A 54,903-nucleotide genomic window follows, 5' to 3' on the forward strand; every position below is an offset into this window, starting at 1 on the left:
GGGCGGTCAGGGCCCCCCCGCGACCTGGGACAATGGATCGCATGATCGATGCCCGGCGGCTGCGCGTGCTGCGTGCCGTGGCGGACCACGGCACGGTGACCGCCGCGGCCGCCGCCCTGTACCTGACCCCGTCCGCCGTCTCCCAGCAGCTCGCCGCCCTGGAGCAGGAGACCGGTCACCGGCTGGTCGAACGCGGCTCGCGCGGGGCCAGGCTCACCCCGGCCGGTGAGATCCTGCTCACCCACACCAACGCGGTCCTGGCCCAGCTGGAACGGGCGGAGGCCGAGCTCGCCGCGTACGGCTCGGGCGAGGCCGGTACGGTCACGGTCGCCGCGTTCGCCACCGGCATCGGTCTGGTGCTCGCCCCCGCCATCGCCGCGCTGGGCCGGACCGCCCCCGGCATCAAGGTCCGCGTCCAGGACGCCGAGGGCGACGCCAGCGTGCCGATGGTCCTGGACCGCCAGGTCGATGTCGCCGTCGCCGTCGAGTACCGGGGCGCCCCGGGCGAGGACGACCGCCGGCTCACCCGCGTCCCCCTCTACTCGGAACCGTTCGACGCGGTACTCCCGGTGGGCCACCGGCTGGCCTGCCAGGACCAGGTGGCCGTCGCCGAGCTGGCCAAGGACGCCTGGATCGGGCCCTACCCCGGCAACCCCTGCCACGACGTGGTCGTCCTGGCCTGCGAGTACGCCGGCTTCGCCCCGAACCTCGAACACTCCTCGGACGACTTCCACGCGGTCGTCGCCCTGGCCGGCGCCGCCGCCGGCGTGGCCCTCGTCCCGCGCACCGCCCTCCGCGGCATGCCGCTGACCGGCGTGGTGGTCCGCCCGGTGCGCGGGACCGCCCCCACCCGCCGGGTCTTCGCGGCGGTGCGCCGGGGAGCCGAGGCCCACCCGCTGATCGCACCGGTCCTGGACGCGCTGGCGGGCGCGGCAGGCTGAGCGGGGCGGGTGCCGGCGCGTTACTCGTCGAAGATCACCGGTCGATTGGTGGCGAAGGCGCCGACCGAGGCGACCAGTGCGGGACGGTCGGGGGGGCCACCCGTTGACCGCGCGGCACATCACGACCGGGACCACGCCTTCGGGCAGGCCCGGCACGGGGTCCCGCAGTCCGGCCCGTGAGAGAGCGGCCCGCCCCGGTCCGGACGGCGGGACCGCGTCCGGGCGGATGACCGCGCGCCGACCCAGGGCCTGGTGCGGCCGGGGAAGCTCTGCCGCCGTACGACGTCCGCCCACGGCACCCGCGCGGTCGTGGCCCGGTAACGGACGGGCGCCCCGCCGAGCAGCACGCCGTCCGCATCGACACGGAGGGCCGGTCTGCGGCCGAGACCCTCGGCGGACGCGCCCGCGTCAGGCCGGCTGGAGCAGGTCCCAGCGGTTGCCGTACAGGTCCTCGAAGACCGCGACCGAACCGTACGTCTCGTGGCGCGGCTCCTCCAGGAAGCGCACCCCGGCCGCCGACATCCGGGCGTGGTCGCCCGCGAAGTCCTCGGTGTGCAGGAAGAAGCCGACCCGGCCGCCGGCCTGCGCCCCGACGCTCGCCGTCTGCGCCTCGTCCCTGGCGCGCGCCAGCAGCAGCCCCGTACCCTCGGCACCCCGCGGGCGCACCACCACCCAGCGCGAGCCGTCGCCCCGGTCGGTGTCCTCCACCAGCTCGAAGCCCAGGGCGCCGGTGTAGAAGGAAAGGGCCTCGTCGTAGTCGCGGACGACCAGCGTGACCAGGGCGATGTGCGGCATGGAACTCCTCGCTGCGCGGAAGGGCGACGGGGCGTCGCTCCCGGACGCGACACTATCCGCATGGACCTTCCCGACCTCACCGCCCGCGCGCACCGCCTCGCCCGCACCGGGCGACGGCGCGTCCTCGGCATCGCCGGGCCGCCCGGAGCCGGCAAGTCGACGCTGGCCGCGCGGATCACCGACGCGCTCGGCCCGCTCGCCGCCCTCGTACCCATGGACGGCTTCCACCTCGCCCAGGCGGAGCTCGAACGTCTCGGCCGGGCCGGCCGCAAGGGCGCGCCCGACACCTTCGACGCCGCCGGGTACGCCGCCCTCCTGCGCCGGCTGCGCGCACCCGAGCCCGGGACCGTCGTCTACGCCCCCGCCTTCGACCGCTCCCTGGAGGAACCGGTCGCCGGGGCGCTCCCCGTACCGCCCGAAGTCCCGCTCGTCGTCACCGAGGGCAACTACCTGCTGTACGGGGAAGGGCCCTGGGCCCCGGTGCGCGGGCTGCTGGACGAGGCGTGGTACCTCGACCCGGACGACGCGGTACGCGTGCCCCGGCTCGTCGAACGGCATGTGCGGTACGGGAAGACCCGGGCCGGCGCCGAGCGCTGGGTGGCGCGGTCGGACGAGGCCAACGCCCGGCTCGTCGCGGCCGGGCGCGACCTGGCCGACCTCGTCATCCGGTGACCCGTTCGCGCGGGCACCGGCGGGCGGGCAGGATGGGAGGGCCGTTCCGTGCCGTCAGGAGGACCCGCATGCCCAGCACGAACCAGCCCGTGCCGTTCACCGCCGACGACTACCGGGCCAGGATGGCGCGGGCCGCCGGGAGCGCCGCCGCGGCCGGGCTCGCGGGGGTGCTCGTCGCGCCCGGCCCCGACCTGGTGTACCTGACGGGCTACCAGCCGACCGCGGTCACCGAACGTCTCACCCTCCTCGTCCTCGCGGCGGACCGGGACCCCGTGCTGGTCGTGCCGACGCTGGAGGCGCCGGACGCGGAGAGGGCCGTCGGCGCCCCCGCCCTGACCCTGCGCGACTGGACGGACGGCAAGGACCCGTACGACGTCACCGCCCCGCTGCTGGACGAGCGGGGCCGGTTCGGCATCAGCGACAACGCCTGGGCGATGCACCTGCTCGGCCTCCAGCAGCGGCTGCCCGGCACCTCGTACGCCTCGCTCACCCAGGCGCTGCCGATGCTGCGCGCGGTGAAGGACTCCCACGAGCTGGAACGGCTCGCCGCCGCCGGGGCCGCCGCGGACGCCGCCTACGAGGAGATCCTGAAGGTCCGCTTCTCCGGCCGCAAGGAGACCGACGTCGCCGCCGACCTGGCCCGGCTGCTCACCGGACACGGGCACTCCCAGGTCGACTTCACCGTGGTCGGCTCCGGCCCCAACGGCGCCAACCCGCACCACGAGGCGGGAGAACGCGTCATCGAGCACGGCGACATGGTCGTCCTCGACTTCGGCGGCCTCAAGCACGGCTACGGCTCCGACACCTCCCGCACCGTCCACGTCGGCGAACCCACCGCCGAGGAGCAGCGGGTCCACGACATCGTGCGCGAGGCGCAGCAGGCGGGCTGCGCGGCGGTGCGCCCCGGTGTCGCCTGCCAGGAGATCGACCGGGCCGCCCGCGCGGTCATCACCGAGTTCGGCTACGGGGAACGCTTCATCCACCGCACCGGCCACGGCATCGGTGTCACCACCCACGAGCCGCCCTACATGATCGAGGGCGAGGAACAGCCGCTCGTGCCCGGCATGTGCTTCTCGGTGGAGCCCGGCATCTATCTGCCGGGCCGGTTCGGCGTCCGCATCGAGGACATCGTGACCGTCACCGAGGACGGCGGGCGCCGGCTCAACGCCACCGCCCGCGAACTCGCGATCGTGGAGTAGCCCTCGGATCAGTCGTCCGCGAGGACCACACAGGACTCCGGCGGCAGGTGCAGCATCCCGTCCGGGCCCGGCGGGTCCACCCGCAGCCACGCGGCGAGGACCCGCCCCGGACCGCCCCGGTGCCGTCCGTCGCCCAGCGGGATGGCGGCCGGCCCCGCGTCGAGGTTGACCGCGATCCTCAGATCGCCCCGGCGCACCGCGAGCCACCGAGCCCCGTCGTCGTACGCTGCCCTCACGCTCGCCAGGTCCGGGTCGCGCAGGTCCGGCAGGGTGCGGCGCAGGGCGATCAGCTCGCGGTACCAGGCGTGCAGCCGGGCGTGCGGCTCGCGGCCGGGCTCGTCCCAGTCCAGACAGGAGCGGGCCCGGGTGGCCGGGTCCTGCGGGTCCGGGATGTCCTCCTCCGCCCAGCCGTGCGCCCCGAACTCCCGCCGCCTGCCGGTCCGTACGGCCTCCGCCAGCTCCGGGTCCGTGTGGTCGGTGAAGAACTGCCACGGGGTGCGGGCGCCCCACTCCTCGCCCATGAACAGCATCGGCGTGAAGGGCCCGGTCAGCACGAGCGCCGCCGCGCAGGCGAGCAGCCCGGGGGAGAGGGAGGCGGCGAGCCGGTCGCCGAGGGCCCGGTTGCCGATCTGGTCGTGGGTCTGGGCGTAGCCCACGAAGCGGTGGGCGGCGCTGCGCGTGACGTCGACGGGGCGGCCGTGCGTGCGGCCCCGGAAGCTGGAGTAGGTGCCGTTGTGGAAGAAGGCGCTCGTCATCGTCTTGGCGAGCCCGGCCAGCGGGGCGGCCGCGAAGTCCGCGTAGTAGCCCCGGGACTCGCCGGTGAGGGCGGTGTGCAGGCAGTGGTGGAAGTCGTCGTTCCACTGCGCGTGAAGCCCGAGCCCGCCCTCCGCGCGCGGGGTCGTGGTGCGCGGGTCGCACAGGTCGGACTCGGCGATCAGCGGCAGCGGGCGCCCCAGCTCGGCGGAGAGCGCGTCGGCCGCGGCGGACAGCTCCTCCAGGAAGGTCAGCGCCCGGGTGTCGGCCAGGGCGTGCACCGCGTCGAGCCGCAGCCCGTCGAGTCGGTAGTCCCGCAGCCAGGCGAGCGCGCTGCCCAGCAGGTACGCCCGCACCTCGTCGGAGCCCGGTGCGTCCAGGTTGACCGCCGCGCCCCACGGGGTGTGGTGCGTCTCGGTGAAGTAAGGGCCGAACGCGGGGAGGTAGTTGCCGGACGGACCCAGGTGGTTGTGGACGACGTCCAGGACGACGGCCAGCCCGAGGCCGTGCGCCGTGTCGACGAAGCGCTTGAGCCCCTCGGGCCCGCCGTACGGCTCGTGGACGGCCCACAGCGACACGCCCTCGTACCCCCAGCCGTGCACCCCGGGGAACGGGCAGACCGGCATCAGCGACACATGGGTGACGCCCAGCTCCGCGAGATGGCCGAGCCGGGCCGCCGCCGCGTCGAACGTGCCCTCAGTGGTGAACGTGCCGATGTGCAGCTCGTACAGGACCGCGCCCGGCAGCTCGCGCCCCCGCCACTCGGAGCGCCAGGCGTACGCCTCGTGGTCGACCACCGCCGACTCGCCGTCGGGGCCGTCCGGCTGGCGGCGCGAGCGGGGGTCGGGGCGCGCCGGACCGCCGTCCAGGGCGAAACCGTACCGGTCGCCGTCCGCGGCCTCCGCCTCGGCGGTCCACCAGCCGGGCCGGCCCGGATCGGGCTCCATGGGCCGCAGTTCGCCCGCCAGCCGCAGCGCGGCCGACCCCGCGTCGGGTGCCCATACCTCGAACAACATGCAGCACTCCCTCGCTCCCGGGGCCCGGTCGCCCCGGCCCATGGTGCTATGGAGGCGAGGCGCCCGTCAGTCCTCCCACACCATGTCGAAGGCGCGCTCGAAATTGACGTAGCCCAGGCGGGCGAACGCCTTCGCCATCGGCACGTTGCCCAGGTCCGTCGCCGCCCGGATGCGCTCCACACCGTCCTGCGCGGCCAGTATCCGCGTCCCCTCGGCGAGGATGTCGTCGATGAAGCCGTGGCCGCGGTGGGCGGGCAGCACACCGATGTACGCGATGATCGGGTTGTAGTCGTTACGGGCCGGGATCACGAAGCCGACCGGTTCGCCGTCCGGGAGCTCCGCGACGCGCCACCACTCCCGCGGCGTCGCGTACCCGGCCAGCTCCTCGTCGTAATGCTTCTCGGCGGCCTGGCGCGGCGTCAGGCCGGACGCCAGGTCCGCCTGTCCGTGCGCGTCGAGGGTGCCCTCCATCACCGGTGTCATCAACGCGAGCAGGTCCTCGCGCCCCGCCACCGGCCGGAACCGCAGTCGGCCGGCCGGGGCGGGCACCTCGGTCCCGGCGCGCCACTCCAGGCGCAGGCGCTCCACGAGCATCCGGGCCCCGGTGCGCTCCATGACCCGGATCCGGGCCTCGACGGCCTCGCGGACGGCCGGGTCCTCACGCCAGTCGGGCGGCACGAACCGCCCGTACTCGGGGCGCGGCGCCCCGGCCGGAACGACGGCGGCGGTCGCCGTACCGACCAGCCGCAGCCCGGCCTCCTCGCGCTCGGCCAGGGGCAGCGTGTCGTCCAGGTCGAAGAAGTCGAGCAGCAGCGGCGCCGCGCCGTCCCTGCTCCACCAGGCGAGCCGCGCCACCACCCGGTCGCCGCGCAGCGCCACCCACATCCATTCCGGGCGGCGCCGGCCCGTGGCGAGGTCGTCCGCGAGTTCGTGGTCGAGGACGTAGGGGAGTTCGAGGAAGAGCTTCAGCTCCTCGGGGCCGGTCAGCGGACGGATGGTCAGATCAAGCGGTGCGTCGGGCACTGAGCTCCAAAGGCGAAGGGGTGCGTCACGGTGGTCACCGGACGACAGCGGCCGACCCTAGCAACGTTCCGTACGGGCCGCCCCCGGTTATCCGCAGCGGTCCGGTGCAGGTCAGGAGGGCGGAAAGCAGGGTTCTTCTGGACACCCCGGGGCGGTCGGACCGACAATCGAGCCGTGACGTCCCCGTTCGAGTACCACACGCCCACCGCGCGCCTGTCCGACGCGCAGCGCGACCGTGTTCTCGGTGTGCTCAGGGAGGGCGCCGCCCAGGGCAAGCTCTCCCAGGACACCTTCATGCGGCGCATGGAGGTGGCGCTGACGACCAGCCGCCCCGAGGAGCTGGAAGCCCTCACCCAGGACCTGGAGCGCGAAAACCGTTGGTCGCGCGGGCTGTTGCGGGTCGTCGGCGGGGTATCCGGCTTTCCCGAGCGGGTCCGCCGGGCGTGGCGGGCGGAGCGGCTGCCGAAACTGCTGCTGCCCGCCCCCAGCCCGCACCCCCTGCGCATCGGCCGCGACCCGGGCAACGGGCTGCGGCTCAGCCACGAGACCGTCTCCCGGATGCACGCGGAGCTGACCGCGCACGGCGACCGCTGGCTCCTGCGGGACCTCGGCTCGACCAACGGCACCTGCGTCAACGGGCAGCGCGTGACCGGCACGGTCCCGGTGCGCGAGGGGGACCAGGTGAGCTTCGGCCGCATGATGTTCCGCCTCTCCGCACCTACGCTCAGACCTCCGGCGTAGGGCCGACGCTCACACCTGCTGGTGCAGCGCCCGGTCCGCCAGGGTGAGGAAGGACTCGCCGACCGCCTCGGACAGCGTGGGGTGCGGGTGGATGTGCTGGGCCACGTCGAAGGGTTCCGCGTCCCAGCCGACGATGAGCTGGCACTCGGCGATCATCTCCGAGACGTGCGGCCCGACCAGGTGCACGCCGAGCACCCGCCCGTCCCGCTCCGCGACCACCTTCACCATGCCGCCCTGCCCGTGCACCATGCCCTTGGCGACGCCGGTCAGCGGCATCGTGTTGACCACCACGTCGTGGCCCGCGTCGCGCGCCGCCGCCTCGGACAGCCCGACGGCCGCCGTCTGCGGCGCCGAGTACGTGACCCGGGGCACCGCGTCGTAATCCACCGCCGCCGTACGTCGCCCCGCCAGGGTCTCGGCGACCAGCAGCCCCTCCGCGAAGGAGGCGTGGGCCAGCCCGAGGGACGGCGGCGGCAGCAGATCGCCGACCACGTGGATGCCCGGCACCGGGGTCTCCAGCCGTGACCAGTCCGCCGGTGCCACGTACCCCCGCTCGTCGGTGGCCAGTCCGGCGGCGGCGAGCCCGAGCCCGTCCGTCACCGGGGCCCGGCCCACCGCCACCAGCAGCCGCCGGGCCTCGACGGTCAGGGTCTCCCCGCGCGGGGTGCGGAGCGTGGCCCGTACGCCGTCGTCGAGGAGCACGGCCTCCAGCAGCCGCGTCCCGGTCCGCACATCGATGCCCCGCCTCTTCAACCCCCGGGCCAGATGGCGCGACACATCGGCGTCCTCCAGCGGGACCAGCCGGTCCGCGGCCTCCACCAGGGTCACCCGCGCCCCCATCGAACGGTGCAGCGAGGCGTACTCGACGCCGATCGCCCCGCCGCCCAGCACCAGCACCGAATCCGGAAGACCGGGCGCGAACAGCGCGTCGTCACTGGTCACCACCCGCCGCCCGTCCGCCGCCGGACCCGGCAGCGTCCGGGGCCGCGAGCCGGTCGCCAGCACGATGCCGCGCCGGGCGGCCACCTCCCCGTACCCCTCGATCCGCACCGTGCGGGGCCCGGTCAACTCGGCGCTTCCGGCCGCCACCCGCACGTTCGCGTGCGCCAAGTGGGCCTGTACGCCACGGTGGTTGCGGGCCACGATGTCGTCACGGGTGGCCACCAGCGCCGGCCAGTCCACCGACTCCAGCACCGCCTTCACGCCCCACCGCTCACGCGCCTCCGCGACGCCGTCCACGAGTTCGGCCGCGTGCAGCATCGCCTTGCTCGGGATGCAGCCCCGGTGCAGACAGGTCCCGCCCACCTTGTCGCGCTCCGCGAGCACCACGCTCAGGCCGAGCCCGGCCGCCCGCAGCGCAGTCGAGTAACCCCCGGTCCCGCCGCCGATCACGACGACGTCCGCTTCCCCCACCCGCTGTTCCTGTGTCATGGCCCCCACCCTCGGCCCGGTCCTTGCCATGAGTCCAAGGCAATGTTTGTCTGGCTTCCATGCACAGAGCTCATGTCAGGAGGGCGCGATGAGCCTGCGGCAGATGGAGTACTTCGTGACCGTGGTCGAGGAGGCGTCCTTCACCCGGGCCGCCGAACAGCTCCACGTCACCCAGCCGGCGCTCTCCCACCAGATAAAGGCCCTGGAACGGGAGGTCGGCGGGCCCCTGCTCGAACGGCTGCCGCGCGGGGTGCGGCTCACCGCGATGGGCCGCGCCTTCCTGCCGCACGCCGAACGCTCCGTGCGCAGCGCCGCCCAGGCCCGCCGCGCCGCGCGCGCCGCCGCCGGTGCGCGGGGCGGCGAACTCCACATCGCCACCGTCCACGCCATCGCCGTCGGCATCCTCCCCGACGTCTTCGCCCGCTGGCGCGCCGCCCACCCCGGCGTCGCCCTCGTCCTGCACGAGTACGCCACCACCGAGGCCCTGGAGGACCGGATCGAGCGGGGCACCGCGGACCTCGCCGTGGGCCCGCCGCCCGTCCACTGGAGCGGCCCGGTCGTCCCCGTCGGCGCGGAGGACATCGTCCTCGTCGTCCCGTTCGACGATCCCCTCGCCGGGCGGCCCTCGGTCCGCCTCCAGGAACTCGCCGACCGCTTCTGGGTCCGCTGCGCCATGGAGGCCGTCGTGGAGGGGCGCCCCTTCCTCGACTGGGCGTGCGCCCGGGCCGGCTTCACCCCCCGTACGGCGGTGCGCACCGAGCACACCTCGACGGCGGTACGCATGGCGGCGGCCGGGGTCGGCGTCGCCACCGCCCCCGCCCACGTCGTACGGGGCGCGGTCGGCGAGGACTGCGCCCTGCTCACCGTGGACCCGGCCTGGCGCCGCGAGCTGGCCGCCTTCTCCCGCGTCCCGCTGACCGGCGCCGCCGCCGCGTTCACCGACCTGCTGGCCGCATCCTGGCCGCCCGGACCACGGACCGGCCGCTGACCCGGTCGAGGCGGTTGTCTATGCTGCCCCGATGACTGCCGTGGACATGAAGAACGCGTCGCGTCCGACCGTGGGCCGGGGCCCGTACTTTCTGCTCACCCTCGGCGTGGTGGTCCTCGGCTGGGTCATCGCCGCGGTCAACACGGGCATCTCCTACCTCGCCCTCGACCTGGACGTCATCCCCATCGTCACCGGCCTGATCGGCTGCCTCGGCTTCGTGATCGTCCTGCGCGTCCTGCACTGCGCCTGGTGGCTCGCCGCCCTCTCCGTGCTTCCGGCGCTGCTGGTGCTCGTCGGCTCGGTCCAGTACGGGCCCGAGGCCGTGCTCGACGGCCGGGGCGTGCGCGAGACCGTTCGCATCACGGCCGACAGCGCCGCCGTGAGCGGCGGCTCCCACCACCGCTTCACCCTGGAGGGCCGTCCGGGTGAGCTCAAGGAGACCCTGAATTACGACGGGGACGACCCGGACTGGGCGGTGGGTGACCGGATCGAGGTCATCAGCGACCCGAAGGGCGTCGTCCCGATGGCGGCCGCTTCCGACGTCGACCCGGGTGACCGCCTCGGCATGCTGGTCATGGGCGCCGTCGGCTGGACGTGCATCACCCTCCTGGCCGGTCTGCGCGGATTCGTACGGCGTCGCGCGGGCAGGCGGCCCGTCTTCGACAGCCTCGGCTGAGCGGCGCCGGGAGCGCGCGCCCCGACCCCGCCACCCCGTCCGGCCGACCCCCGCAACGTCACCCGGACGGCCGCGCGCCGACTGCGACGCGACCGTTCAGGTGATGCCCTGAGGGGGACCGCGCCGCCCACCGGCGTACCGACTCGCCCGGGGGAACCGCCATGCAGGCAGACGCGCCCCGAGACATACCCGCCCCGACCGCCTCGCCCGAGCCGCACGCCCACGCCACCCGGCCCAGGTCCCGCAGGACCGGCCGGCCCGCCACCGGGCCCAGCCTCCTCGCGCGCGGCGCGGCCCGGGACCCGTACCGCTTCTACCGGATGCTGCGCGAGCAGTACCCGCTCAGCTACGACGCGCCCCTCGGCGCCTGGCTGGTCAGCCGGTACGACGATGTGGCCGTCGCCCTCGCCGACCCCCGGTTCACCGGCTTCCCGCAGGACGGGGCGCCCCGGGGCGGGCCCGCCCCGCTCGGACTGTGCCACGGCAGCCCGCGCTGCCTGCCCACCGACCCGTACGCCGTGGTGACCGGTACGGTCCCCGACGCGCTCGCCGAGCGCGTGGAGCGCACCGCCCATGTGCTGGCCCGGCGCATCGCCCGCAGCCCCGGGGCCGACCTGGTCGAGGAGTTCTGCCGCTGGCTGCCCGCCGCGCCGGCCGGTGACGGGCCCTGCGCCCGGGACACCGCCCTGCGCCGGACCGTACTCGCCTCGCTCCTCGCCAACCTGCTGGACGACCCCGACCTGCTGGCCGCCCTGCGCATCGAACCCGCGCTCACCGGCCGGGCCTGGACGGAGTCGCTGCGCCGCGACCCGCCGGTCCAGGTCGTCCTGCGCCGCACGGTCGCCGAGGTCGCCCTCAGCGGCGGCACCCTCCCCGCGCGGGCGCCCGTCGCCTGCCTCGTGGGGGCCGCCGCGCGCGACCCCGGGCGGTTCGCGGCCCCGGACACCTTCGACCCGTTCCGCCCGGACCAGGACCGCACGCTGACCGGCCCGGCCGGCTGTCCGGCCGTGGCGCTCAGCCGCCTGGAGGCCGAACAGGGCCTGCGCGCCCTGCTCGACGCGATGCCCCGGCTCCGCTGGGCGGAGGGCTTCCGCCCGGCCGCCACGGGCCTGCTGACCCGTGGCCCGCGCTCCCTCCTCGTCCGGCCGGGCTGAGCCGGGGGAGCCCTCATCCCCGTACGAGCAACGCCACCGGCCGGTCCGCGAACAGCTCCGCCGCCTCCGCCGTGCCGCCCGTGAACGCGCGGCCCGGCGCGAGGAGGTCGCGCCACACGCCCTCGTCCGGCAGGGCCAGCCGCGTGCCCCGCCAGCCGCCCGATTCCGCGAGCCGCAGCGACAGCCGGGTCACCGCCGTCACGACCTCGCCCGAGCGGCAGAAGGCCACGCAGTGCGAGGCCGCCGGGCCCGAGGCGCGCAGCGGGGCGTACGTGCCCGACTCGCCGAACACCGCCGGCCGCTCCCGCCGCAGCCGCAGCGCCACCTCCGTCAGCGCGGCCTTCTCGTCGGCGGGCGCGTCCGGCGACGGCTCCCGGAACGGCCGCCGGTTGTCCGGGTCTACCAGGGCCAGATAGGCGCGTTCGGTGCCCTGGTAGAGATCCGGCACCCCCGGCATCGTCAGGTGCACCAGCGCCGCGCCCAGCGAGTGCGCCCGCACATGCGCGGCGAGCGGGGCGGCGAACTCCTCCACGAGGGACCGCACCGGGCCGGTGTCCGCGGCCGGCCCGGCGGCCACGAAGTCCGACGCCATCCGCTCGTACACCGGATCCGGCTCCGTCCAGCTCGTGAACAGGCCCGACTCGCGCACCGCCTTCAGCAACGCCGGCTCCAGCCGCGCCGCCCGCTCCTCCGCCGGAATGCCCGCGCAGCCGACCGCCGTCTGCCACGCCTGCCAGGCCAGCTGCGGATCGGGCGCGGTCTGGGCGGACCGTCCGAGCCCCGACACCAGTCCCGCCCACCGCCCGGGGCACTGCGACAGCACCGCGATGCCCGCCCGCACGTCGGCGCTGCGCTTCGTGTCATGCGTCGTCAGCGCGGTCCCGGTGGCGGGCCAGTCGCGCGCGAGGCGGGTGCAGAAGGCGTGGAAGTCCTCCGGCTCGACCGCCGGGTGCCCCGGGTCGCCGCCCACCTCGTTGGCCGAGATCAACGGCAGGTAGCGGTAGTACGCCGTGTCCTCGACCGCCTTCGCCCGCAGCGCGGAAGCGGTCTGCGCGAACCGGGCGCAGAACGCCGCCCGGTCCGCGCCGCCGCCGAGCCGCCCGAGCGCCAGATCCCGCACCACGTCGACCGCCGACGCCTCCTCGCGTACCGCGAACACCGCCTTGGCGTCGCTCACCGTCGTCGCGTCGAGCGTCGCCTCGGCCGTGTCGGAGCAGGGGCCGCCCGCCGTCACGTACGGGCGGTAGACCGGGACGCGGACCAGCAGCTCGCGGATGGCTGTGCGCAGGGCCCAGGGGGCGTGGTCGCGCAGCGCGGGGTCCCCGGCGCAGATCCGCGCGGCGAGGCGGGTCAGCAGCTCCGTCTCCGCCGCCAGTTCATGGGTGACGACGCGGTACGCGGCCCGGCGCACGGTCGCCGTCCAGTAGCCTCCCCGGTCGCCGGCCGGGGAGGCCGCCTCGCGGTAGTGGCCCAGCAGCTCGGCGGCGCCCTGGGGGTCGGTGAAGAGCCCGTCGATCCGGTACAGCGCGTCGTAACCCGTGGTCCCCGCGACGGCCCAGCCGGCCGGCAGCCGCTCGGAGCCGGTGAGGATCTTCTCCACCACCGTCCACACTCCGCCGCTCTCCTCGGAGAGCCGTTCCAGATAGCCGGCCGGGTCGGCGAGACCGTCCGGGTGGTCGATCCGCAGACCGTCGACCACCCCGTCCCGGACCAGTTCGAGGATCTTGCCGTGGGTGGCGGCGAAGACCTCCGGGTCCTCCACCCGCACCCCGATCAGGTCCGCGATGGTGAAGAACCGCCGGTAGTTCAGCTCGGTACGGGCCAGCCGCCACCAGCCGAGCCGGTAGTGCTGGGCGTCCAGCAGCTCCGGGAGCGGGAGGTGGGCGGTGCCGGCCCGGAGCGGGAACTCCTGCTCGCCGTAGCGCAGCACCTCGCCCTCGACCCGCATCCCCTCCATCTCGTCGCCGATCCGGCCGCCCAGCACCGGCAGCAGCATCCGCCCGTCACCGGCCGCCCAGTCGATGTCGAACCAGCGGGCGTACGGGGACTCCGGCCCCTCGCGCAGCACCTCGCGCAGGGCGTGGTTGTGGAGGGGGTCGGCCGCCATGTGGTTGGGCACGATGTCCAGGACCAGGCCGAGCCCGTGCTCCCGCGCGGTGCGCGCGAGGCGTCGCAGCCCCTCCTCGCCGCCCAGCTCGTTCCGTACCCGGCCGTGATCGGTGACGTCGTAGCCGTGCCGGGAGCCCGGCACCGCTTCCAGGACCGGGGAGAGATGCAGATGGGAGACGCCGAGCGAGGCGAGGTACGGCACGGCGTCCTCGGCGGCGCGGAACGGGAACTCCGGCTGGAGCTGGAGACGGTACGTGGCGGTGGGCGTCATGGGACCTTCGTACCCACATCGGGGCCGCCTGTGTCACCCCGCCCGGCACAAGGCCACGACGGGGTGACGCGGACGGCCCCGCGACCGGTCAGGCCGGTCGTTGCAGCACCACCATGCTCCGGCCCACCAGCGTCACCCGATCGCCCGCCGCGACCTTCGGCCCGGCCCCGGGCAGCACCCCGGCCGGGCGCGCGGTGTCCACGACCGCGTGCCACTGCCGGCCGTGGTTGACGGGCACCGCGAACTCCAGGGTCTCGGCGCTCGCGTTGAACATCAGCAGGAACGAGTCGTCGGAGATCCGCTCCCCGCGCGGCCCCGGCTCCGAGATGGCGTGTCCGTTCAGGAAGACCGTGAGGGCCTTCGCGTGGGCGGCCTGCCAGTCGCGCTGGGTCATCTCCTGGCCCTCGGGCGTGAACCAGGCGATGTCGGACAGCTCGTCGTGCGTGCCCTCCACCGGGCGGCCGTGGAAGAACCTGCGGCGGCGGAAGACCGGGTGGTCGCGGCGGAGCCACACCATCGCCCGGGTGAATTCGAGCAGGCTCATGTCCTGAGCCCCGTCGTCCGGCTCGACGTCCTCGTCCTCGCCGTCCTCGCCCACCGCGACGGCCGGCTCGGGCCAGTGCACCCACGACAGCTCGTTGTCCTGGCAGTAGGCGTTGTTGTTGCCCTGCTGGGTACGCCCGAACTCGTCACCGTGGCTGAACATCGGCACGCCCTGCGACAGCATCAGCGTGGCGATGAAGTTGCGCATCTGACGCTCGCGCAGTTCCAGCACCTCGGTCCGGTCCGTCTCGCCCTCGGCGCCGCAGTTCCACGACCGGTTGTGGCTCTCGCCGTCCCGGTTGCCCTCGCCGTTGGCCTCGTTGTGCTTGTCGTTGTACGAGACCAGGTCGTGCAGCGTGAAGCCGTCGTGGCAGGTGGTGAAGTTGATCGAGGCCAGCGGGCGCCGTCCGTCGTCCTGGTACAGGTCCGAGGACCCGGTCAGCCGCCCGGCGAACTCGGCCAGGGTCCGGGGCTCGCCCCGCCACAGGTCGCGGACCGTGTCCCGGTACTTGCCGTTCCACTCGGTCCACAGCGGCGGGAAGTTCCCCACCTGGTAGCCGCCCTCGCCCACGTCCCACGGCTCGGCGATCAGCTTCACCTGGCTGACCACCGGGTCCTGCTGCACGAGGTCGAAGAACGACGACAGCCGGTCCACCTCGTGGAACTGCCGGGCCAGCGTGGCCGCCAGGTCGAAGCGGAAGCCGTCCACATGCATCTCGGTCACCCAGTACCGCAGCGAGTCCATGATCATCTGGAGCACGTGCGGTGACCGCATGAGCAGCGAGTTCCCGGTGCCCGTGGTGTCCATGTAGTACCGCTGGTCGTCGGTCAGCCGGTAGTACGAGGCGTTGTCGAGCCCTCGGAAGGAGAGCGTGGGTCCGAGGTGGTTGCCCTCGGCGGTGTGGTTGTAGACCACGTCGAGGATGACCTCGATGCCCGCCTGGTGCAGGGCCCGCACGGCCTGCTTGAACTCCAGGACCTGCTCGCCCCGGTCGCCCCAGGAGGCGTACGCGTTGTGCGGGGCGAAGAAGCCGATCGTGTTGTAGCCCCAGTAGTTGGCGAGCCCCGCGTCCGCGAGCCGGTGGTCCTGCACGAACTGGTGCACCGGCATCAGCTCGATCGCCGTGACGCCCAGCTCCGTCAGATGGGCGATGATCTCCGGATGCGCCAGCCCGGCGTACGTGCCGCGCAGCTCCTTCGGCAGCCCCGGATGGAGCATGGTCAGGCCCTTCACATGGGCCTCGTAGATCACCGTGCGGTGGTAGTCCGTACGGGGGCGCCGGTCGTCGCCCCAGTCGAAGTACGGGTTCACCACGACCGAGGTCATGGTGTGCGGGGCGGAGTCGAGATCGTTGCGCGCGTCGGGCTTCCCGAACGGATAGCCGTACACCGCCTCCCCCCACGTGATCCGCCCGGACACCGCGCGTGCGTACGGGTCCAGGAGCAGCTTGGCGGAGTTGCACCGGATGCCCCGCTGCGGTTCGTACGGGCCGTGCACGCGGAAGCCGTAGCGCTGACCGGGCATCACCCCGGGCAGATACGCGTGCCGGACGAACGCGTCGGTCTCTCTCAGCTCCACCGCCGTCTCGGAACCGTCGTCGTGCAGCAGGCACAACTCGATTCGGTGGGCGGCCTCCGAGAAGACCGCGAAATTGGTCCCGGCGCCGTCGTACGTGGCACCGAGCGGGTACGCCTGTCCCGGCCACACCTGCATGGATTCGACTCTTCCCGTCCTGCCGCGGTCGCCCTGGGGGGAATGCGGGCCGCCTGGTCCCCGGGCCAGATCTTCCCCGAAAGAGCGCCCCTTACCTAGGACGTCGGCCGGTCGGTCAACCTCGTGCCTCTCCGTGTCGCCCGGAACCGGCCTCCGATCGCCCCCTGTCCGCGGCTGTCCGGTTCGCGGTCCCCGCTGGGGTGTTTAATCCCTATGAATCCGCTCACTCCCGTCGAACCCGGCGAGCGGAACGAGGCTGATTCCATGGGGAGTTGGTAAAGGAGCCTGCGCATCGGGCTGCACCGGCTCCCGCTCCCGGAGTACCCTTCCTTGATCGTTGGTGGGGGAGTGGAAGGCGGTGCGTGGGTGAGCTCGGGAGGGTTCGAGCTGCCCCCGGGTGACGCGGGTCACGAGGGGGACGTGGCCGAGGTCCCGCCCGGGGCGGTATCGCTGGCGCAGCCCCTGGAGATCGGTGCGGAGCTGGACTGGGGCGCCGAGGCATGGAGCGAGGTGCGCACGCGCGCCCAGCGGGCCGGGCGCGCCTATATCTGGCTGAATCTGGTCGAACAGCGGCTGCGCGCCGTCGTCGCGGCGGTGCTCCGGCCGATCTACGAGCCCGTCCACGGCGAGGACTGGGTGGTGGCCGCCGCCGGGCCCGCCGGCCAGGAGTGGGTGCAGCGCGCGGTCGCCGTGCGCGAGGTCTCCCGCCGCAAGGGCTATCTGCTCGACCCGGCCGACGACAACGTCCTCAGCTTCCTCACGCTGCCCCAGCTCCGCGAGCTGATGGTCCAGCACTGGCCCTGTTTCGAGCCGTACTTCGACGACCGCCGCGATGTCGAACTGGCGCTCGACGAGCTGGAGGTCGCCCGCAACGTCGTCTCCCGCAACCGCGCGCTCAACGAGGCGGTGCTCGCCCAGGCCGAACGGGCCTCCGCCCGCCTCCTGGAGATGCTCGGCAGCGGCGCGGGCGTGCCCTCCGCGGACCGGCTGCCGGTCGACGCCGTCGAGGAGCTGGTCGGCGACCGTTACGCGGACGTGGTCTCCGTCCACTCCGACCGGGTGCGCCTCCAGCGCCAGCTGCCCGCCGAGGACCTGTTCGGCGACGCCCGGCGGCTCGACGCGATCGGCATCGGGCTCAACCTGCTGGTGCAGAACTTCTCCGGACGCCGCCTCATCCGGCTCGCCGAGTCGGGCTGCCGGATCCGGCTGCTCTTCATCAACCCGGCCAGCAGCGCGGTCAAGCGCCGCGAGCGGGAGCTCGGCCTGAAGAAGGGTGAGCTGAGCCGGTCCGTCGAGATGAACATCCTGCACACGCGCCGGGTGCGCGCGAAGCTCCGTGACCCGGACGCCTTCCAGATCCACGTCTTCGACGAGACCCCGCGCTTCACGGCCTACCTGGTGGACGGCGACGGGGCCGACGCGGTCGGGGTCGTCCAGACCTATCTGCGCCGGGCGCGCGGCATGGAGGCACCGGTGCTGGTGCTGCGCGGCGGCGGGCGTGCGGTGGTCCGGGCCGGGCAGGGGTACGAGCACGGGCTGTTCGAGACCTACCGCGAGGAGTTCGAGTCCGTGTGGACGGACTCCCGGCCGGTCTCCTGACGGCGTTGTCAGTGGCCCGTGCGAGGGTGGTCGTCATCCGGGGGAGCACCATGAAGGAGGTACGGGATGAGCTGGCACCGGCACGCGCTGGTCGGCTTCGATCTGGAGACGACGGGGACGGACCCGCTGGAGGCCCGGATCGTGACGGCCGCGGTCATCGCGGTGGACGACCGGGACGGTGAGCCGGTGGCCCGGCACACCTGGCTGGCCGACCCGGGCATCCGCATCCCCGCCCAGGCGTCCGCGATCCACGGCATCAGCAGCGAGCGCGCGGCGGCGGAGGGCCGGCCCGCGCGCGAAGTGGCCGACGAGATCGCCGACACGCTGGCCGGTTACTGGCGCCGGGGCGTCCCGGTCGTCGCGTACAACGCCGCCTTCGACCTGACGCTGCTCACCGCCGAGTTGCACCGCCACGGACTGCCCCCGCTGGCCGACCGGCTGGGCGGCGCGCCCGTCGGCCCCGTCATCGACCCGTACACCATCGACCGGGCCGTCGACCGCTACCGCAAGGGCAAGCGCAACCTGGAGGCGGTCTGCGTCGAGTACGGCGTGATCCACGGCGGCGCCCACGACGCGGCGGCGGACGCACTGGCCGCGGTCCGGGTGGCCTACGCGATAGCCGCCCGGCACAGCGTCGTCGCCGAACTCCCGGCGGACGCCCTGCACGCCCGCCAGATCACCTGGCACGCGGAGTGGGCGGCGGACTTCCAGGACTTCCTCCGCCGCAAGGGCACCCCGGACGCGGTGGTGGACGGCCAGTGGCCGGTGAGGGAGCCGGTGCGGACGACCGCCTGAAGCGGCGGTCACGCTCGTCGGCGCGTTCGTCCTCAGCCGCCGGAGGGGCTTGATGCGGCCGGCCGTGTTCTGCCCGCGGCTGGGGGACGGGGCCGAAATCCGAGCCCGTCCCGCGATTGAGGGCGCGGCCGGGGTTCCCGCGCCGTGCGGACCGCCGAACCAAGCCCGTCCGGCGATCGAGGACGGACGCCGGTCCGGCGCGCCGGGGGCCCCACCGGTTCAGAACGGATACCACCGCACCGCGGGGTCACCGTCCCGCAGCGACGCCACCCGGCGCCGGAACTCCGCGAGAGCGGCACCGTTCACGGGCGCGTGCTGCGCAACCCACGCACAGCTCGCCGTCTCCCGCGCCCCTCGCAGCACCCCGCACCCGTCCCACTCCCGTACATCCCACCCGTACGCCTCGGTGAACGCTTCATACGAGTCGGCCGGCAGTCCGTACCGGTCGCGGGACAGCGCGAGGACCACCAGATCGTGCTCGCGCAGGTCCGAGGAGAAGGTCTCCAGGTCCACCAGGACCGGCCCGTCCGCCCCGACATGGACGTTGCGCGCCAAGGCGTCCCCGTGGATCGGGCCCGGCGGCAGATGCGGGACCAGCGCCGCGGCCGCCGCCGCGAAACCGTCCCGGCGCTCGCGCAGATACGCGGCGTCGGCCGGGTCGATCGCGTCGCCCGCCAGCAGCAGCCACCGTTCGACGCCGCCCAGCAGCTCCCGGCGCGGCAGCGCGAAGTCCTCCGGCACGGGCAGCGCGTGGACGGCGGCCAGCAAGGGGGCCAGATCGCGCGGCTCGGCGGGCCGCACCGCCTCGGGCAGCCGGTGCCACACGGTCACCGGGTGACCCCCGACCAGTCGGGCCCCCTCCTCGGCCGCCCGCACGGCGGGGACCCCGGACGCCGCGAGCCACCGGGCGACGGCCACCTCCCGCCCGGCCCGTTCCAGCAGCTCGGGGTGGCGCACGGCGTCCCGGCCGACCTTGACGACGAGGCCGTCGGCCGTGAACACCGCGTTCTCGCCGAGCGCCAGCAGCTCCGCGCCCCCGGGGAACCCGGCGGCGGCCAGCACCTCGCGCGCTTCCATCTCGTTCATGGTCCGATTTTCGCATCCGTGCAGGTTGCCTTGACGAACCGGCGGCCCGTCAGCACGATGACGGAGGCCACCTGAGCGGCCAGAACGGCAAGTAGCCGGTCGAACGACGCAAAGGGGGCCCCAGGACCTTTCGTTTGGATCATGCCGGGCTCGCGGGCCCTGGCACCGCACCTCGCGGCGTTGTCGTCAATCACCAACGCTCCGCGTTGTCCCAATCCTCCGCCTTGCGATGCACGGCACCAGAGCCCGCTCCCTGATCCGGCCTGATCCAAACGAAAGGCCCTCAACATGACATTGGCGAGTGCAACCGTGGAATCGGGGCGCCACGGGCCGCCGGGCAAGCGCACGGGCAAGCGCGCCGACGGGCGGCTCGACCGGGGAGCCGGCACCTGGTTCCTGGTCCTCCCCGCCCTCATCCCGATCCTGGTCCTGAGTGTCGGCCCGCTGCTCTACGGCATCGCGCTCGCCTTCACCGACGCCCAGTCCGGCCGCACCCGTGCCACCCAGTGGACCGGCACGCTGAACTTCCAGGACCTGCTGCACGACGGGCTGTTCTGGGAGTCGTTCCGGATCGGCCTGGTGTGGGCGGTCGGCGTCACGGTCCCGCAGTTCGTGCTGGCCCTCGGCCTCGCGCTGCTGCTCAACGAGAACCTGCGGATGCGCTGGCTGGCCCGGGCCCTGGCGATCATCCCGTGGGCGATGCCCGAGGTCGTCGTCGGCATCATGTGGCGCCTCGTCTACAACCCGGACGCCGGCATCCTCAACGAGACCATCCGCGACCTGGGCCTCGGGGACGGCCGGGACTGGCTCACCGGGCTCGCGACCGCGCTGCCCGCCGTGATCGTCGTCGGCGTCTGGTCCGGGATGCCGCAGACCACGGTCGCCCTGCTGGCCGGGCTCCAGAACACCCCGCTCGAACTCCACGAGGCCGCCGCGCTGGACGGGGCGGGCGCCTGGCGCCGGTTCCGGACGGTGACCTGGCCCGCCATCAGACCGGTCGCCCTCTCCATCACCGCGCTCAACTTCATCTGGAACTTCAACTCCTTCGCGCTGGTCTACGTCCTGACCAACGGCGGCCCCGGCGGCCGGACCCGGCTGCCGATGCTCTTCGCGTACGAGGAGGCGTTCCGCTACGGGCAGTTCGGCTACGCCGCCGCGATGGGCTGTGTGATGGTCGCGGTGATCTCCGTGACCCTCGCCGTGTATCTCGCCGGGCGGCTCAGGGGAGGCGACGACCGATGAGCATGCGTACCAAACGGTCCGTGCGCGCCGGGCAGTACGTGGCGCTGCTGTGCTACCTGGTCTTCCTGGCGTTCCCCTTCCTGTGGCTGATCTCCACCGCCTTCAAACCCGCCCCCGAGCTGGGCTCCCTGCACCCGACCTGGATTCCGCAGCACCCGACGCTGGACAACTTCCGGCAGGCGTTCGACGAGCAGCCGCTGCTGCGGGCCACCGCCAACTCGCTGATCGCCGCGCTCTCGGCCGGGCTGATCGCCGTGCTGATCGCGACCCCGATGGCCTATGTGATGGCCCGCCACCGCAGCCGCCTCGCCACGGCCGCCACCGGGTGGGTGGTGGTCAGCCAGGCGTTCCCCTTCGTCCTCCTCATCATTCCGCTCTTCCTGGTCCTGAAGAACCTGCACCTGATCAACACCCTCTGGGGCCTGATCCTGGTCTACGTGGTGTGGGCGCTGCCCTTCGCGCTGTGGATGCTCGTCGGTTACGTACGGGCCGTGCCGCGCGAGCTGGAGGAGGCGGCGGCGGTCGACGGGGCCGGGCGGCTGCGGACGCTGGTCTCGGTCACCGCCCCGCTGCTGGCCCCGGGGATCGTCGCCACGGCGCTCTTCGCGTTCATCACCGCGTGGAACGAGTTCTTCTTCGCGCTCGTCCTCCTCAAGACCCCGGAGAAGCAGACGTTGCCGGTCGTACTGACGCACTTCCTCGGCGCCGAGGGCGCCGCAGACCTGGGACCGCTCGCCGCCGCCGCGTTCCTCGCCACCCTCCCCTCGCTCGTGCTGTTCGCCCTGATCCAGCGGCGGATCACCGGCGGCATGCTGGCCGGGGCGGTGAAGAACTGATGCGCGCCCTTGTCCGTACGGCAGCCGCGACGGCCACCGCGCTCGCCCTGCTGCTCACCGGCTGCGGCGGGAACGATGAGGGCGACGCGGACGGGAAGGTCACCCTCCGCTTCCAGTCGCTGGCCTGGCAGAAGGAGTCCGTCGACATCAACAAGCAGCTGGTGAAGGAGTGGAACGCGGCCCACCCCGACATCCGGGTCGAGTACGTCCAGGGCAGCTGGGACAGCGTCCACGACCAGCTCCTCACCTCCTTCGAGGGCGGTGAGGCGCCCGACATCATCCACGACGCGTCCGACGACCTCGCCGACTTCGCGTACGGCGGCTACCTCGCCGACCTCCGCCCCCTCCTCCCGGACGCGCTGACCGACGGCATCCCGCGCAACAGCTGGGAGACGGCCACCTTCGACGGCGGGGTGTACGGCGTTCCCTTCCTCCAGGAACCCCGCGTCCTGATCGCCAACACCAAGATCCTCAAGGAGTCCGGGGTCCGCATCCCGACCCCCGCGAAGCCGTGGAGCTGGGCGGAGTTCCGCGCGGTGACCGAGGAACTGACCGGCGAGGGCCGTTACGGGGTCGCCTGGCCGCTCAAGGAGCCCGTCTCCGTCACCCTCAACCTCGGCCTCTCGGCAGGGGGCGAGCTCTTCCACCGGGGCGCCGACGGCAAGGTGACCGTCGCGGTGGGGGAGGGCGAGCAGGTCGTCCCGGGCACCATCCACGACCAGGTCAACACCGACCACAGCGCCGCGCGCACCGCGCTCGGCATGGGCGGCGGCGACACCCTGCCCGGCTTCTTCGGCGGCAAGTACGCGATGGTGCCGCTCGGGTTCTCGTACCGCCAGCAGGTCGTCGAGCAGGCCCCGAAGGGCTTCGAGTGGACGGTGCTGCCCGCTCCGGCGGGCCGGGACGGACTGGCGCAGGGGGTGAGCCCGCAGACCCTGTCCGTCGCCGAGGACAGCCCCCACAAGAAGGAGGCCGTCCGGTTCATCGACTTCCTGCTCAAGCCCGCCAACATGGTGCGCCTGGCCAAGGGGGACTGGATGCTGCCCACCGGCACCGAGGCGCTGGCCGACCCCTCCTTGCACACCGCGGACCGGGGCTGGGCGACCGGCGCCGCGCTCGCCGGGTCGCTGCGGTCGGCCCCGGCCCAGTCGGTGCGCGGCTACCCCGAGTGGAAGGACAAGGTGGCGACACCCGCGCTCCAGGAGTACTACAGCGGGGCGATCGACGCGGCCGAGCTGAAGAAGCGTCTGGTGACCGACGGCAACCGGGTCCTGGCCCGCTACCAGCGCTGAACGGCGTGGGTCCTCCTCCCGGCGGTCCGGGAGGAGGGCCCACGTACAGCGGGGGTCAGACGCCCACCCGCTCCTCGCCGCCGCGCGCCGGTGCGGACAGGGCCGGCTCGTCGTCGTACGACTCGTCGTGCGTCATGTCCGGCAGCCACCGCAGCCACTTCGGGAAGTACCAGTTGCGGTCGCCCAGCAGCGCCATCACGGCCGGGAGCAGCACCCCGCGGATGATCGTCGCGTCGATCAGCACGGCCGCCGCCAGGCCGACGCCCATCTGCTTCATGGACTGCATCGAGAGCGTCCCGAAGATCGCGAACACGGCGACCATGATCACGGCGGCGCTGGTGACGACCCCGGCCGTGGTGACCACGCCGTGGGCGATGGCGTCCCGGGTGTTACGGCTCTGGAGACGGGCCTCGCGGATACGGGAGACCACGAACACGTGGTAGTCCATCGAGAGCCCGAAGAGGATCACGAAGAGGAACAGCGGCAGCCAGGAGATGATCGCGCCGACGCCCTCCGCGCCCACCAGCGAGGCGCCCCAGCCGTGCTGGAAGACCGCCGTCAGGATGCCGTAGGCGGCGCCCACCGAGAGCAGGTTGAGGATGATCGAGGTGATGGCCACCGTCAGCGACCGGAAGCAGAGCAGCATCAGCAGGAAGGCGAAGACGACGACGAAGGCGAAGACCGGCACGACCGAGCCGACGATCCGGTCGTTGAAGTCCTTCGACCCGGCGACCTGCCCGGTGATCGGCGCCTCCACCCCGTCGACCTTGCCGAGCGTCGCCGGACGCACGGTGTCCCGCAGCAGGCCCAGGCTCTTCTCGGCCTTCTCCTGGTCCGAACCGCCGACCAGCGGTACGTCGATGACCGCGACGTTCTCCGCGTCGTGCGTCACGATGTCCACCGGGCCCTTCGAGGCGCCCGAGGAGACGGCCTGCCTGCGGAACTCCTCCAGCGCCTCGCGCACCGGAGCGGCGCCGATGTCGTCGGCCCTCACCACGACCTGGGCCGGGTCGGCGCCCCCGGGGAACGCCTCGTTCAGCCGGTCGTAGGTCCGCACGATCGGCAGCGAGTCGCCGAACTCCTGGTCCAGGGTGAGGTTCTGGGTGTGCATGCCGAGCGCGGGCAGGGCGATCGCGGCGAGCGCTCCGGCGGCGACCACGAGCGCGGCCCACGGGCGGCGCAGCACGGCGGTGAGCACCGCGCGCCAGACACGGCTCTCGCCGTCGGCGCCACCCCGCTCCGAGCGCTTCAGGCGGTTCAGGAACGGCACCCGCCCCTTCTCGACCCGCTCACCGAGCAGCGAGAGGAGCGCGGGCAGCACGGTGACCGAGCCGACCATGGCGACGGCGACGACCATCAGCGAGGCCAGGCCCATCGCCTCGAACTCCGCGATGCCGGTGAAGAGCATGCCCGCCATCGCGACGCAGACCGTCACACCGGAGACGACGATGGCGCGTCCGCTGGTCGCGGCGGCGATCATCAACGCGGTCCTGGCGTCCCGCCCCCTGGCCCGCTCCTCGCGCTCCCGGCGCAGATAGAACAGGCAGTAGTCGACTCCCACGGCCAGACCCACCAGCAGCATCACCGAGTTGGCGGTGTCGCTCATCGGCTGGAAGTGGCTCACCACCCCCATCAGGCCCATGGTCGCCATGATCGCGGTGAGCGCCAGGGCGACCGGGAGCAGTGCCGCGACCAGCGCGCCGAAGGCGATGAGCAGGATGCCGAGCGCGACCGGCACGGCGGAGAGCTCGGCCCGCTGGAAGTCGCTCCCGAAGGCGTCGTCGAAGGTCTTGCCCATGCTGGCGCCGCCGATCTCCTCGATCAGCAGCCCGTCGTGCGCGCCGTCCACCTTCGCGACGGCCTCCAGCACGGGCTCGACGCGCTCGCTCGCCGTCTCGGGGTCGCCCCTCATCTCGAACTGCACGAGCGCGCTGTGCCCGTCGGCCGAAATGGTCTTGGTGGTGTACGGCGAGGTGACGGCGGTGACCTCACCGGTGTCCTGCACGGCCTCGATGACGTCCTCGACGGCCGCCCGGAACCCGGCCGACCCGGCCACGGCCCCGTTCTCGCCCTCCGACTGGATGAGCACGGTCTCACCGGCCGGGTCCTTGAGCCCGGCGTCCTCGATGATCCGCACGGCCCGGCCCACCTCGCCGGACATCTGTTCGCTCTCCTTGACGTCGACCCGGCCGGCCGCGGAGCCGAGGCCCATGGCCAGAACGACGAACAGCACCCAGATCGTCACCGCCGCCCAGCGGTGCCGGGCGCTCCAGCCGCCCGCCCGGGCGGCGACGCCCCGTACCCGCGGCCCCCGCGTCGGCGCCGAATCCACATTCCCCATGACGGGTCTGCCCCTCGTGACCGGCACCGGCCCATCGCCGCCGCCTTCCGATTCGAAGGTAGGGGCGGCATAAAGCGAGTGCGTCATGCTCTCCGGCGAGCCGGACTCGGCCCCTCTCCGCCCTGGGGACGGGGCGTGCCCCCGAGATGGAGCTTCGAAGCCCCTTACACGTAAAGGTGATCGGCGTATCGGGGGGCTCCTGCGACCTTCCTGTGACGAAAAGTCGGCGAGTGCGTCGGAGCTGTAGGGAGGTATTGATCTGCGCGCGTCAATCGGTCAGGGTTTCGAGCCAACCCCCGGAGATCTTCCGGCCGGAGGTCAATCCCCCCACAAAGAATGACGAGGAGACCCCTCTTCATGGCCATTCACAAGCGCGCACGCCGGTTCAAGCTGACCGCCTCCATCACCGCGGTCGCGGCCGCCGCCGGCGTGACCCTGCTGGGCACCCCGTTCGCCGGAGCGACACCCGCTCCGGCCCTGGGCAAGGTCTACGGCGCCGACGCGGCGACCGCGGTCGCCGGCAGCTACATCGTGATGCTGGACCAGAAGGCGGACAAGGCGGAGCTCGCCGAGGAGTACGGCGGAAAGCTGAAGCGCAACTACAGCTCCGCCATCAACGGCTTCTCCGCCAGCGGCCTTTCGGAGACCGAGGCCAAGCGGCTCGCCGCCGACCCGGCCGTCTCCAAGGTCGTCCAGAACAAGAAGTTCCACATCGACGCCACCCAGGACAACCCGCCGTCCTGGGGGCTGGACCGCATCGACCAGACGGACACCGCGGGCGACAACGCGTACACCTACCCGGACAGCGCGGGCGAAGGCGTCACCGCGTACGTCATCGACACCGGGGTCCGCACCACCCACGAGGAGTTCGGGGGCCGCGCCGGCTCCGGATTCGACGCCGTCGACAACGACGACAGCGCCGACGACGGCAACGGCCACGGCACCCACGTCGCCGGCACCATAGCCGGGTCCACCTACGGCGTCGCCAAGAAGGCGAAGGTCGTCGCCGTCCGCGTCCTGGACGACTCCGGCTCGGGTACCACCGAGCAGGTCGTCGCCGGCATCGACTGGGTCACCGAGCACCACCAGGGCCCGTCCGTCGCCAACATGAGCCTGGGCGGCGGCGCCGACGAAGCGCTCGACGCGGCGGTCCGGAAGGCCATCGCCTCCGGCGTCACCTTCGCGGTCGCCGCCGGCAACGAGTCGAGCGACGCCGGCGAGGGCTCCCCGTCCCGCGTCCCCGAGGCCATCACCGTCGCCTCGTCCACCGTGGACGACGAGCAGTCCTCGTTCTCCAACTACGGCTCGGTCGTGGACATCTACGCCCCGGGCTCCGACATCACCTCGTCCTGGAACGACAGCGACACCGGCTCCAACACCATCTCCGGTACGTCGATGGCGACCCCGCACGTCGTCGCCGCCGCCGCCGTCTACCTGGCCGGGCACCCGGACGCCACTCCCGCCGAGGTCGCCACGGCCCTGACCGACGGGGCGACCCCGGACGCGATCAGCAACGCCACCACCGGCACCGCGAACAAGCTGCTGAAGATCGTCGAGTAACAGCGCCACCCCACCGGCGGCCACCGCGCTCTCCCCCACGGGGCGCGGCGGCCGCGCGGTGTGTGCTGCCCGTTCTACGCTGGGCCCATGACGACCGAGACGGGCGGGAGACGGGCATGACCGAGCCGGCGCCGGGCGTGGCCGCGGCCATCGAGGGCGAGCTCCGGCTCCTCGACCCCCTCGTCCGCGCCTCCGCCGACCTCCTCGACCAGGTGCTGCACCCCGACTACCGGGAGGTCGACACCACCGGCCGCCACTGGGACCGGGACACGATCATCGACCTGCTCGTCTCGGGGTGCGCCCCGAGCCCCGGCCGCCTCACCGCGTCACGCATGCGCGCCGTCCACCTCGCCGACGAGCTCGTCCACCTCACCTTCGACACCGAGGCCAAGGGCAGGCGCGCCCACCGCAGTTCGCTCTGGCGCCGCACCGCGGCCGGCTGGCTGCTCTATTACCACCAGGCCACGCCCTTCGAGGCCGCACCCGGCTACTGAGCCCGCGACGCCCGCCGCGCCCGGGCCGCCCACCGGCCGTCCGTCCGGCTGATGCGGACCGGGTGGCCGAAGCACTCGCTGACCAGGTCCGTGGTCAGCACCTCGTCCGCCGCACCCGAGGCCAGGCACCGCCCGCCGCGCAGCAGCATCGCGTGCGTGGTGGAGGCGGGCAGCTCCTCCAGATGATGGGTGACCAGCACGGTCGCCAGCTCCGGATGCTCCTCGCGCAACGCGTCCAGGCTGTCCAGCAGCTGTTCCCGGGCGGCCAGGTCGAGCCCCGTCGCCGGCTCGTCGAGCAGCAGCAGCCGGGGCCGCGGCATCAGGGCCCGGGCGATCAGCGTCCGGCCGCGCTCCCCCTGCGACAGGGCCGGCCACCGCGACCCCGTCTTGCCACCCATCCCGAGCATCGTCAGCAGCCGCTCCGCCCGCTCCCGCTGTGCCGGAGCCGGCGACCAGCGCGGCACCGGCTCGACGGAGTTCGTCAGCCCGGTCAGCACCACCTCGGTCACCGTCAGCGGGGAACGCAGCGGATGGCGCGGATCGACATGGCCGAGCAGCGTCCGCAGCTCCCGCAGGTCCACCCGCCCCAGCGTGCGGCCCAGCACCTCGACCGAGCCCCGCGTCGGATGCGTCACCGCCCCGAGCAGCCCGAGCAGAGTGCTCTTGCCCGCCCCGTTCGCACCGAGCAGCGCCCAGTGCTCCCCGCCGCGCACGGTGAGCGAGACCGCGTCGAGCAGGACGTTGCCGTCGCGTACGAGCGAGACCTCGCCGGCCCGGATCACCGGGACCGGGGCCGTGACGACGGACGGGGACAGAGAGGCGGTGGTGGTCACGTGCGGCTGCTCCTTCGTACGGGCGCGAGCGCTCATCCGCGCACCGGAAAGCCTATCCATGGCCCGTACACCCGCCGCGCCCGGCACCTGTCGCCTTTCTTCAAGACCGGCCGCCCACGCCTGCCTAGGTTGGGGTGCATGAAGACCGAGCACGCCCACATGACCGAATGCGCCGCCGAGGCCGCCCGCGTGGCCCGGGGCGTCACCGCACCCCAGCTGGAGGCCACCGCCACCCCCTGCGCGGACTGGGACCTGCGCACCCTCGTCAACCACTGGGTCCTCTACACCTCGCACGGCATGGAGCACCGCGCCCGGCGCACCGAGCTTCCCGAGGAGCTGATCGCCCGCGACTTCACCGCAGACGCCGACTGGGCCGACCGGTACGCCGACCGGCTCGACCGGGCCGTCGCCGCCTGGTCCGACCCCGCCGTCTGGGAGGGCGCCATCGGCGAGGGCGACTCCGCCTCCCCGGCCGCCGACACCGCCGCGATGCTCGTCGAGGAGATCGTGCTGCACGGCTGGGACGTGGCCCGGGCCACCGGCCAGGAATTCCGGATCTCCGCCGAGGCCGCCGCCTACGTCCTCGCCACCGTCGAGAAGACGGCCGCGCTCTACCGCCAGTACGAGGGGTTCACGGACGAGGTGGACGTTCCCGGAGCCACCGGACTCACCCGCGCCCTGGCGCTGAGCGGGCGCGATCCGCAATGGAGCGCGGGCTGAGAATGGCCCAGGAGGGCGGGTGCCGAATGGCCCGGGGGAGTGCGCCACCGGCTGGCTAGGCTCGCCCCATGACCACTCACCCCGCCCCGGAACCGGGCAGGCCCGTCGTCGACTTCTACTTCGACCCGGCCTGCCCGTTCGCCTGGATCACCTCCCGCTGGATGCTGGAGGTGGAGCAGCACCGCGACATCGAGCTGCGCTTCCATGTCATGAGCCTCTACCTGCACAACACCGGCAACGAACTCCCCGACTGGTACCGCGACCTGGTCGACCGGTCGATCGGCCCCGTCCGGGTCGCCGCCGCCGCGGCCGAGGAGCGCGGCGAGGAGATCCTGCGCGACCTCTACACCGCCCTCGGCAGCCGCATCCACCAGCAGAAGAACGAGGACTTCGACCAGGTCGTCGCCGAGGCCCTCGCCGAGCTGGACCTGCCCGCCCACCTCGCCGACGCCGCGCGCGGCGAGGCGTACGACGAGGCCGTGCGGCGCAGCCACGAGGCGGGGCAGGACCCGGAAGCGGGCGGCTACGTGGGCACGCCCACGATCCACGTCGACGGGACGGTGTGGTTCGGTCCGGTGCTGCGGGCGATCCCGCGCGGAGAGGAGGCGGCCCGGCTCTTCGACAGCTTCCGGGTGCTCGCCGGCCACGCCGACTTCTTCGAGCTCAAGCGCACCCGGACCGGCGGCATCGACGTCGGCTGAGCCGGGCCCGCCGCCACGTTCGCCTCAGGCGCTGACCGCGACCGGCCGCGACGCGGTGGCGTTCGCCTCGTCGTACCGGTCGAGCAGCAGCCGGGCCAGCTCCGGGGCCGGGCCCAGCACCCCGGCCAGCACCTCCGCGCCGGCCTCGGCCGCCCCCGCCGCGATGCGGTCCGGGAGGCGGCCGGGCGCGATCACATACGGGGCGACCGCCACCCGGCGGGCCCCGTCGGCCCGCAGGGCGCGTACCGCGTCCTCGGTGCGGGGAAGGGATGCGGAGGCGAACGCAGGCCGCACGGAACACCAACCGGTGTGCCGCAGCTCCCGCGCGATTTCAGCGATCACTGCGCTCGCCTCCGGGTCTGATGAGCCCGCCGAGGCCAGGACGAGCCCGGTCGAGCCACGGTCACCGGGGCGCACCCCGGCCTCGTACAGCCGCCGTTCCAGCGCGGCGTTCAGCAGCGGCGACGGGCCGAGCACCTCGGCCTGCCGGACCCGCAGCCGGGGCAGCGCCGCGCGGGCCTCGCGCAGCACCGCCGGGATGTCCGACTTGGCGTGGAACGCCCGGGTGAGGAGCAGCGGCAGCGCCACCACCTCCGGCGCCCCCTCGGCGGCCAGCCGCTCCAGGAGCCTCGGCACCGAGGGCGCGTTGAAGTCCAGGAACCCCGTCTCCACGCGCAGCCCGGGGCGCAGCCCCCGTACCCGTGCCGTCAGGGCGTGCACGGTCGCGGCGTGCCGCGGGTCGCGACTGCCGTGGGCGATGACGAGGAGGACCGGAGAGGACATGGCGGCTCAGTTCTTGACGAGGAGACCGCGGCTGCGCAGCACCCACCGCTCCAGCGGACTGAAGATGAGCAGGTCGATGGCGATGCCGACGAACAGGATCAGGAGGATGGCGAGGAAGATCCCCGGCATGTCCGCGTTGTTGCGGCCGTTCTCCAGCAACTGGCCGAGCCCGAGCCCGAGGTCCGGGGACGAGGCGATGATCTCGGCGGCCATCAGCGAACGCCAGGAGAACGCCCAGCCCTGCTTGAGGCCCGCCAGATAGCCCGGCAGGGCCGCCGGCATCACGATCAGCCAGGTGCCGCGCAGCCCGGTCGCGCCCAGGGTGCGACCCGCCCGCAGGAAGAGCGGGGGCACCTGGTCGACGCCCGAGACCAGCCCGTTGGCGACCGACGGCACCGCGCCGAGCAGGATGACCGCGAACATCATCGAGTCGTTCAGCCCGAGCCAGATCACCGCCGGCGCCACCCAGGCCACCGAGGGCAGGGACTGGAGCCCGGACAGGATCGGGCCGATCGCGGCCCGGACGAACTTCACCCGGGCCACCAGCAGCCCCAGCGGCGTACCGATCGCCACCGACAGCAGGAAGCCGAGCAGACCCCGCGAGATGCTGGTCCACACCACCTCCAGGAGGGTGCCCTGGAGCCACATGTCGCGGGCGCTGTCCCAGACGGCGGACGGCGCGGGCAGCTTGTAGTCCTCGGTCACCTGGCCCTGGACGAGCAGCTGCCAGACGACCAGGACCAGGGCCACCGCGATGAGCGGGGGCAGGACCTTGCGCAGCAGGACCTCGCGCACCGGGGTGCGCTGCACCTGCACCGCGTCCAGGGCGTCCAGACCGGCTTCGAGGCCGGCCAGGTCGTCCGGCTTCCCGCCCCTGCCGGACCCCGCCTCGTCCGACTTGATGTCAGTGCTGGCCATGACGGCGGATCTCCCCACGCAGTTGTTCGGTGATCTCGACGGACAGCTCCGCGACGGCGGTGTCCTCGATACGGCGCGGCTGCTCGATGTCGACCGTCCACTCACGGGCGATCCGGCCGGGGCGGGACGAGAGCAGCACCACGCGCTCGGCGAGGCGCACGGCCTCGCGCACGTTGTGTGTGACGAAGAGGACCGAGACGTTCGTCTCGCGCCAGATCCGGGTCAGCTCGTCGTGCAGTACATCGCGGGTGATGGCGTCGAGCGCCGCGAACGGCTCGTCCATCAGCAGCAGTTGGCTGTCCTGGGCGAGCGCGCGGGCCATCGCCACGCGCTGCCGCATGCCCCCGGACAGCTCGTGCACCCGCTTCCCGTACGCCCCGCCCAGCCGGACCAGCTCCAGCAGCCGTTCGGCCTCGGCCCGGCGCTGCGACTTCGGCACCCCGCGCAGGCGCAGGGCCAGTTCGATGTTCTTGCCCGCGGTCAGCCACGGGAACAGGGCGTGCTCCTGGAACATCAGCGCGGGCCGGCCGCCGGGGGTCTCGATGCTGCCCTCGGTCGGCCGGTCGAGCCCGGCCACCAGATTGAGCAGCGTCGACTTGCCGCACCCGGAGGCTCCCAGGAGGGTGACGAACTCGCCCGGGGCGACATCGAGACTGATGTCGTCCAGGACCAGCTGCGTTCCCGCGGGCCCGGCGAAGGACTTCGAGACATGCGCGATGCGAGCGGCGTGCCCGACCGAGACACGGTCCTCGGCCTTGGTGAGGGTGTTCGCCATGGTCGTCACCTCCTGGGAGTCTTCGGGCGGCTGGTTACTTGACGCCGAGGCCGGCGTCGTCGGCCGCGGGCTCGCCCGCGGCCTGGAGGATCTTGTTGAGCGGCTTCAGGTCGTAGATGCCCTTGAGGTCGGGCTTCTCCAGCAGACCGGCCTTGACCGCGTGCCGGGCCTGCGCGTCGAGCGTCGCGGCCAGCGGGTCGTCGGTGATCTGGATCGACTTCCAGGCGGGGTCGATGACCTCGGCCGGCAGTGCCTTGCCGGTGAGCTTCTTCAGCGCGGCGTTGGCGGCGTCCTTCGCCTTGTCCGGGTTGGCGTTGATCCAGGCGTTGGTCTTCACCGAGCCGCGCAGGACCGCCTCGACGACGTCCGGGTGCTCCTTCAGGAACTTCTGCGACACGATGATGTTGGTGATCACGAACTTGTCGTCCGGCCACAGCGTCGACTCGTCCAGCAGTTCCTTCGCACCCTCGGCGACCAGCTTGGAGGCGGTCGGCTCGGGGACCCAGGCACCGTCGATGGAACCGGAGCGGTAGGCGTCGGGCGTCACCTTGTTGTCGGTGCGGACGACGGAGACGTCGCCCTTGCCGCTCTGGGCGTCGACCTTCCAGCCCTTCTCGGAGATCCAGTTGAGGAACGCGACGTCCTGCGTGTTGCCGAGCTGCGGGGTCGCGATCCTCTTGCCCTTGAGGTCGTCCAGGGTCTTGATCTTCTCCGGGTTCACGACGAGTTTGACGCCGCCGGACGCGGAGCCGCCGATGATCCGCAGGTTCTGGCCCTTGGACTTGGTGTAGCCGTTGATGGACGGCGACGGGCCGATGAAGCCGATGTCGATCGAGTCGGCGTTCAGCGCCTCGATCTCGGACGGCCCGGCGTTGAAGGTGGCGGTCTTGAGCTGGGTGCCGCCCAGCTCCTTCTGGAACAGACCCTCCTGGTCGCCCACGAGCGCGGTGGCGTGCGTGAGGTTCGGGAAGTACCCGATGCGCACGGTGTCCACGGAGAGCTTCTTGCCGTGTGCGGCGTTCACCTTCTTGTCGTCGTCCGCCGCCTGCGAGCCGTAGCCGCAGGCGGTGAGGGCCACGGCCAGCAGGGGCAGGGCGGCGACGGCGGCGATGCCGCGGCGCGACGTCATACGGGGGGCAGGCACGGGAGGTGTTCCTCTCGGAGGCCCGGAGCTCACGCCCCTCGTATGTGCGGGGGCGCGGCCGGGAAGTCGGCAGGTCTTCGTCGGTGCGTGCGGTGCGTGCGGTGCGTCCGGGCGCGCAGGCAGTGCGCGTACGTCATCGCGCACATCGCCCGACTCCGCCCTGGCCGCTGCCCAGGGCGCCGCTGCCGACGCGGCCGCCCTCCTTTGCGAAGGTCGAGAAGACGTCGATGCCCATCAGAAGTCCCACTCCGCGTCGTCGTCCGCGACCGGCGGCTCATCGGCGGAGGCGAACGAGGCGCCCGCCATGCCCGCCGAGAGGGTGGTGCCGTCCGCCGGGTCGATCAACAGGAACGAACCGGTACGGCGCGAGTCGGCGTACGCGTCGAGCGCCAGCGGCTCGGCGGTCCGGACCACGACCCGGCCGATGTCGTTGGCGACCAGCTTGCCCGGGGCCGGGTGCTGCGAGAGGTCGTCCAGGGTCAGCCGCGAGGGGATGTCCTTGACGATGGCCTTCACCGTGCGCGTGGTGTGCTTGAGCAGCACCCGCCGGCCCACGGTGAGCGGTTCGTCCGCGACGTGGCAGACGGTCGCCTCGACGTCCTGGGTGACGGCCGGCGCGTCGTCCACCGGCGCGATGAGGTCGCCGCGCGAGACGTCGATGTCGTCCGTCAGGCGCAGGGTCACCGACTGGGGGGCCCAGGCGATGTCCACCGGGTCCCCGAGCAGGTCGATGCCCTCGATCGTGGAGGTGCGGCCCGAGGGCAGCACGGTCACGGACTCGCCGACCCGGAACGCCCCGGCGGCGATCTGGCCCGCGTAGCCCCGGTAGTCGGGGTGCTCCGCGGTCTGCGGCCGGATGACGTACTGGACCGGGAAGCGGGCGTGGCAGCCGGTCAGGTCATGGCTGACCGGGACCGTCTCCAGGTGCTCCAGGACCGTCGGGCCGCCGTACCAGTCCATGTGCGCGGACGGCTCGACGACGTTGTCGCCGGCCAGCGCGGAGATCGGGATCGCGGTGATGTCGGGGACCCCGAGGGAGGCCGCGTACGCGGTGAACTCCTCGGCTATCGCGGCGAACACCGGCTCCGCGTAGTCCACCAGGTCCATCTTGTTGACGGCCAGGACGACATGCGGGACGCGCAGCAGGGCGGCGACGGCCGCGTGCCGGCGGGTCTGCTCGACCACCCCGTTGCGGGCGTCGACCAGGACCACGGCCAGCTCGGCCGTGGAGGCGCCGGTGACCATGTTCCGGGTGTACTGCACATGGCCCGGGGTGTCCGCGAGGATGAACCGGCGCCGGGGCGTCGCGAAGTAGCGGTAGGCGACGTCGATGGTGATGCCCTGCTCGCGCTCGGCGCGCAGCCCGTCGGTGAGCAGCGCCAGGTCCGGCGCCTCCTGGCCCCGGTTGCGCGAGGCGTGCTCGACGGCCTCCAGCTGGTCGGTGAGGACCGACTTGGAGTCGTGCAGCAGGCGGCCCACGAGGGTGGACTTGCCGTCGTCGACGGACCCGGCGGTGGCGAAGCGCAGCAGGGTGGTGGCGCTCAACTGCTCAGCTGTGGTGGTCATTTAGAAGTACCCCTCGCGCTTGCGGTCTTCCATCGCGGCCTCGGACATCTTGTCGTCGGCGCGGGTGGCGCCCCGTTCGGTGAGCCGGGAGGCGGCGATCTCGGTGATCACGGCGTCCAGCGTGGTGGCGTCGGAGTCGACGGCGCCGGTGCAGGACATGTCGCCGACCGTGCGGTAGCGCACCTGCCGGGTCTCGGTCTCCTCGTGCTCCTTGGGCCCGCCCCAGTCGCCCGCGGTCAGCCACATGCCGGAGCGGTTGAACACCTCGCGCTCGTGGGCGAAGTAGATCGACGGGAGCTCGATGCCCTCGCGCTGGATGTACTGCCAGACGTCCAGCTCGGTCCAGTTGGAGATCGGGAAGACCCGGACGTGCTCGCCGGGCGCGTGCCGGCCGTTGTACAGCTGCCAGAGCTCGGGGCGCTGGCGGCGCGGGTCCCACTGGGAGAACTCGTCGCGCAGTGAGAAGACCCGCTCCTTGGCGCGCGCCTTCTCCTCGTCGCGCCGCCCGCCGCCGAACACCGCGTCGAAGCGGTGCTGCTGGATGGCCTCGGTCAGCGGCACGGTCTGGAGCGGGTTGCGGGTGCCGTCGGGGCGCTCGCGGAGCTTGCCGGCGTCGATGTACTCCTGCACGGAGGCGATGTGCAGCCGCAGCCCGTGCTCGGCGACCACGCGGTCGCGGTACGCCAGGACCTCGGGGAAGTTGTGCCCGGTGTCCACGTGCAGCAGGGCGAACGGCACCGGCGCCGGCGCGAACGCCTTGAGCGCCAGGTGCAGCATCAGGATCGAGTCCTTGCCGCCCGAGAACAGGATCACCGGGCGCTCGAACTCGCCGGCCACCTCGCGGAAGATGTGCACCGCCTCGGACTCCAGCGAGTCCAGGTGGCTCAGCGCGTACGGATGGTCGGTGCCCTCTTGCACAGTCGCGACGGTCGTCACGCCGCACCCCTCTCGCTCAGCAGCGCGTACAGCTCCGCCGCGGACTCCTGCACGGTCTGGCGGTGCGACTCGATCCGCAGATCGGGTGACTCGGGCGCCTCGTAGGGGTCGTCCACCCCGGTGAGCCCACTGATCTCGCCCGCCGCCTGCTTGGCGTAAAGACCCTTCACATCGCGCTCCGAGCACACCTCGACCGGAGTGGCGACGTGCACCTCCAGATACGCGGTGCCCTCGGCCTGGTGCCGCTTGCGGACGGCGTCCCGGCTGTCCGCGTACGGGGCGATGACCGGGACCAGCACCTTGACGCCGTTCGCCGCCAGCAGTTCGGCGACGAAGCCGATCCGCTGCACGTTGGTGTGCCGGTCCTCGCGCGAGAAGCCGAGGCCCGCCGAGAGGAACTCGCGGATCTCGTCGCCGTCGAGCACCTCCACGCGGTGCCCCTCGGCGCGCAGCCGCCCGGCGAGTTCATAGGCGATGGTGGTCTTGCCGGCGCTCGGCAGACCGGTCAGCCAGACGGTGGCCCCCGTCTCCGTCACGCTCATCGAAGTCTCCTGATCAGTCGTCATCAGCCGTGCAGCCCGCACTCGGTCTTGCCCCGCCCGGCCCAGCGGCCGGCCCGCGCGTCCTCGCCCTCCAGCACCCGGCGGGTGCAGGGCGCGCAGCCCACGGAGGCGTAACCGTCCGTCAGCAGCGGGTTGGTGAGCACCCCGTGCTCGGCGACGTAGGCGTCCACGTCGTCCTGGGTCCAGCGGGCGATCGGCGAGACCTTCACCTTCCGGCGCTTCTCGTCCCAGCCGACGACCGGGGTGTTCGCCCGGGTCGGGGACTCGTCGCGGCGCAGCCCGGTCGCCCAGGCCGCGTAGGCGGTCAGGCCCTCTTCCAGGGGCTTGACCTTGCGGAGCTTGCAGCAGAGGTCGGGGTCGCGGTCGTGCAGCTTCGGCCCGTACTCGGCGTCCTGCTCGGCGACCGTCCGGCGCGGGGTCAGCGTGATGACGTTGACGTCCATCACGGCGTCGACCGCGTCCCGGGTGCCGATGGTCTCCTCGAAGTGGTAGCCGGTGTCGAGGAACACCACGTCCACGCCGGGCATCACCCGGGAGGCGAGGTGGGCGACGACCGCGTCCTCCATCGAGGAGGTGACGCAGAACCGGGGGCCGAAGGTGTCCGCGGCCCACCTGAGGATGTCGAGCGCGGAGGCGTCCTCCAGCTCGCGTCCGGCCCGCTCGGCGAGCTCCCGCAGCTCCTCGTCGGTGAGCGTGTCAATGTGATGAGTGACCGTCATATCCCGTCCCCTCCAACAGTGTTGGGCGTCAGTCCCCGGCTCAGCAGGCCCAGGAACTTCAGCTGGAACGCACGATTGCAGGAGGCGCATTCCCACGCCCCGTGCCCGGCCTCGTGCGGGCGCAGGTCCTCGTCGCCGCAGTACGGGCAGTGGAACGGGGCGGCGCGCTCGCTCATGACAGCGACTCCGCACTGGCGCGGGCCGCCCAGGTGGCGAAGCGCTCGTCGGCCTCGCGCTCCTCCAGATAGCGGCCGATGACCCGCTCGACGTAGTCCGGCAGCTCCTCCGAAGTGACCTTCAGGCCCCGCACCTTGCGGCCGAAGCCCGCGTCCAGGCCGAGAGCGCCGCCCAGGTGGACCTGGTAGCCCTCCACCTGGTCGCCGTTCTCGTCCAGCACGAGCTGGCCCTTGAGTCCGATGTCCGCGGTCTGGATGCGGGCGCAGGCGTTGGGGCAGCCGTTGATGTTGATGGTCAGGGGCTCGTCGAAGTCGGGGAGCCTGCGCTCCAGTTCCTCGATGAGGGAGGCGCCGCGCGCCTTCGTCTCCACGATCGCGAGCTTGCAGTACTCGATGCCGGTGCAGGCCATCGTGCCGCGCCGGAAGGTGGACGGTTTCACCTGGAAGCCGAGCGATTCCAGCCCGGCGGACAGCGACTCGACCCGGTCCTGCTCGACGTCGAGGATGATCATCTTCTGCTCGACGGTGGTCCGGACCCGGCCGGAGCCGTGCTCCTCGGCCAGTTCGGCGATCTTGGCGAGGGTCGAGCCGTCGACCCGGCCGACCCGGGGGGCGAAGCCGACGTAGAAGCGGCCGTCCTGCTGCTGGTGGACGCCGATGTGGTCGCGCCACCGGCTGCTGGGCTCCGCCGGGGCGGGGCCGTCGAGCAGCGGGCGCTTCAGGTACTCGTCCTCCAGGACCTGGCGGAACTTGGCCGTGCCCCAGTCGGCGACCAGGAACTTCAGCCGGGCCCGGTTGCGCAGCCGGCGGTAGCCGTAGTCGCGGAAGATGCCGACCACTCCGGCCCAGACGTCCGCGACCTCGTCCAGCGGCACCCAGGCGCCGAGGCGTTCGGCGAGCCGGGGGTTGGTGGACAGGCCGCCGCCGACCCAGAGGTCGAAGCCCGGTCCGTGCTCGGGGTGTTCGACGCCCACGAAGGCGATGTCGTTGATCTCGTGGACGACGTCCTGGACCGGGGACCCGGAGATCGCGGTCTTGAACTTGCGGGGCAGGTTGGAGAATTCGGGGCTGCCGATGTACCGGGCGTGGATCTCCTCCAGCGCCGGTGTGCCGTCGATGATCTCGTCGGCGGCGATGCCCGCCACCGGGGAGCCGATCATCGTACGGGGGCAGTCGCCGCACGCCTCGGTGGTGGAGAGCCCGACGGCCTCCAGCTTCTGCCAGATCGCCGGGACGTCCTCGATGCGGATCCAGTGCATCTGGACGTTCTGCCGGTCGGTGATGTCCGCGCTGCCCCGCGCGTACTCCTGCGAGATCTCGCCGATGGCGCGCAGCTGCTGAGTCGTCAGCTTCCCGCCGTCGATGCGGACCCGCATCATGAAGTACTTGTCCTCCAGCTCCTCCGGCTCCAGCACCGCGGTCTTGCCGCCGTCGATGCCGGCCTTGCGCTGGGTGTAGAGCCCCCACCAACGCATGCGTCCCCGCAGGTCGTTGGGGTCGATCGAGTCGAATCCGCGCTTGGAGTAGATCGTCTCAATGCGTGTCCGCACATTGAGACTGTCGTCGTCCTTCTTGAACTGCTCATTGCCGTTGAGCGGGGTGTAGTGCCCCAGGGCCCACTGGCCTTCGCCGCGGTGGCGGCCCACCTTGCGGCGGGGCGCGGCGGGCGCAGGCGTTTCCGGGGTTGCGGCCATGACAGTACGTCCTTCGGGACTGCGGGAGGGCGGCTCTGAACTGCACACTCGCGTGAAGCGCGGCGGTGCGCAGGGCTGAACTGAAGCAAGGGGATCTCGGCGGTGCTGGGACTCTCAGCCCGCCGGACAGATGGCGCTGGACATGCGGCCGAGGTCGACGTGGCGTCGACTCACCAAGGCAATTCCAGTTCCGGACATGACGGAAGCGTGTCATGGGGATCTCGCGGCAGTCCACCACTATCCATGATGTGGACGGCGTGGTCCCGCTTGATGAGACAATGTGGCGCCCGTCACGTGCGTGGCGGGCGCCGAGGTGAAGCGTAAAACCGGACAAGCAAGGGGAATTGCTACGGAATCAGGTGCGGGGGTGCGTGGGACGCGGCTCAGCGGCCGGAGCCCGGCCACGGGCCGGGGGTGTCCACCGGCTCCTCCAGCTCCGTCCGCGTGTCGAACAGGCGGAAGCCGCGCCTCAGGTAGTTGTCCATCGCGTGCGGACCGTCCTTGGAGCAGGTGTGCAGCCACACCCGCTTCGTCGCCGGCCGCTCCGGCCACCGCTCGGCGAGGTCCCAGGCGCGGGCGGTGCCGTACGACAGCAGATGTCCGCCGATCCGCCGCCCCCGGAAGGCCGGGATCAGCCCGAAGTACATGATCTCGACCACGCCGTCGTCCTGCGGATCCAGCTCGATGTAGCCCGCGGGCGTGCCGTTCGCGTACGCCACCCAGGTCTCCGCGCCCGGCCGCTCCAGGGCCTCCCGCCACTGCGCGTACGTCATGCCCAGGCGGTCCGTCCACCGGATGTCACCGCCGACCGCCGTGTACAGGAAGCGGCTGAACTCGGGCAGCGGAACCTCGGACCGCACGATCCGGACCCCCGCGTCCGGTACGGCGGACGGCCGCAGATCGTCGGGGGAGGTCTGCTCCAGGGACCAGACGGTCACCTCTTCGCGGGCCGGTGGATCAGGACGTACGGGGTCGCTCATGGCTGCCAGACAACCATGCCCCGGCCTCCGCGCCCCACCCGGCCCTGGTCACGGGGCCTCCGGCGCCTTCCCTGCGCGCTCCTCCCGCGCATCCCGCGCCGCCTCCACCACCGGGGCCTGCGAGCGGGGCAGCAGATCGGCCGGGTGCTCCGGGTGGACCACCTCCACCTCCACGCCCTCGCCGAACCGGTACGGGCGGTGCGCCAGCACCTCGGCCAGATGGCGCCGCAGCCGCGATATCTCCGCCCGGACCGTCACCGTCCTGGTCGCGTCGCCGAACAGGTCGTGCGCCAGCTCGGAGGCCGTACGCCCCTCGCGGTGCAGCGCCAGCGCGTACAGCAGCTCGGCGTGGCGCGGGGAGAGCCGCTGGGTCCAGGTGCCCACCGGGCTCACCACGTTCACCGCGAGCGCGCGCGGCCGGCTCAGATCGAGGACCACCCGGCGCGGCGGGCTGTCCATCGCCCCGTCCGCGACCTGGACCAGCCAGCCGCCCGGCAGCGGCTCCACCCGGCACATCCCCAGCGACGGCAGCCACACCCGGCCCGGCCCCAGCGACTTCGGCAGCGGCAGCCGGTCCACCGGGGGCATCCCCGTCACCGCCGCCGTCCAGCCGTGGCCGTCCACCGCCAGCGCCCGGCCGCCGATCCGGCTCAGGACCGGGGCGGCCACCGCCCGCAGCCGGTCCACCGCCTCCAGATGGCGCACCCGGATCTCGCTCTCCGCCAGCCGGGCCACCGAACGCACCAGGGCCAGCGTCGTCGGGTGGAACGTGGAGGCGGGCCCGCTGATGTCCACGATGCCCATCAGCCGGCCGTCCCGGGGATCGCGCACCGGGGCCGCCGCGCACGTCCAGCCGTGCAGACTGCGCACGAAGTGCTCCGCCGAGTGCACCTGCACCGGGGCGCGGGCCGCGAGCGCCGTACCGATCGCGTTGGTGCCGGTGATCTCCTCGGACCACGCCGCGCCCTCCGCGAGGCAGATGCCGTCGGCCCGGCGCAGCACCCCCGTGTTGCCCTCGCGCCACAGCACCCGGCCCTCCACATCGGTGACGACCATGATCTGCTGCGAGGCGTCCGCGATGCTCGTCAGCCCGTCGCTGAGCAGCGGCATCACCTCGCCCAGCACCGAACTGCGGCGCCGGTGCTCGATCTCGTCCGCCTCCAGCAGTCTGCTGTGCGTCGGCTGCTCGGGATCGAGGCCGCTGCGCAGCACCCGGTCCCAGGAGGCGCCGATCTCCGCCCGGGGCACGGCGGGCATGCGGTCGCCCGCCATCCGCGCCTCACGGGACCGGTGCACCAGACGCCTGGCCTGCGCGCTCTCCTGAACGGCCGGCCGCATCGCCTCGGCCGAAGTCGTCTCCACGCCGGTTCCCCCTCACCCAGTGCCGGCCCGGTGCGCGGGCCGCGCCCCCATCCTGCCGCCGGCCGGGCCGCGATACCGCAACTCCACACAATGGTTGCAACCCTCTGCAACTCTGGCGAGGGTCCCCGGACCGTACAAGAGTGGCGGCACACCGCACCGCGGGGCCCCGGCCCTCACGTGCGGTGTGTACAGCATGGGGGGTGGTGCCGTGTCGGCGCAGCACCACCCCCCGTCGCTGTCCCGGTCAGCCCTCCACCGGCCGGGCCCGGGCCACGACCGACGCCAGATCCAGGGTGTGCGGAAGGGTCCCGAACGCCGCGCCCCCGTCCCCGCCCAGGCGCGAAGCGCAGAAGGCGTCCGCCACCTCGGGCGGCGCCCAGCGCACCAGCAGCGAGCCCTGGAGCACGAGCGCGATCCGCTCCACCACCCGGCGCGCCCGCGCCTCGATCCCCGCCAGATCGGCCAGCTCCGTCAGCATGTCCCTGATCGCCGCGTCCAGCCGGTGATCCGCGCCCCGGGCCCGCCCGACCTCCTGGAGGAACGCGTTCAGCGCGAGCGGTTCGCGCCGCAGCACCCGCAGCACGTCCAGCGCCTGGACGTTCCCGGACCCCTCCCAGACGGAGTTGAGCGGCGCCTCCCGCAGCAGCCGGGGCATCCCCGACTCCTCCACGTAGCCGTTGCCGCCCAGGCACTCCAGCGCCTCGCCCACCAGCGGCGTGCACCGCTTGGTCACCCAGTACTTCGCCGCCGGCACCGCGATCCGCAGGAACGCCGACTCGCTCTCGCCGCCGTCGTCGTACGCCGCCGCGAGCCGCATCGCCAGCACGGTCGCCGCCTCCGACTCCACCGCCAGATCGGCCAGCACGTTGCGCATCAGCGGCTTGTCCACGAGCGGGCCGCCGAACGCGGACCGGTGCGTCGTGTGGTGGACCGCCTGCGCCACCGCCTGCCGCATCAGCGCCGCCGAACCGGTCACACAGTCCAGCCGGGTCGCCGCCACCATGCCCATGATCGTGCGGACGCCCTGCCCCTCCTCGCCGATCCGCCGCGCCCACGTCCCGTCGAACTCGACCTCCGCCGACGCGTTGGACCGGTTGCCCAGCTTGTCCTTGAGCCGCTGGATCGCGAACGGGTTGCGGGTGCCGTCCGGCAGCACCCGGGGCAGCAGGAAGCAGGTGAGACCGTCCGGCGCCTGTGCGAGGACCAGGAAGCCGTCGGACATCGGCGCCGAGCAGAACCACTTGTGCCCGGTCAGCACGTACCCGCCGTCCCCGGACAGCGGCTCGGCGCGCGTGGAGTTCGCCCGTACGTCCGAGCCGCCCTGCTTCTCCGTCATGCCCATCCCGAGCAGCGCCCCCGCCTTCCGCCCGGGCGGCCGCAGCCCCTCCTCGTACACCCGCGAGGTCAGCAGCGGCTCCCACTCGGCGGCCGCCTCCGGCTCGGTGCGCAGGGCCGGCACCGCCGCGTGCGTCATGGAGAGCGGGCAGCCGTGCCCCGCCTCCGCCTGCGTCCACACCAGGAAGCCCGCCGCCCGGCGGACATGCCCGCCCGGGCGGTCCCAGGCATCGGTCAGACCCGCGCCCACGGCGTGCCCGAGCAGCCGGTGCCAGGCCGGGTGGAAGTCGACCTCGTCGACGCGGTGCCCGTAGCGGTCGTGGGTGCGCAGCCTCGGCGGGTACGCGTTCGCCTCGGTGCCCCAGGAGGCGGCCTGCGCGGAACCGGCCGACCGGCCGAGCGCGGTGAGCCCGTCGCGGGCCTCGTCCAGGACCTCGGGCGGAAGATGACGTTCCACGGCCTCGCCGAGCGCCCGGTCCGCGCCGAAGACGTCATAGCCGAGCAGGGGAGGGGGCTGGTTGGACACGGTGTGGGTGCTGGTCGCCATGCCGATACGGTAAGGACGTGCAGGCAGCAGACGAAACACCCGAGCGGCCACCGGGCCGGCTCCACCGGGCCCGAGTGCTCTACCGCAATGTCTCCAAGCGGCAGCTCGCCTGGCAGCTGCTCAAGGACACGGTCAACTCGTGCATGGAGTACCGCATCCTGGGACTCGCGGCCGAGGCCGCGTTCTTCACCCTGCTGTCCCTGCCCCCGCTGCTCCTCGGCCTGATCGGCCTGCTCGGTTACGTGGACGAGTGGACCAGCACCGCGACGGTCGCGTCCATCGAGCGCAACATCCTCAGCGCGGCCCACACCATGCTCTCCGAGCGCGGCGTCAACGACTTCGCCAAGCCGCTCCTGGCCGACGTCACGACCGGCGCCCGGCCCGACGTCATCTCCATCGGCTTCGCGATCGCCCTGTGGTCCGGCTCCCGCGCGGTCAACGTCTTCATCGACACGATCACCGTCATGTACGGGCTCGACGGCCAGCGCGGCATCGTCAAGACCCGGATGCTCGCCTTCCTGCTGTACGTGGTGGCGCTGCTGCTCGGGGCGGTCGTGCTGCCGCTGCTCGTGGTCGGCCCGGACCGGGTCGTGGAGCTCATACCGTGGGGCACCGAAGTCATAAGCGTCCTGTACTGGCCGCTGGTGATCGTGCTCTCGGTCGCCTTCCTCACCACCCTCTACCACGTGTCCGTGCCGGTCCGTTCGCCGTGGATCGAGGACATGCCGGGCGCCCTGGTCGCCCTGGCGATGTGGGTGCTCGGCAGCTTCCTGCTCCGGATCTACCTGACCAGTACGGTCGAGGGCCCCACGATCTACGGATCGCTGGCCGCCCCCATCGCGGTGCTCCTGTGGATCGGCGTCTCCGCGTTCGCGGTGCTGGTGGGCGCCGCCGTCAACGCGGCCATCGACCGGGTCTGGCCCTCGGTGGCGACGGCCGCCGCCCGCGCCGCCAACGACCGGGTGCGCGCCGCCCAGGCCGCCGAGTTCGTGGCCCGCACCCAGGCGGAGAGCTGGCACGGCGGCCCGCCGGCCGACGAGGACGACGACGAGGACGACGGCGACGAGGGCGACAGCCCGTACATGCCCTCCGAGTTCCCCGAGCGCTGGTCGCGCTTCCTGCCGCCGGACGACGTGAAGTCCCGGCTCCAGAAGCCCGGCCGCGAGAAGGACGCGGACCGGTCCAACCCGTACGACGAGTGAGCGCTCAGCCGGCGGCCGTCGTGCTCTGCGATCCCGGCGACCAGGACAGCTTCACCGTGAGGTGCCCCTCCAGCGCGCTCTTCGCGATCACCGCGCCCGCCTCCGAGGTGATCTTCACGCCGAACTCCAGCTCCACCCCGTCCGGCTGCAGCCGCCCGTCCCGGAACACGGCGAGCGCCGACTCGGCCGCCGACCGGATGCCCTCCAGCGCGCTGTCGAACGTGCGCCCCGCGCGCGCCAGGGCGTGCTGCCCGTCCCGCGACACCAGTTGCGCGCCGGGCGCGTGACGGTCGACCTCCACGGTCACCGTCGCCCCGTTGTCCGTGGTGAACTCCATCAGTGCCGCCATGACCGCCCCCGTAGCCGAGTACGTACGCTGCCGTGTCCGTCGACGACACTAGCGGCATGGGCGACAGCTATGTAGAGCGCGCATCGCGGCTGGACGGCGCGAAGGTGTGGACCCTGACCGTGGAGCCGGGCACGGACCACCCGGTGCTGCCTGACGGCTGCATGGACCTGCTGTGGAACGGGGACCGCCTGCTCGTCGCCGGGCCCGACACCCGCACCGCTCCGTCCACCGGAACCGGCGGCAGCTGGGCCGGAATCCGCTTCGCCCCGGGCACCGCCCCCGCCCTGCTCGGCGTCCCCGCCGACGAACTGCGCGACCTCCGGGTCCCGCTCGCGGCGCTGTGGCCCGGCGCCCCGGTCCGCCGCCTGACCGAACGCCTCGCCGAAGCGGCCGACCAGGCCGCCGCCCTGGAGGACATCGCCCTGGGCCGGGCGGCGCGGACCGAGCCCCCGGACCCGGTGATGCGCGCGGTCGCCGCGTGCCTGGAGGCGGGCGGCAGCGTCGCGGAGGCCGCCCGGAGCGCCGGGCTCGGGCCCCGCCAGCTGCACCGCCGCTCGCTGGCCGCCTTCGGCTACGGGCCCAAGACCCTGGCCCGGATCCTCCGCCTCCAGAGGGCCCTGGCCCTCGTACGCTCCGGGCTGCCCTACGCCGACGCGGCGCTCGCGGCGGGCTGCGCCGACCAGGCCCATCTGGCGCGGGACATGCGCGACCTGGCCGGCACGACGCTCACCGCGTACTTCGGCCGCCGCGCCTAAGGCGTGTTTCGCAAGTAGCGCCGTCCGCCCGGCCGGACAGGCGGGACTTCCGAAACACCTCCTAGGCGTCAGCCGGCGCGAACAACGAGACCGCGCAGCCGTCCGGGTCGAGGACGACGGCGTACCGCTGCCCCCACACCGCGTCCCACGGCTTCAGGTGGCCCCGGTGGCCGGCACCGGTCAGGTCCGCGTCGACCTCGGCCGGGCTGTCGCAGAGGAAGGCGAGCCCGAGCCGGTCCCCGCCGGACGGCGGCGGCGCCCAGTCGGGATCGAAGGAGCGGACGACGTCCTCGGTGTCCCACAGCAGCCGCCCGCCGCCCGGCAGGACCACCTCCACATGGGGCGCGGATTCCGCGCCGGTCGGGATGTCGAGCCCCAGCCGGCGGTAGAAGGCGAGGGATGCGGGCAGGTCGGCGGTGGTGAGGGAGACCGCGTCGAGTCGTGGCGTCATGCACCGACCGTAGGCAGGGCCCCGGCCCCCCGTCTTGTACGAATCGGTCACGCCCCGAGCACGTCCCCAGGCGACGTCCCCGGGTCCGTCAGCGCCAGCCCCAGCGCCGCGCGCTCCGTGACCCAGCGGGTCGGGCGGTGGCGCGGGTCGCCCGTCGACGCGTACAGCGCCCGGTGCAGCTCCAGCATCCGGGCGGCGCCGACCCGGTCGCCCCACGCCAGCGGGCCCACCGGGTAGCCGAGCCCCGCCGTGACGGCCACGTCGATGTCGGCCGGGGCGGCGAGCGCGCGCTCCGCGATGGACGCCGCGACCGACACGACGGAAGCCAGCAGCCGCTGCGCGACCGAGCCCGCCGTGTCCCGGACCACCGACACCGCGAACGGCTCCCCGCCGGCCGCCGCCCGGGCCAGCACCGCACGGGCGTCCCGGCCCGCCGCCGCGTCCGCCGCCGGGGTCACCGCGAGCACCCGTCGCCGCCCCGCCGCCGGCAGCGGGTCGACGCCGAAGGCGCGGCCAGCGGGCAGCCCGTGCGCGGCGACCGCCGAGGCGACCGGGGTGCCCCAGACCGGGACCAGGACGACCGCCGCGTCCGACGGCCGCTCCCCGCTCTCCACGGCGGCGCCCGCCGAGGCCAGCGCCTCGCGGAGCGCGGCCGCCCCGGGCTCCCGCGCGGGGTCCGGCGCGAAGACGTGCACCGGGCGGTCCGCGTCCCCGGTGACCGGCGGCTCCGGCGCGGGGCCCGCGGCCTCGGGGCCGTACGCGTACCAGCCGTGACCGGTCTTGCGGCCGTGCAGCCCGGCCGCCACCCGGTTCGGGGTGAGGAAGGAGGGGCGGAGCCGGTCCTCGTGACGGAAGCCCTCCCAGATCGAGTCGATGACGGCGGCCGTCACATCGAGCCCGGTGAGGTCCATCAGCTCGAACGGGCCCATCCGGAGCCCCAGCACATCGCGTGCGATCCGGTCGATGTCCGCCGGCTCCCCGACGTTCTCCTCAAGGAGCGCCAGCGCCTCCGTCACCAGGCCGCGCCCGGCGTGGTTGATCAGGAAGCCCGGGGTGTCCGCGACCGTCACCGCGCGGTGGCCGCAGCCCTCCACGAGCGAGGCGAGCAGCGGCGGGATCTCCGGCCGGGTCGCGGCGCCGGGCACCACCTCCACGATCCGCATCAGCGGCACCGGGTTGAAGAAGTGCAGCCCGGCGAGGCGTGACGGGTCCTTCAGCGCGGCGGCGATCCGGGTCACCGACAGCGAGGAGGTGTTGGTGGCGAACACCGCGGACGAGGGCAGCGCCTGTTCCAGCCGGCCGAAGACCTCGGTCTTCGTCGCCAGGTCCTCGCGTACGGCCTCGATCACCAGATCCACGTCGGGGCCCGCCGCCCACGGATCGTCCAGCGGGACCAGCCGCGCCACCGCCGACTCCGCGTCCGCCGCCGCCATCCGCCCCTTGGCCACGGCCCGGTCCAGCATGGAGCGTACAAAGGAGACGGCGTCCGCCACCGCCTCGGCGCGTACGTCGCACAGCTCGACGGTGTGTCCGGCCGATGCCGCCCACTGGGCGATGCCACGGCCCATGGCTCCGGCGCCGACGATCCTGATACGCATGCGGTCACGGTCCTCTCACTGGGGCGGGCCGGATGCCCGCGCTGCCGACGCTTTCAGCGGCTTTGATCGCCGTCCAATACCGAATTAGGCTCGGACCGAGACGCCGGAACAATCAATGACGCCGGCGGGCCCGGGGGAGGGGACGGCATGGAGCTGCGCCACCTTGCCGCGTTCCTCGCCGTGGCGGAGGAACTGCACTTCGGCCGCGCCGCCAAGCGGCTCCGGATGGCGCAGCCGCCGCTGAGCCAGCAGATCCGCCGCCTGGAGAGGGAGCTCGGCGTCCAGCTCTTCGAACGCAACACCCGCTCGGTGCGGCTCACCAGCGCGGGGGAGTCCTTCCTCCAGCCGGTGCGGACCGTGCTGGACGACCTGGACACGGCGGTACGGGCCGCGAGGGCGGCCGGACAGGGCGCGTACGGAAGGGTCCGCATCGGCTTCGCGGGCGCGTCCAGCCACGAGACGCTGCCGCTGCTGACCCGGGCGGTGCGGGCCGCGCACCCGGGTATCGAGCTGGTCATGACCGGGCAGACCTACGCCGACGTGGCGCTCGCCCGGGTCGCGGACGGCTCGCTCGACCTGGGGTTCGTCCGGCTCCCGGTGACGCGGCCGGGCGTGAGCTGCCGGGTGATCGACCAGGAGGAGCTGGTGTGCGCGCTGCCCCTCGACCATCCGCTCGCCGGCCGCCCCGAGATCCCGCTGGACGCGCTGGCCGGGGAGCCGTTCGTCGCGTTCCCCGCCAACACCGGCTCCACCGTGCGGGACGCGATGACCGAGGCGTGCGAGGCGGCCGGGTTCACCCCGCGCGTGGTGCAGGAGGCGCCGGACTCGTACACCATCCTGGCGCTGGTCGCCGCGGGAGTCGGGGCGACCCTGACCGTCACCTCCGTCCAGCACATCCAGCTCAGCGGCCTGGTCTACCGCCCGCTGGCCGGTCCGCCGATCCGACGGCAGCCGGCACTCGCCTGGCGGACGGACAATCCGTCGGCCGCCCTGCGCGCGGTGCTGGAGGTGGCGGAGCGGGCGCTGCCCACCCCGGGCGGCTGATTCAGCCCGCGCGCCCCGCGCCGAGGAAGGCGAGCAGGCTGACGGCCGCCGGGCGGGCGTCCCCGACGGCGGTCCGGTGGAGGTCCCGCACGGTCCGTACGACGGCCCGGGTCACCACGTCGACACCGGCCTCACGCTCGAACCAGTGCCAGTCGCCGTGGGCGTTCATCTCCAGGAACACGGGCTCCTCCCCGGCCCAGAGGAAGTCGAACGCCCCGTAGACGGCGCCGCAGTCCCCGGCCAGGGCGCGCGCCGCCGAGGCCACGGCGTCCGGCGGCCGGACCCGCCGGACGCGCACCTCGCCGGGTCGGGTCCAGATGTCCTCGGGACGCTCCTTGGCCACCTCGAAGGCGTGCAGCTCGTCCCCGGCGAGGTAGACCCGGTACTCCGCGTCGTGTTCGACGTACTCCTGGAGCACCACCGGTGTGGAGCGGGGGAGCCCCGGCACACCGGCGAGCCGGTCGCGGTCCAGGACGCGCGGCAGGTACCAGGCGAGCCGGCCGGGCACCGGCTCCACGTAGTGCCGGTCGAGGACCTTGAGCACGTACCGCTCGGCGGGGAGCAGCCCGGCCGCGTCCGCCGGGTCGGTGGTGACCAGTCCGCGCGGGACGCGCACGCCGAGCGCCCGCGCCCGGTCCCGCTGCACCAGTTGCCCGGGGTCGGCAGCGCCGATGGCGGCCGGGGAGGCCAGGGCCAGCTGCTGGGCCAGGGCGGCCCAGGCGTCCCGGTACGCCATCCGCCCGCCGGCCGCCCCGGCCGGCGACGCGGCCCGGGGCGAGAAGTGGCGCAGCCAGGTCACCGTCGGGGCGAACCGGTGCCCGTCCAGGGTCAGTACGCCGTCCGGTCCGTGGACCGCCCGGACGTCCGCCAGGCGGTCCGCGTCGAGCCGGTGCACCGGTACGCCGATCCGCCGGAGCAGGCCGGCCACCTCGGTGGCCTCCCCGTCGCCGCTTCTGGTGAGGAGCAGGACGCAGCGCTCAGCCATGGGTCGGGGCCAGCAGCGATTCCGCCATCTCCAGGAGCCGCAGCGCCTTGTCGGACCGGTTGCTGGGCTCGGCGGCGCGCAGCCGGGTGAGCAGTTCCAGCCCGATCGCGGCCTGGTCGGCGAGCAGCCCGAGCAGTTCGACGTCGGCCATCTCCCGTACGCCGCCCGCCCCCCGGTCCAGTACCTCCAGGACGCCGACGCACTCGTCGTCGCCGAACAGCGGAGCGGCCATGATGCTGTCGGGCACGTACCCGGTGGAGGCGGCGGCCTCGCCCGAGAAGTGCCGCGACTCGCGCAGGTCGTCCACGAGCATCGACTGACCCGACGCGGCGACCCAGCCCGCGATGCCGGTACCCGCCGGGAAGCGCGTACCCACGAGTTGGCCGTCGCCCTCACCGGCCACGGCCTCGAAGACCAGGTCGCCGGTCTCCGGATCGATGAGGAAGATCGAGGAGGCCGCCGCGCCGAAGGCGTGGCGCGCGACTTCCACGACGGACTGCAGCAGGCGGCGCTCCACGGGCGTCGCGGCGTCAACGGGTTTCGTCATGCGCACCTCCAAGTCGACCGGTGGTGTTCCCGGCGCAGAGGAACAGCACCGTCTTCAGCTGGAACGGCGTGAGCCAGGGGTGCTTGCCGAGGATCAGCGCGCACAGGCCCGAGATGTGCGGTGCGGCGAAGCTGTTGCCGGTCGAGCGGATGGTGCCGCCACCGGGCCACGCCACGGGCACGCGTACACCGCGCGCGTGGAACTCCACGGGCGGCGAGGGGTTGTAGTAGTACGTCATCGGGTCGTCCTCGTCGTGGCTCGCGACGGAGACCACCGAGGAGAACGACCAGGGATAGCTGGGTACCGGCCGGTTGTGCGCGGAGACGACGAGCACGCACCTGCGGAAGTAGGCCCGGTCGGCGAGCTCGTGGAGCCGCGCGGTCAGGGCCGGCCGGGTCGTCGCCAGACTCAGGTTGATGACGTCGAAGTCCTGCTCGATGGCCCACGCGAGACCGGCGATGAGGGCCGGGCCGCTGCCGGTCTTCCCGTCCGTCAGCACCTGGACGGACGAGAGCGACACCCCCGGCGCGACGGACCGGATCACCCCGGCGCAGGCGGTGCCGTGGCCGGCGCGGTCGGTGGCCTCGCACGGCACCATCCTCACCTCGCCGTCCTCGTCCGGCACGGCCGTCACGGCGAGGTCGACCGGGCCGACCATCGGATGGCCGCCCTCGACCCCGCTGTCCACGACGCATACCCGGACCCCGGAACCGTCGGCGCCGCCCCAGGCCCACTCGGGTGAGACCGAGTCCATGGGGACGGACGAGAACCCCTCCGCCGTCTGGACCCGGGTCGCGCCCCAGGCCGGGACGCCCGGGGTGTAGGCCCGCGGAGGCCGTCTCCAGGGCGGATCGCTCATCGCTTCTCCTCCAGCTCGGCCAGCCACGCCCGTACCGTCCTGGCGGGGAGCACGGCCTCCTTCGCCGTCAGCGCGGCCAGCGCGCGCCCGGCCGCACGCCGGGCACGCACCGGTTCGCCCACGGCGTCCAGCACCCGGGCCGCCTCGGACCACACGTCGCCGATGAGGCACGGGTCGTCGGTGCCGTCCACGGCGGCGGTGGCGCGCTCGGCGTCCCCGACCGCCTCCCCGTACGCCCCGGCCCGTGCCCGCACCCGTGCCCGCAGGGCCAGCCGGACGGCCCGGGTACGCGCCTCCGCCGGCGGGTCCGCGGGCGGCTCGGCGAGTTCGGGCGCGTCGAGGAGGCCGTCGGTCCCGGCGCGGAACCGCTCGCGGGCCGCGTACAGCCGCAAGGTGGCCGCGGTCCGGGTCTGCCCCAGCGCGGCGAGCCCGTCCGCCGCCGCCGTGTAGTGGCCGGCCGCCGCCGGGTGCGCACCGGCCAGGGACTCCACGAACCCCGCCGTCTGGTCGGCCGCCAGGGTGCCGAGGGCCAGCGCCAGGTCGTCGCAGTGGACGCGGACCAGGGCGATGTCCTCGCGAGCCGCGTCCAGCCGGTCCGACAGGGCCAGGTGCCGTGCCCGGGTCAGCAGGACCGGCACGAGCAGACTCCGGTCGCCGTCGAACCGCCGGACCAGGTCCTCGCAGAGCGCGACGGCCTGGCCGAGCGGGGTCGGCGACCACTGCGTCAGCTCGCAGATGGACGCCAGGATGCGGTTGCCCTCGTAGGTGTCGCCGAGCCCGTGCGCCCGGGTGAGCGCGTCGCGCATGGCGCTCTCCGCCGCACCGGTCCGGCCCTCGGCGAAGCTCCGCAGCGACGACAGCTGATGCAGCCTGCACCAACTCAGGTCGTCCGCCGCACCGGGCGCGGCGCCTTCGTCACCCGGCCCGTACGGAACGCCGGCGGGCGCCGGTCCGCCCGAGCGCAGGGCGATCAGCTGCCGCAGGACGGCACAGGTGTCCCGGGTCGGGGCGTCGCCCGCGTTCCCGCGCTCCGCCTCCGCCACGGCCCGCCGGGCGCTCTCCCAACGGCCCAGCGCGGCGTACGCGTCGGTGATGCGGGCGGCCAGCACCCGGTGCTGGGGATCGCCGTCCGGGGTGAGATCGCGGCCGCGCTCCATCAGGGAGACGGCGGCGGGCAGGTCGCGGCGGTGCAGGGCCCGGTAGCCGGTGGCCACCAGGGCGCGGGCCGCGCGGCCGGTCAGCGCGGGCAGCCCGGGATCGCCCGGGTCCGCCTCGGACAGCAGCCGGCACGCGGACTCCAGGTGGTGGGCGAGGTCGCCCTCCGCGGCCGGTCGCGGCGCCCGCCCGTCGAGCCGGTCGGCGAGCACGGTGTGCCAGTGCGCGCGCCGGGCCTTCGAGGTCATCTCGTACAAGGTGTCCCGGGCCAGGGCGCGGGTGAACCGGTAGGCGCCGGGCGGTCCGTACAGGTGGAGCACCCGGGAGCGCAGGAGCCTGTTCAGCGCGTCGTCCAGGGCCGGGCCGGCCAGGGCCGGTTCGTCCTCGGCGAGGGCGCGCACGTCTCCGGCCGTGAACGACCCGCCGACCCCGGCCGCCCGTTCCAGCACGGCCCGTTCGGTGGCCGGCAGCCGGTCCAGCCATGCGGTCAGCAGGACCCGGACCGATGTGGGGACGCCCTGGTCCGCCGACCGGGGGCCGGACCGGTTCTCCAGCAGCAGCTCGGCGAAGAGCGGATTGCCGTCGCACTCCCGGACGACCCGGGCCAGCTCGTCGACGGTGGCGACCGCCTCCTGCGCCGCGACCTCCGCCCGGTCCGCGAGCAGCCCCACCAGCCGCTCGGTGTGGGCGCGGGGCAGCGGGTCGAGATGCAGCACGAGGTCCCCGCCGGACGGTGCCGCCGCCTCGTTCCTGGCCACCCGGACGACCAGCACCTCCGCGTCCCGTATTCCTTCGCACAGATCGGCGACCATCCCGGCGAGCGTCGGCTGTGCCCACTGGAAGTCCTCCAGGACCAGGATCACGGGGGCGCCGCGGCCCAGGGCCTCCAGCAGCCGCCGGAACGCCCATCCGATCTCCTCGACGCTCACCGGGAGCCCGTCCCCGCTGCGGATGCCCAGGGCCGCGGAGAGTGCGGTGACGGCGCGGCCGGCGCTCGGGCCCAGCGTCTCCAACGCGCTCCGCGCCTGCTCCCAGCCGCCGGGCAGCGACCAGACCGCGTCGGCCAGCGGGCGGTGGGCGAGCCCGGCACCGTACGCCTGGCAGCCGGCCCGCAGCACGACGGCCTCCTCCGCGCCGTGCCTCGCCAGGAACTCCCGTACCAGGCGGGACTTCCCGATACCCGCGGGGCCGGTGACCGTGACGGGGCGGCTGCGGCGCTCGCGGCGGACCGCCTGGAACTCGCGCAGCAGCGCGGCCAGATCGGCGTCCCGCCCGACGAGGGGCACCAGATCCTCCTGGCCCGTGCCCTCGACCAACGAGAGGGCCCGCCAGGCGGCGACCGGTTCGCGCTTGCCCTTCACGCGCAGCGGTGCGACGGCCTCCACGCGGACCCGTCCGCCGACCAGCCCGGCCGTCTCCTCACCGATCAGGATCTCGTGCGGCCCGGCGTGCGACTGGAGCCGGGCGGCGGTGTGCACGACGTCCCCGACCACCCTGGCCGCGCCGCCGAGGACCCCCGCCACCACGGCCTCTCCGGAGGCGATCCCGCAGTGGATGTCCAGCCGCACCCCGGGACCGGTCGCGATGGCCGCCACGGACTCGCGGACGGCGCAGGCCGCCCGGACCGCGTGCAGCGCGTCGTCCTCGTGGGTGACGAACGCCCCGAAGACGGCCATCACCGCGTCGCCGATGAACTTCTCCACCACACCGCCGTGTTCGGTGACGGCCGTGGTGCAGGCGCGGTAGTACCGGTCCATCGTGCGCCGCAGCGCCTCCGGGTCCAGGGTCTCGGCCAGCACGGTCGAGCCGACGAGGTCGATGAAGACCGCCGTGACGATTCTGCGGCTGTCCGACGACGGCGCGCCCGCGACCACCGGTGTGCCGCACTCGGGGCAGAACCGGGCCCCGTCCGGCACCGCGGCCCGGCAGCCGCCGCACCGCGCGGCACCGTTCACAGGAGCTTGAGGTCCTGTCCCTCCACCTCACCGGAGACCGCTTCCAGCCGCTCCTTGACGGAGTTGAGGACCTGGACCTCCTGTTCGCTGAGCCCCGAGAGGACCGAGCGCTGCTCGACCGCCAGGAGGTCCACCGGGTGTCCGGCCTCACGTAGTGCGTGCAGGGCGTCGAAGGTCATGGTTACCGGTACCTCGTTCCCGTAGTGCGGCCAGTCGAGCGTGACGCCGGCCGGTCCGATCGAGCACTCCGCGACCGCCGCCGCGAGGGCGCCCACGGCCTCGGGAGCCTCCTGCCGCTTCCGCTCGTCGGCGGGCAGCGGCGGCCAGATCCCCTGGACCAGAACGCCCTGGGCGTAAAGCCGCGCAATCATTTCCGTACGGTTGGACGCGCCCGTTCTTCGGAGCATGTTGCATAAGTGGGCCGCCACCGTGTGCGGGCTGATGCAGAGAGCTTCGGCGATATCCCGGTTCGAGGAGCCGGCGGCCACGAGCGAAGCGATCAGAATTTCACGCCTGGTCAAACCCTTTACCCCTCATTTCGGTGAGCGAAGCATGGGCCGGCGGGGGGATTTCCTCACTCCCGGGGGTCAGAGTAGCTGCGGGTCATGTTCCGGACAAGAACGCCTTGAGCGGGATCACCCGCCCGCCGATTCATAGTCGATCGAGGGATATGAAGCCGGGGGGCGCCGGAGCAGCCTTGCCGTTGCACCAGCCCGATGACCCTCTCCATGAAGGAGTGACCCATGTCGCAAGCACCCCTCGACGCGCTGCGCAGCGCCGGCACCCCGGTCGACCTGCTGTCGGACTCCGAGCGCGAGGTCTTCAACGGCCTCAGCCCGGACGAGGTCGCGGTCCTCGGCTCGATCCAGGCCCGGCTGAACGCCGTGTCGGCCGCGGTCGAGGGCCAGGTCAACGACAACCAGGTCAACGTTCTCTGCTGATCCCAGCTTGGGCGGGTGCGGCGGCACCGGCCGCCGGAC

At 73.3% G+C, this 54,903-nt stretch carries 51 protein-coding genes and 1 pseudogene; 20 read left to right on the forward strand and 32 right to left on the reverse strand.

Annotation, left to right across the window (positions count from 1 at the left end; genetic code table 11):
- Positions 1-41: 41 nt before the first annotated feature.
- Positions 42-941 carry a LysR substrate-binding domain-containing protein gene (locus ACN6LM_RS20030; protein ID WP_445066750.1) on the forward strand — a complete coding sequence of 300 codons (900 nt, stop codon included), beginning with the start codon at positions 42-44 and terminating at the stop codon, positions 939-941.
- A 408-nt stretch (positions 942-1,349) separates the two neighbouring features.
- Here the strand turns inward: ACN6LM_RS20030 and ACN6LM_RS20035 are convergent, their stop codons facing one another.
- Complete coding sequence (locus tag ACN6LM_RS20035; protein ID WP_445066751.1) at positions 1,350-1,736, reverse strand: VOC family protein; 387 nt, start codon at positions 1,734-1,736, stop codon at positions 1,350-1,352.
- 60 nt (positions 1,737-1,796) lie between these two features.
- Here ACN6LM_RS20035 and ACN6LM_RS20040 point away from each other — a divergent pair, with 60 nt between their 5' ends.
- The gene (locus ACN6LM_RS20040; protein ID WP_445066752.1) at positions 1,797-2,408 is read left to right on the forward strand and encodes a nucleoside/nucleotide kinase family protein; all 612 of its coding nucleotides are present in this window, start codon (positions 1,797-1,799) and stop codon (positions 2,406-2,408) included.
- Between the two features lie 68 nt (positions 2,409-2,476).
- Entirely contained in the window at positions 2,477-3,607 is a 1,131-nt protein-coding gene (locus ACN6LM_RS20045; RefSeq protein WP_445066753.1) for an aminopeptidase P family protein, read from the forward strand.
- Positions 3,608-3,615: 8 nt separating this feature from the next.
- On the opposite strand, the gene treZ is transcribed toward ACN6LM_RS20045, so the two are convergent.
- Positions 3,616-5,376 (reverse strand): malto-oligosyltrehalose trehalohydrolase, encoded by a 1,761-nt coding sequence (treZ, locus tag ACN6LM_RS20050; protein ID WP_445066754.1) that lies wholly within the window; start codon positions 5,374-5,376, stop codon positions 3,616-3,618.
- Positions 5,377-5,442: 66 nt separating this feature from the next.
- Positions 5,443-6,399 carry a GNAT family N-acetyltransferase gene (locus ACN6LM_RS20055; protein ID WP_445066755.1) on the reverse strand — a complete coding sequence of 319 codons (957 nt, stop codon included), beginning with the start codon at positions 6,397-6,399 and terminating at the stop codon, positions 5,443-5,445.
- Between the two features lie 174 nt (positions 6,400-6,573).
- On the opposite strand from ACN6LM_RS20055, the gene ACN6LM_RS20060 reads away from it, so the two are divergent.
- Complete coding sequence (locus ACN6LM_RS20060; RefSeq protein WP_445066756.1) at positions 6,574-7,140, forward strand: FHA domain-containing protein; 567 nt, start codon at positions 6,574-6,576, stop codon at positions 7,138-7,140.
- Between the two features lie 9 nt (positions 7,141-7,149).
- On the opposite strand, the gene lpdA is transcribed toward ACN6LM_RS20060, so the two are convergent.
- Positions 7,150-8,571: a dihydrolipoyl dehydrogenase gene (gene lpdA, locus ACN6LM_RS20065; RefSeq protein WP_445066757.1), complete on the reverse strand. Its 1,422-nt coding sequence runs from the start codon at positions 8,569-8,571 to the stop codon at positions 7,150-7,152.
- Positions 8,572-8,659: 88 nt separating this feature from the next.
- On the opposite strand from lpdA, the gene ACN6LM_RS20070 reads away from it, so the two are divergent.
- The 3 genes from ACN6LM_RS20070 (at position 8,660) to ACN6LM_RS20080 (ending at position 11,389) form a co-directional block, all read left to right on the forward strand.
- Complete coding sequence (locus tag ACN6LM_RS20070; RefSeq protein WP_445066758.1) at positions 8,660-9,559, forward strand: LysR family transcriptional regulator; 900 nt, start codon at positions 8,660-8,662, stop codon at positions 9,557-9,559.
- Positions 9,560-9,590: 31 nt separating this feature from the next.
- On the forward strand, positions 9,591-10,235 hold the full coding sequence (locus ACN6LM_RS20075; protein WP_445066759.1) for a hypothetical protein: 645 nt from the start codon (positions 9,591-9,593) through the stop codon (positions 10,233-10,235).
- A gap of 161 nt (positions 10,236-10,396) precedes the next feature.
- Positions 10,397-11,389: a cytochrome P450 gene (locus ACN6LM_RS20080; RefSeq protein WP_445066760.1), complete on the forward strand. Its 993-nt coding sequence runs from the start codon at positions 10,397-10,399 to the stop codon at positions 11,387-11,389.
- 13 nt (positions 11,390-11,402) lie between these two features.
- Here ACN6LM_RS20080 and treY read toward each other — a convergent pair whose 3' ends face one another.
- Positions 11,403-13,769, reverse strand: coding sequence for a malto-oligosyltrehalose synthase (gene treY / locus ACN6LM_RS20085; protein ID WP_445066761.1), 2,367 nt, complete (start codon positions 13,767-13,769; stop codon positions 11,403-11,405).
- Between the two features lie 88 nt (positions 13,770-13,857).
- The gene (glgX, locus tag ACN6LM_RS20090; RefSeq protein ID WP_445066762.1) at positions 13,858-16,026 is read right to left on the reverse strand and encodes a glycogen debranching protein GlgX; all 2,169 of its coding nucleotides are present in this window, start codon (positions 16,024-16,026) and stop codon (positions 13,858-13,860) included.
- A gap of 366 nt (positions 16,027-16,392) precedes the next feature.
- On the opposite strand from glgX, the gene ACN6LM_RS20095 reads away from it, so the two are divergent.
- Complete coding sequence (locus tag ACN6LM_RS20095) at positions 16,393-17,625, forward strand: SAV2148 family HEPN domain-containing protein (RefSeq protein WP_445066763.1); 1,233 nt, start codon at positions 16,393-16,395, stop codon at positions 17,623-17,625.
- Positions 17,626-17,691: 66 nt separating this feature from the next.
- Entirely contained in the window at positions 17,692-18,420 is a 729-nt protein-coding gene (locus ACN6LM_RS20100) for a 3'-5' exonuclease (protein WP_445066764.1), read from the forward strand.
- A gap of 219 nt (positions 18,421-18,639) precedes the next feature.
- Here ACN6LM_RS20100 and ACN6LM_RS20105 read toward each other — a convergent pair whose 3' ends face one another.
- A complete protein-coding gene (locus ACN6LM_RS20105; RefSeq protein ID WP_445066765.1) occupies positions 18,640-19,506 on the reverse strand; it encodes a phosphotransferase enzyme family protein in 867 nt (288 codons plus the stop codon).
- A gap of 288 nt (positions 19,507-19,794) precedes the next feature.
- Between ACN6LM_RS20105 and ACN6LM_RS20110 the strand changes: the two genes are divergently transcribed.
- From ACN6LM_RS20110 to ACN6LM_RS20120, 3 genes are read left to right on the forward strand one after another with little or no spacing between them, the layout of a single operon-like run.
- Positions 19,795-20,748 (forward strand): carbohydrate ABC transporter permease, encoded by a 954-nt coding sequence (locus tag ACN6LM_RS20110; RefSeq protein ID WP_445066766.1) that lies wholly within the window; start codon positions 19,795-19,797, stop codon positions 20,746-20,748.
- Positions 20,745-21,584: a carbohydrate ABC transporter permease gene (locus tag ACN6LM_RS20115; protein ID WP_445066767.1), complete on the forward strand. Its 840-nt coding sequence runs from the start codon at positions 20,745-20,747 to the stop codon at positions 21,582-21,584. Before ACN6LM_RS20110 ends, ACN6LM_RS20115 begins: the two co-directional genes overlap by 4 nt.
- Positions 21,584-22,876: an ABC transporter substrate-binding protein gene (locus ACN6LM_RS20120; protein ID WP_445066768.1), complete on the forward strand. Its 1,293-nt coding sequence runs from the start codon at positions 21,584-21,586 to the stop codon at positions 22,874-22,876. The genes ACN6LM_RS20115 and ACN6LM_RS20120 overlap by 1 nt, the downstream gene beginning before the upstream one ends.
- Positions 22,877-22,931: 55 nt before the next feature.
- On the opposite strand, the gene ACN6LM_RS20125 is transcribed toward ACN6LM_RS20120, so the two are convergent.
- Positions 22,932-25,217, reverse strand: coding sequence for an MMPL family transporter (locus ACN6LM_RS20125; RefSeq protein ID WP_445066769.1), 2,286 nt, complete (start codon positions 25,215-25,217; stop codon positions 22,932-22,934).
- A 357-nt stretch (positions 25,218-25,574) separates the two neighbouring features.
- On the opposite strand from ACN6LM_RS20125, the gene ACN6LM_RS20130 reads away from it, so the two are divergent.
- Positions 25,575-26,777, forward strand: a complete 1,203-nt coding sequence (locus ACN6LM_RS20130; protein WP_445066770.1) for a S8 family peptidase — start codon at positions 25,575-25,577, stop codon at positions 26,775-26,777.
- 116 nt (positions 26,778-26,893) lie between these two features.
- Positions 26,894-27,271, forward strand: a complete 378-nt coding sequence (locus tag ACN6LM_RS20135; protein WP_445066771.1) for a nuclear transport factor 2 family protein — start codon at positions 26,894-26,896, stop codon at positions 27,269-27,271.
- Here the strand turns inward: ACN6LM_RS20135 and ACN6LM_RS20140 are convergent.
- Positions 27,265-28,104 carry an ABC transporter ATP-binding protein gene (locus ACN6LM_RS20140; protein WP_445066772.1) on the reverse strand — a complete coding sequence of 280 codons (840 nt, stop codon included), beginning with the start codon at positions 28,102-28,104 and terminating at the stop codon, positions 27,265-27,267. The two genes, ACN6LM_RS20135 and ACN6LM_RS20140, sit on opposite strands and share 7 nt — an antisense overlap.
- Positions 28,105-28,242: 138 nt before the next feature.
- On the opposite strand from ACN6LM_RS20140, the gene ACN6LM_RS20145 reads away from it, so the two are divergent.
- Together ACN6LM_RS20145 and ACN6LM_RS20150 are read left to right on the forward strand one after the other, a co-directional pair.
- Entirely contained in the window at positions 28,243-28,824 is a 582-nt protein-coding gene (locus ACN6LM_RS20145; protein ID WP_445066773.1) for a TIGR03086 family metal-binding protein, read from the forward strand.
- Positions 28,825-28,892: 68 nt separating this feature from the next.
- The gene (locus tag ACN6LM_RS20150) at positions 28,893-29,525 is read left to right on the forward strand and encodes a mycothiol-dependent nitroreductase Rv2466c family protein (protein ID WP_445066774.1); all 633 of its coding nucleotides are present in this window, start codon (positions 28,893-28,895) and stop codon (positions 29,523-29,525) included.
- Between the two features lie 24 nt (positions 29,526-29,549).
- Here the strand turns inward: ACN6LM_RS20150 and ACN6LM_RS20155 are convergent, their stop codons facing one another.
- The 14 genes from ACN6LM_RS20155 to ACN6LM_RS20220 form a co-directional block, all read right to left on the reverse strand.
- Positions 29,550-30,308, reverse strand: coding sequence for a sirohydrochlorin chelatase (locus ACN6LM_RS20155; RefSeq protein WP_445066775.1), 759 nt, complete (start codon positions 30,306-30,308; stop codon positions 29,550-29,552).
- A gap of 6 nt (positions 30,309-30,314) precedes the next feature.
- Positions 30,315-31,226: an ABC transporter permease gene (locus ACN6LM_RS20160; protein ID WP_445066776.1), complete on the reverse strand. Its 912-nt coding sequence runs from the start codon at positions 31,224-31,226 to the stop codon at positions 30,315-30,317.
- The gene (locus ACN6LM_RS20165) at positions 31,213-32,001 is read right to left on the reverse strand and encodes an ABC transporter ATP-binding protein (protein ID WP_445066777.1); all 789 of its coding nucleotides are present in this window, start codon (positions 31,999-32,001) and stop codon (positions 31,213-31,215) included. Before ACN6LM_RS20165 ends, ACN6LM_RS20160 begins: the two co-directional genes overlap by 14 nt.
- Positions 32,002-32,035: 34 nt before the next feature.
- Positions 32,036-33,145 (reverse strand): aliphatic sulfonate ABC transporter substrate-binding protein, encoded by a 1,110-nt coding sequence (locus ACN6LM_RS20170; protein ID WP_445066778.1) that lies wholly within the window; start codon positions 33,143-33,145, stop codon positions 32,036-32,038.
- 234 nt (positions 33,146-33,379) lie between these two features.
- Positions 33,380-34,711: a sulfate adenylyltransferase subunit 1 gene (locus ACN6LM_RS20175; protein WP_445066779.1), complete on the reverse strand. Its 1,332-nt coding sequence runs from the start codon at positions 34,709-34,711 to the stop codon at positions 33,380-33,382.
- Positions 34,712-35,647 carry a sulfate adenylyltransferase subunit CysD gene (gene cysD / locus ACN6LM_RS20180; RefSeq protein ID WP_425809989.1) on the reverse strand — a complete coding sequence of 312 codons (936 nt, stop codon included), beginning with the start codon at positions 35,645-35,647 and terminating at the stop codon, positions 34,712-34,714.
- Positions 35,644-36,189, reverse strand: coding sequence for an adenylyl-sulfate kinase (cysC, locus tag ACN6LM_RS20185; RefSeq protein WP_018100635.1), 546 nt, complete (start codon positions 36,187-36,189; stop codon positions 35,644-35,646). Before cysC ends, cysD begins: the two co-directional genes overlap by 4 nt.
- 23 nt (positions 36,190-36,212) lie before the next feature.
- Positions 36,213-36,929, reverse strand: a complete 717-nt coding sequence (locus ACN6LM_RS20190; protein WP_445066780.1) for a phosphoadenylyl-sulfate reductase — start codon at positions 36,927-36,929, stop codon at positions 36,213-36,215.
- A complete protein-coding gene (locus tag ACN6LM_RS20195; protein WP_445066781.1) occupies positions 36,926-37,105 on the reverse strand; it encodes a hypothetical protein in 180 nt (59 codons plus the stop codon). Before ACN6LM_RS20195 ends, ACN6LM_RS20190 begins: the two co-directional genes overlap by 4 nt.
- Positions 37,102-38,799 carry a nitrite/sulfite reductase gene (locus ACN6LM_RS20200; protein WP_445066782.1) on the reverse strand — a complete coding sequence of 566 codons (1,698 nt, stop codon included), beginning with the start codon at positions 38,797-38,799 and terminating at the stop codon, positions 37,102-37,104. The genes ACN6LM_RS20195 and ACN6LM_RS20200 overlap by 4 nt, the downstream gene beginning before the upstream one ends.
- Positions 38,800-38,913: 114 nt before the next feature.
- Complete coding sequence (locus ACN6LM_RS20205) at positions 38,914-38,997, reverse strand: putative leader peptide (RefSeq protein ID WP_309500612.1); 84 nt, start codon at positions 38,995-38,997, stop codon at positions 38,914-38,916.
- 185 nt (positions 38,998-39,182) lie between these two features.
- Positions 39,183-39,779, reverse strand: a complete 597-nt coding sequence (locus ACN6LM_RS20210; RefSeq protein ID WP_445066783.1) for a GNAT family N-acetyltransferase — start codon at positions 39,777-39,779, stop codon at positions 39,183-39,185.
- 48 nt (positions 39,780-39,827) lie between these two features.
- On the reverse strand, positions 39,828-41,117 hold the full coding sequence (locus ACN6LM_RS20215) for a GAF domain-containing protein (RefSeq protein WP_445066792.1): 1,290 nt from the start codon (positions 41,115-41,117) through the stop codon (positions 39,828-39,830).
- 268 nt (positions 41,118-41,385) lie between these two features.
- A complete protein-coding gene (locus ACN6LM_RS20220; RefSeq protein ID WP_445066784.1) occupies positions 41,386-43,023 on the reverse strand; it encodes an acyl-CoA dehydrogenase family protein in 1,638 nt (545 codons plus the stop codon).
- Positions 43,024-43,097: 74 nt separating this feature from the next.
- Between ACN6LM_RS20220 and ACN6LM_RS20225 the strand changes: the two genes are divergently transcribed.
- Positions 43,098-44,225, forward strand: a complete 1,128-nt coding sequence (locus ACN6LM_RS20225) for a YihY/virulence factor BrkB family protein (protein ID WP_445066793.1) — start codon at positions 43,098-43,100, stop codon at positions 44,223-44,225.
- A gap of 4 nt (positions 44,226-44,229) precedes the next feature.
- On the opposite strand, the gene ACN6LM_RS20230 is transcribed toward ACN6LM_RS20225, so the two are convergent.
- The gene (locus ACN6LM_RS20230; RefSeq protein WP_445066785.1) at positions 44,230-44,574 is read right to left on the reverse strand and encodes a CU044_2847 family protein; all 345 of its coding nucleotides are present in this window, start codon (positions 44,572-44,574) and stop codon (positions 44,230-44,232) included.
- A 56-nt stretch (positions 44,575-44,630) separates the two neighbouring features.
- On the opposite strand from ACN6LM_RS20230, the gene ACN6LM_RS20235 reads away from it, so the two are divergent.
- On the forward strand, positions 44,631-45,329 hold the full coding sequence (locus tag ACN6LM_RS20235; RefSeq protein WP_445066794.1) for a helix-turn-helix domain-containing protein: 699 nt from the start codon (positions 44,631-44,633) through the stop codon (positions 45,327-45,329).
- A gap of 61 nt (positions 45,330-45,390) precedes the next feature.
- Here ACN6LM_RS20235 and ACN6LM_RS20240 read toward each other — a convergent pair whose 3' ends face one another.
- Both ACN6LM_RS20240 and ACN6LM_RS20245 read right to left on the reverse strand, forming a co-directional pair.
- A complete protein-coding gene (locus ACN6LM_RS20240) occupies positions 45,391-45,780 on the reverse strand; it encodes a VOC family protein (RefSeq protein ID WP_445066786.1) in 390 nt (129 codons plus the stop codon).
- Between the two features lie 47 nt (positions 45,781-45,827).
- Complete coding sequence (locus ACN6LM_RS20245) at positions 45,828-47,378, reverse strand: 3-hydroxyacyl-CoA dehydrogenase (RefSeq protein ID WP_445066787.1); 1,551 nt, start codon at positions 47,376-47,378, stop codon at positions 45,828-45,830.
- Between the two features lie 147 nt (positions 47,379-47,525).
- Here ACN6LM_RS20245 and ACN6LM_RS20250 point away from each other — a divergent pair, with 147 nt between their 5' ends.
- Positions 47,526-48,422: a LysR family transcriptional regulator gene (locus tag ACN6LM_RS20250; RefSeq protein ID WP_445066788.1), complete on the forward strand. Its 897-nt coding sequence runs from the start codon at positions 47,526-47,528 to the stop codon at positions 48,420-48,422.
- A 1-nt stretch (position 48,423) separates the two neighbouring features.
- Here ACN6LM_RS20250 and ACN6LM_RS20255 read toward each other — a convergent pair whose 3' ends face one another.
- From ACN6LM_RS20255 to ACN6LM_RS20280, 6 genes and pseudogenes are all read right to left on the reverse strand, one after another.
- The gene (locus tag ACN6LM_RS20255; RefSeq protein ID WP_445066789.1) at positions 48,424-49,407 is read right to left on the reverse strand and encodes a hypothetical protein; all 984 of its coding nucleotides are present in this window, start codon (positions 49,405-49,407) and stop codon (positions 48,424-48,426) included.
- A complete protein-coding gene (locus tag ACN6LM_RS20260) occupies positions 49,400-49,924 on the reverse strand; it encodes a GAF domain-containing protein (protein ID WP_445066795.1) in 525 nt (174 codons plus the stop codon). Before ACN6LM_RS20260 ends, ACN6LM_RS20255 begins: the two co-directional genes overlap by 8 nt.
- A 13-nt stretch (positions 49,925-49,937) precedes the next feature.
- Complete coding sequence (locus tag ACN6LM_RS20265; protein ID WP_445066790.1) at positions 49,938-50,813, reverse strand: S8 family serine peptidase; 876 nt, start codon at positions 50,811-50,813, stop codon at positions 49,938-49,940.
- On the reverse strand, positions 50,810-53,923 hold the full coding sequence (locus ACN6LM_RS20270; RefSeq protein ID WP_445066791.1) for an AAA family ATPase: 3,114 nt from the start codon (positions 53,921-53,923) through the stop codon (positions 50,810-50,812). Before ACN6LM_RS20270 ends, ACN6LM_RS20265 begins: the two co-directional genes overlap by 4 nt.
- On the reverse strand, positions 53,920-54,294 hold the full coding sequence (locus tag ACN6LM_RS20275; protein ID WP_445066796.1) for an aroma-sacti cluster domain-containing protein: 375 nt from the start codon (positions 54,292-54,294) through the stop codon (positions 53,920-53,922). The genes ACN6LM_RS20270 and ACN6LM_RS20275 overlap by 4 nt, the downstream gene beginning before the upstream one ends.
- Before the next feature lie 6 nt (positions 54,295-54,300).
- A pseudogene (locus ACN6LM_RS20280) lies at positions 54,301-54,444 on the reverse strand (helix-turn-helix domain-containing protein); the annotation flags it as partial.
- A gap of 222 nt (positions 54,445-54,666) precedes the next feature.
- Here ACN6LM_RS20280 and ACN6LM_RS20285 point away from each other — a divergent pair.
- A complete protein-coding gene (locus ACN6LM_RS20285) occupies positions 54,667-54,864 on the forward strand; it encodes an aroma-sacti cluster domain-containing protein (RefSeq protein WP_164403485.1) in 198 nt (65 codons plus the stop codon).
- Positions 54,865-54,903 lie beyond the last annotated feature (39 nt).

The sequence above is a fragment of the Streptomyces sp. SAS_281 genome (assembly GCF_052542855.1).

Excerpts from the sequence above, each read along its gene's own strand:
- ACN6LM_RS20030 (WP_445066750.1), top strand. The coding sequence starts at position 42 with ATGATCGATGCCCGGCGGCTGCGCGTGCTGCGTGCCGTGGCGGACCAC.
- ACN6LM_RS20035 (WP_445066751.1), bottom strand. The coding sequence starts at position 1,736 with ATGCCGCACATCGCCCTGGTCACGCTGGTCGTCCGCGACTACGACGAG.
- ACN6LM_RS20040 (WP_445066752.1), top strand. The coding sequence starts at position 1,797 with ATGGACCTTCCCGACCTCACCGCCCGCGCGCACCGCCTCGCCCGCACC.
- ACN6LM_RS20045 (WP_445066753.1), top strand. The coding sequence starts at position 2,477 with ATGCCCAGCACGAACCAGCCCGTGCCGTTCACCGCCGACGACTACCGG.
- treZ (WP_445066754.1), bottom strand. The coding sequence starts at position 5,376 with ATGTTGTTCGAGGTATGGGCACCCGACGCGGGGTCGGCCGCGCTGCGG.
- lpdA (WP_445066757.1), bottom strand. The coding sequence starts at position 8,571 with ATGACACAGGAACAGCGGGTGGGGGAAGCGGACGTCGTCGTGATCGGC.
- ACN6LM_RS20070 (WP_445066758.1), top strand. The coding sequence starts at position 8,660 with ATGAGCCTGCGGCAGATGGAGTACTTCGTGACCGTGGTCGAGGAGGCG.
- ACN6LM_RS20075 (WP_445066759.1), top strand. The coding sequence starts at position 9,591 with ATGACTGCCGTGGACATGAAGAACGCGTCGCGTCCGACCGTGGGCCGG.
- ACN6LM_RS20080 (WP_445066760.1), top strand. The coding sequence starts at position 10,397 with ATGCAGGCAGACGCGCCCCGAGACATACCCGCCCCGACCGCCTCGCCC.
- treY (WP_445066761.1), bottom strand. The coding sequence starts at position 13,769 with ATGACGCCCACCGCCACGTACCGTCTCCAGCTCCAGCCGGAGTTCCCG.
- glgX (WP_445066762.1), bottom strand. The coding sequence starts at position 16,026 with ATGCAGGTGTGGCCGGGACAGGCGTACCCGCTCGGTGCCACGTACGAC.
- ACN6LM_RS20100 (WP_445066764.1), top strand. The coding sequence starts at position 17,692 with ATGAGCTGGCACCGGCACGCGCTGGTCGGCTTCGATCTGGAGACGACG.
- ACN6LM_RS20105 (WP_445066765.1), bottom strand. The coding sequence starts at position 19,506 with ATGAACGAGATGGAAGCGCGCGAGGTGCTGGCCGCCGCCGGGTTCCCC.
- ACN6LM_RS20110 (WP_445066766.1), top strand. The coding sequence starts at position 19,795 with ATGACATTGGCGAGTGCAACCGTGGAATCGGGGCGCCACGGGCCGCCG.
- ACN6LM_RS20115 (WP_445066767.1), top strand. The coding sequence starts at position 20,745 with ATGAGCATGCGTACCAAACGGTCCGTGCGCGCCGGGCAGTACGTGGCG.
- ACN6LM_RS20120 (WP_445066768.1), top strand. The coding sequence starts at position 21,584 with ATGCGCGCCCTTGTCCGTACGGCAGCCGCGACGGCCACCGCGCTCGCC.
- ACN6LM_RS20125 (WP_445066769.1), bottom strand. The coding sequence starts at position 25,217 with ATGGGGAATGTGGATTCGGCGCCGACGCGGGGGCCGCGGGTACGGGGC.
- ACN6LM_RS20130 (WP_445066770.1), top strand. The coding sequence starts at position 25,575 with ATGGCCATTCACAAGCGCGCACGCCGGTTCAAGCTGACCGCCTCCATC.
- ACN6LM_RS20135 (WP_445066771.1), top strand. The coding sequence starts at position 26,894 with ATGACCGAGCCGGCGCCGGGCGTGGCCGCGGCCATCGAGGGCGAGCTC.
- ACN6LM_RS20145 (WP_445066773.1), top strand. The coding sequence starts at position 28,243 with ATGAAGACCGAGCACGCCCACATGACCGAATGCGCCGCCGAGGCCGCC.
- ACN6LM_RS20150 (WP_445066774.1), top strand. The coding sequence starts at position 28,893 with ATGACCACTCACCCCGCCCCGGAACCGGGCAGGCCCGTCGTCGACTTC.
- ACN6LM_RS20155 (WP_445066775.1), bottom strand. The coding sequence starts at position 30,308 with ATGTCCTCTCCGGTCCTCCTCGTCATCGCCCACGGCAGTCGCGACCCG.
- ACN6LM_RS20160 (WP_445066776.1), bottom strand. The coding sequence starts at position 31,226 with ATGGCCAGCACTGACATCAAGTCGGACGAGGCGGGGTCCGGCAGGGGC.
- ACN6LM_RS20165 (WP_445066777.1), bottom strand. The coding sequence starts at position 32,001 with ATGGCGAACACCCTCACCAAGGCCGAGGACCGTGTCTCGGTCGGGCAC.
- ACN6LM_RS20175 (WP_445066779.1), bottom strand. The coding sequence starts at position 34,711 with ATGACCACCACAGCTGAGCAGTTGAGCGCCACCACCCTGCTGCGCTTC.
- cysC (WP_018100635.1), bottom strand. The coding sequence starts at position 36,189 with ATGAGCGTGACGGAGACGGGGGCCACCGTCTGGCTGACCGGTCTGCCG.
- ACN6LM_RS20190 (WP_445066780.1), bottom strand. The coding sequence starts at position 36,929 with ATGACGGTCACTCATCACATTGACACGCTCACCGACGAGGAGCTGCGG.
- ACN6LM_RS20195 (WP_445066781.1), bottom strand. The coding sequence starts at position 37,105 with ATGAGCGAGCGCGCCGCCCCGTTCCACTGCCCGTACTGCGGCGACGAG.
- ACN6LM_RS20200 (WP_445066782.1), bottom strand. The coding sequence starts at position 38,799 with ATGGCCGCAACCCCGGAAACGCCTGCGCCCGCCGCGCCCCGCCGCAAG.
- ACN6LM_RS20205 (WP_309500612.1), bottom strand. The coding sequence starts at position 38,997 with ATGTCCGGAACTGGAATTGCCTTGGTGAGTCGACGCCACGTCGACCTC.
- ACN6LM_RS20210 (WP_445066783.1), bottom strand. The coding sequence starts at position 39,779 with ATGAGCGACCCCGTACGTCCTGATCCACCGGCCCGCGAAGAGGTGACC.
- ACN6LM_RS20215 (WP_445066792.1), bottom strand. The coding sequence starts at position 41,117 with ATGCGGCCGGCCGTTCAGGAGAGCGCGCAGGCCAGGCGTCTGGTGCAC.
- ACN6LM_RS20220 (WP_445066784.1), bottom strand. The coding sequence starts at position 43,023 with ATGGCGACCAGCACCCACACCGTGTCCAACCAGCCCCCTCCCCTGCTC.
- ACN6LM_RS20230 (WP_445066785.1), bottom strand. The coding sequence starts at position 44,574 with ATGGCGGCACTGATGGAGTTCACCACGGACAACGGGGCGACGGTGACC.
- ACN6LM_RS20235 (WP_445066794.1), top strand. The coding sequence starts at position 44,631 with ATGGGCGACAGCTATGTAGAGCGCGCATCGCGGCTGGACGGCGCGAAG.
- ACN6LM_RS20240 (WP_445066786.1), bottom strand. The coding sequence starts at position 45,780 with ATGACGCCACGACTCGACGCGGTCTCCCTCACCACCGCCGACCTGCCC.
- ACN6LM_RS20245 (WP_445066787.1), bottom strand. The coding sequence starts at position 47,378 with ATGCGTATCAGGATCGTCGGCGCCGGAGCCATGGGCCGTGGCATCGCC.
- ACN6LM_RS20250 (WP_445066788.1), top strand. The coding sequence starts at position 47,526 with ATGGAGCTGCGCCACCTTGCCGCGTTCCTCGCCGTGGCGGAGGAACTG.
- ACN6LM_RS20255 (WP_445066789.1), bottom strand. The coding sequence starts at position 49,407 with ATGGCTGAGCGCTGCGTCCTGCTCCTCACCAGAAGCGGCGACGGGGAG.
- ACN6LM_RS20265 (WP_445066790.1), bottom strand. The coding sequence starts at position 50,813 with ATGAGCGATCCGCCCTGGAGACGGCCTCCGCGGGCCTACACCCCGGGC.
- ACN6LM_RS20275 (WP_445066796.1), bottom strand. The coding sequence starts at position 54,294 with ATGATTGCGCGGCTTTACGCCCAGGGCGTTCTGGTCCAGGGGATCTGG.
- ACN6LM_RS20285 (WP_164403485.1), top strand. The coding sequence starts at position 54,667 with ATGTCGCAAGCACCCCTCGACGCGCTGCGCAGCGCCGGCACCCCGGTC.